48 protein-coding genes, 1 tRNA gene and 1 pseudogene (2 of these 50 running past the window's edge) are annotated in these 57,671 nt (G+C 66.4%); 15 read left to right on the top strand and 35 right to left on the bottom strand.

From position 1 onward, the window contains the following. On the top strand, positions 1 to 779 hold the 3' portion of the coding sequence (locus CFB50_RS23445) for a LysR family transcriptional regulator (RefSeq protein WP_089447419.1). The gene continues 199 nt to the left of window position 1, outside the view; the window shows 779 of its 978 coding nt (coding positions 200-978); its start codon lies off the left edge, out of view; it ends in the stop codon at positions 777 to 779. 8 nt (positions 780 to 787) lie between these two features. On the opposite strand, the gene CFB50_RS23440 is transcribed toward CFB50_RS23445, so the two are convergent. Further along, positions 788 to 1,525 (bottom strand): SDR family oxidoreductase, encoded by a 738-nt coding sequence (locus CFB50_RS23440; protein WP_089447418.1) that lies wholly within the window; start codon positions 1,523 to 1,525, stop codon positions 788 to 790. A 103-nt stretch (positions 1,526 to 1,628) separates the two neighbouring features. On the opposite strand from CFB50_RS23440, the gene CFB50_RS23435 reads away from it, so the two are divergent. Beyond that, a complete protein-coding gene (locus CFB50_RS23435) occupies positions 1,629 to 2,585 on the top strand; it encodes a LysR family transcriptional regulator (RefSeq protein WP_089447417.1) in 957 nt (318 codons plus the stop codon). Positions 2,586 to 2,721: 136 nt separating this feature from the next. Then, positions 2,722 to 4,110: a nucleobase:cation symporter-2 family protein gene (locus tag CFB50_RS23430; RefSeq protein ID WP_069251178.1), complete on the top strand. Its 1,389-nt coding sequence runs from the start codon at positions 2,722 to 2,724 to the stop codon at positions 4,108 to 4,110. Positions 4,111 to 4,242: 132 nt separating this feature from the next. Here CFB50_RS23430 and CFB50_RS23425 read toward each other — a convergent pair whose 3' ends face one another. Beyond that, complete coding sequence (locus CFB50_RS23425) at positions 4,243 to 5,172, bottom strand: LysR family transcriptional regulator (RefSeq protein WP_256979217.1); 930 nt, start codon at positions 5,170 to 5,172, stop codon at positions 4,243 to 4,245. 86 nt (positions 5,173 to 5,258) lie between these two features. Between CFB50_RS23425 and CFB50_RS23420 the strand changes: the two genes are divergently transcribed. From CFB50_RS23420 to CFB50_RS23410, 3 genes are all read left to right on the top strand, one after another. Further along, a complete protein-coding gene (locus CFB50_RS23420) occupies positions 5,259 to 5,978 on the top strand; it encodes an SDR family oxidoreductase (protein ID WP_089447416.1) in 720 nt (239 codons plus the stop codon). A 158-nt stretch (positions 5,979 to 6,136) separates the two neighbouring features. Further along, on the top strand, positions 6,137 to 6,544 hold the full coding sequence (locus CFB50_RS23415; protein ID WP_089447415.1) for a VOC family protein: 408 nt from the start codon (positions 6,137 to 6,139) through the stop codon (positions 6,542 to 6,544). A gap of 211 nt (positions 6,545 to 6,755) precedes the next feature. Then, positions 6,756 to 7,181, top strand: coding sequence for an NUDIX hydrolase (locus tag CFB50_RS23410; protein WP_089447414.1), 426 nt, complete (start codon positions 6,756 to 6,758; stop codon positions 7,179 to 7,181). 79 nt (positions 7,182 to 7,260) lie between these two features. On the opposite strand, the gene CFB50_RS23405 is transcribed toward CFB50_RS23410, so the two are convergent. From CFB50_RS23405 to fdnG, 8 genes are all read right to left on the bottom strand, one after another. Beyond that, a complete protein-coding gene (locus tag CFB50_RS23405; protein ID WP_083266065.1) occupies positions 7,261 to 7,473 on the bottom strand; it encodes a hypothetical protein in 213 nt (70 codons plus the stop codon). A gap of 200 nt (positions 7,474 to 7,673) precedes the next feature. Beyond that, positions 7,674 to 7,769: transfer RNA gene (locus CFB50_RS23400), tRNA-Sec, on the bottom strand. A gap of 32 nt (positions 7,770 to 7,801) precedes the next feature. Continuing rightward, complete coding sequence (gene selB, locus CFB50_RS23395) at positions 7,802 to 9,727, bottom strand: selenocysteine-specific translation elongation factor (RefSeq protein ID WP_089447413.1); 1,926 nt, start codon at positions 9,725 to 9,727, stop codon at positions 7,802 to 7,804. Then, positions 9,724 to 11,163 carry an L-seryl-tRNA(Sec) selenium transferase gene (gene selA / locus CFB50_RS23390; RefSeq protein ID WP_089447412.1) on the bottom strand — a complete coding sequence of 480 codons (1,440 nt, stop codon included), beginning with the start codon at positions 11,161 to 11,163 and terminating at the stop codon, positions 9,724 to 9,726. The genes selB and selA overlap by 4 nt, the downstream gene beginning before the upstream one ends. Positions 11,164 to 11,236: 73 nt before the next feature. Beyond that, positions 11,237 to 12,172, bottom strand: a complete 936-nt coding sequence (fdhE, locus tag CFB50_RS23385; protein WP_179254217.1) for a formate dehydrogenase accessory protein FdhE — start codon at positions 12,170 to 12,172, stop codon at positions 11,237 to 11,239. Between the two features lie 109 nt (positions 12,173 to 12,281). Next, a complete protein-coding gene (locus tag CFB50_RS23380; protein WP_089447410.1) occupies positions 12,282 to 12,908 on the bottom strand; it encodes a formate dehydrogenase subunit gamma in 627 nt (208 codons plus the stop codon). After that, entirely contained in the window at positions 12,905 to 13,819 is a 915-nt protein-coding gene (gene fdxH, locus CFB50_RS23375) for a formate dehydrogenase subunit beta (RefSeq protein WP_089447409.1), read from the bottom strand. The genes CFB50_RS23380 and fdxH overlap by 4 nt, the downstream gene beginning before the upstream one ends. Before the next feature lie 10 nt (positions 13,820 to 13,829). After that, on the bottom strand, positions 13,830 to 16,901 hold the full coding sequence (fdnG, locus tag CFB50_RS23370; protein WP_144020686.1) for a formate dehydrogenase-N subunit alpha: 3,072 nt from the start codon (positions 16,899 to 16,901) through the stop codon (positions 13,830 to 13,832). A 142-nt stretch (positions 16,902 to 17,043) separates the two neighbouring features. On the opposite strand from fdnG, the gene CFB50_RS23360 reads away from it, so the two are divergent. From CFB50_RS23360 to CFB50_RS23350, 3 genes are all read left to right on the top strand, one after another. After that, the gene (locus CFB50_RS23360; protein ID WP_089447407.1) at positions 17,044 to 17,997 is read left to right on the top strand and encodes a YihY/virulence factor BrkB family protein; all 954 of its coding nucleotides are present in this window, start codon (positions 17,044 to 17,046) and stop codon (positions 17,995 to 17,997) included. 418 nt (positions 17,998 to 18,415) lie between these two features. Continuing rightward, the gene (locus CFB50_RS23355) at positions 18,416 to 19,576 is read left to right on the top strand and encodes a porin (RefSeq protein ID WP_089447406.1); all 1,161 of its coding nucleotides are present in this window, start codon (positions 18,416 to 18,418) and stop codon (positions 19,574 to 19,576) included. A gap of 389 nt (positions 19,577 to 19,965) precedes the next feature. After that, positions 19,966 to 20,439, top strand: a complete 474-nt coding sequence (locus CFB50_RS23350) for a VOC family protein (RefSeq protein WP_089447405.1) — start codon at positions 19,966 to 19,968, stop codon at positions 20,437 to 20,439. Between the two features lie 148 nt (positions 20,440 to 20,587). On the opposite strand, the gene CFB50_RS23345 is transcribed toward CFB50_RS23350, so the two are convergent. Next, positions 20,588 to 21,385: an AadA family aminoglycoside 3''-O-nucleotidyltransferase gene (locus tag CFB50_RS23345; protein ID WP_089447404.1), complete on the bottom strand. Its 798-nt coding sequence runs from the start codon at positions 21,383 to 21,385 to the stop codon at positions 20,588 to 20,590. A gap of 281 nt (positions 21,386 to 21,666) precedes the next feature. Beyond that, entirely contained in the window at positions 21,667 to 22,116 is a 450-nt protein-coding gene (locus CFB50_RS23340) for an HU family DNA-binding protein (protein WP_011355701.1), read from the bottom strand. Positions 22,117 to 22,373: 257 nt separating this feature from the next. On the opposite strand from CFB50_RS23340, the gene CFB50_RS23330 reads away from it, so the two are divergent. Then, entirely contained in the window at positions 22,374 to 23,492 is a 1,119-nt protein-coding gene (locus CFB50_RS23330; RefSeq protein ID WP_089447403.1) for an acyltransferase family protein, read from the top strand. Between the two features lie 393 nt (positions 23,493 to 23,885). On the opposite strand, the gene galU is transcribed toward CFB50_RS23330, so the two are convergent. Further along, the gene (galU, locus tag CFB50_RS23325; protein WP_011548079.1) at positions 23,886 to 24,773 is read right to left on the bottom strand and encodes a UTP--glucose-1-phosphate uridylyltransferase GalU; all 888 of its coding nucleotides are present in this window, start codon (positions 24,771 to 24,773) and stop codon (positions 23,886 to 23,888) included. Positions 24,774 to 25,003: 230 nt separating this feature from the next. Beyond that, positions 25,004 to 25,147, bottom strand: coding sequence for a hypothetical protein (locus tag CFB50_RS39600; RefSeq protein WP_006479318.1), 144 nt, complete (start codon positions 25,145 to 25,147; stop codon positions 25,004 to 25,006). A gap of 217 nt (positions 25,148 to 25,364) precedes the next feature. On the opposite strand from CFB50_RS39600, the gene CFB50_RS23320 reads away from it, so the two are divergent. Then, positions 25,365 to 26,540 carry an acyltransferase family protein gene (locus tag CFB50_RS23320; protein ID WP_089447402.1) on the top strand — a complete coding sequence of 392 codons (1,176 nt, stop codon included), beginning with the start codon at positions 25,365 to 25,367 and terminating at the stop codon, positions 26,538 to 26,540. A 404-nt stretch (positions 26,541 to 26,944) separates the two neighbouring features. On the opposite strand, the gene CFB50_RS23315 is transcribed toward CFB50_RS23320, so the two are convergent. Genes CFB50_RS23315 through CFB50_RS23305 form a run of 3 tightly spaced genes read right to left on the bottom strand, consistent with a single transcriptional unit; the run spans position 26,945 to position 33,092 of the window. Beyond that, positions 26,945 to 29,410 (bottom strand): glycosyltransferase family 4 protein, encoded by a 2,466-nt coding sequence (locus CFB50_RS23315; protein ID WP_179254216.1) that lies wholly within the window; start codon positions 29,408 to 29,410, stop codon positions 26,945 to 26,947. Continuing rightward, a complete protein-coding gene (locus CFB50_RS23310) occupies positions 29,407 to 30,873 on the bottom strand; it encodes a flippase (RefSeq protein WP_050011262.1) in 1,467 nt (488 codons plus the stop codon). Before CFB50_RS23310 ends, CFB50_RS23315 begins: the two co-directional genes overlap by 4 nt. Positions 30,874 to 30,899: 26 nt before the next feature. Then, entirely contained in the window at positions 30,900 to 33,092 is a 2,193-nt protein-coding gene (locus CFB50_RS23305) for a hypothetical protein (protein ID WP_166890594.1), read from the bottom strand. A 499-nt stretch (positions 33,093 to 33,591) separates the two neighbouring features. Here CFB50_RS23305 and CFB50_RS23300 point away from each other — a divergent pair, with 499 nt between their 5' ends. From CFB50_RS23300 to CFB50_RS23290, 3 genes are read left to right on the top strand one after another with little or no spacing between them, the layout of a single operon-like run. Then, positions 33,592 to 34,656, top strand: a complete 1,065-nt coding sequence (locus CFB50_RS23300; protein ID WP_089447400.1) for an acyltransferase family protein — start codon at positions 33,592 to 33,594, stop codon at positions 34,654 to 34,656. A 35-nt stretch (positions 34,657 to 34,691) separates the two neighbouring features. Continuing rightward, the gene (gene gmd, locus CFB50_RS23295) at positions 34,692 to 35,738 is read left to right on the top strand and encodes a GDP-mannose 4,6-dehydratase (protein ID WP_069251160.1); all 1,047 of its coding nucleotides are present in this window, start codon (positions 34,692 to 34,694) and stop codon (positions 35,736 to 35,738) included. Then, positions 35,725 to 36,696: an NAD-dependent epimerase/dehydratase family protein gene (locus tag CFB50_RS23290; protein ID WP_089447399.1), complete on the top strand. Its 972-nt coding sequence runs from the start codon at positions 35,725 to 35,727 to the stop codon at positions 36,694 to 36,696. The genes gmd and CFB50_RS23290 overlap by 14 nt, the downstream gene beginning before the upstream one ends. Positions 36,697 to 36,814: 118 nt before the next feature. Here the strand turns inward: CFB50_RS23290 and CFB50_RS23285 are convergent, their stop codons facing one another. The 12 genes from CFB50_RS23285 to CFB50_RS23230 form a co-directional block, all read right to left on the bottom strand. Further along, positions 36,815 to 38,005, bottom strand: a complete 1,191-nt coding sequence (locus CFB50_RS23285) for an O-succinylhomoserine sulfhydrylase (protein WP_069251158.1) — start codon at positions 38,003 to 38,005, stop codon at positions 36,815 to 36,817. A 245-nt stretch (positions 38,006 to 38,250) separates the two neighbouring features. Then, complete coding sequence (gene purF, locus CFB50_RS23280; RefSeq protein ID WP_069251157.1) at positions 38,251 to 39,783, bottom strand: amidophosphoribosyltransferase; 1,533 nt, start codon at positions 39,781 to 39,783, stop codon at positions 38,251 to 38,253. Between the two features lie 51 nt (positions 39,784 to 39,834). Further along, on the bottom strand, positions 39,835 to 40,329 hold the full coding sequence (locus tag CFB50_RS23275; protein WP_069251156.1) for a CvpA family protein: 495 nt from the start codon (positions 40,327 to 40,329) through the stop codon (positions 39,835 to 39,837). Positions 40,330 to 40,335: 6 nt separating this feature from the next. Beyond that, on the bottom strand, positions 40,336 to 41,178 hold the full coding sequence (locus tag CFB50_RS23270) for an SPOR domain-containing protein (protein WP_089447398.1): 843 nt from the start codon (positions 41,176 to 41,178) through the stop codon (positions 40,336 to 40,338). A gap of 29 nt (positions 41,179 to 41,207) precedes the next feature. Then, positions 41,208 to 42,518 (bottom strand): bifunctional tetrahydrofolate synthase/dihydrofolate synthase, encoded by a 1,311-nt coding sequence (folC, locus tag CFB50_RS23265; RefSeq protein WP_089447397.1) that lies wholly within the window; start codon positions 42,516 to 42,518, stop codon positions 41,208 to 41,210. 100 nt (positions 42,519 to 42,618) lie between these two features. Further along, positions 42,619 to 43,491 (bottom strand): acetyl-CoA carboxylase, carboxyltransferase subunit beta, encoded by an 873-nt coding sequence (gene accD, locus CFB50_RS23260; protein ID WP_069251153.1) that lies wholly within the window; start codon positions 43,489 to 43,491, stop codon positions 42,619 to 42,621. Between the two features lie 64 nt (positions 43,492 to 43,555). Then, positions 43,556 to 44,371 carry a tryptophan synthase subunit alpha gene (gene trpA, locus CFB50_RS23255; protein WP_089442926.1) on the bottom strand — a complete coding sequence of 272 codons (816 nt, stop codon included), beginning with the start codon at positions 44,369 to 44,371 and terminating at the stop codon, positions 43,556 to 43,558. A 41-nt stretch (positions 44,372 to 44,412) separates the two neighbouring features. Next, positions 44,413 to 45,264, bottom strand: a complete 852-nt coding sequence (locus tag CFB50_RS23250) for a DNA-methyltransferase (protein WP_089447396.1) — start codon at positions 45,262 to 45,264, stop codon at positions 44,413 to 44,415. Between the two features lie 9 nt (positions 45,265 to 45,273). After that, entirely contained in the window at positions 45,274 to 46,467 is a 1,194-nt protein-coding gene (trpB, locus tag CFB50_RS23245; RefSeq protein WP_089442928.1) for a tryptophan synthase subunit beta, read from the bottom strand. A gap of 55 nt (positions 46,468 to 46,522) precedes the next feature. Further along, positions 46,523 to 47,224, bottom strand: a complete 702-nt coding sequence (locus CFB50_RS23240) for a phosphoribosylanthranilate isomerase (protein WP_069251149.1) — start codon at positions 47,222 to 47,224, stop codon at positions 46,523 to 46,525. Beyond that, positions 47,221 to 48,033, bottom strand: a complete 813-nt coding sequence (gene truA, locus CFB50_RS23235) for a tRNA pseudouridine(38-40) synthase TruA (RefSeq protein WP_039358302.1) — start codon at positions 48,031 to 48,033, stop codon at positions 47,221 to 47,223. Before truA ends, CFB50_RS23240 begins: the two co-directional genes overlap by 4 nt. Continuing rightward, on the bottom strand, positions 48,033 to 50,210 hold the full coding sequence (locus tag CFB50_RS23230) for a FimV/HubP family polar landmark protein (RefSeq protein ID WP_089447395.1): 2,178 nt from the start codon (positions 50,208 to 50,210) through the stop codon (positions 48,033 to 48,035). The genes truA and CFB50_RS23230 overlap by 1 nt, the downstream gene beginning before the upstream one ends. 849 nt (positions 50,211 to 51,059) lie before the next feature. Here CFB50_RS23230 and flgE point away from each other — a divergent pair. After that, the gene (gene flgE / locus CFB50_RS23225; RefSeq protein WP_089447394.1) at positions 51,060 to 52,304 is read left to right on the top strand and encodes a flagellar hook protein FlgE; all 1,245 of its coding nucleotides are present in this window, start codon (positions 51,060 to 51,062) and stop codon (positions 52,302 to 52,304) included. A 104-nt stretch (positions 52,305 to 52,408) separates the two neighbouring features. On the opposite strand, the gene asd is transcribed toward flgE, so the two are convergent. From asd to CFB50_RS23190, 6 genes and pseudogenes are all read right to left on the bottom strand, one after another. Beyond that, on the bottom strand, positions 52,409 to 53,530 hold the full coding sequence (asd, locus tag CFB50_RS23220) for an aspartate-semialdehyde dehydrogenase (protein WP_089447393.1): 1,122 nt from the start codon (positions 53,528 to 53,530) through the stop codon (positions 52,409 to 52,411). A gap of 299 nt (positions 53,531 to 53,829) precedes the next feature. Beyond that, complete coding sequence (gene leuB / locus CFB50_RS23210) at positions 53,830 to 54,897, bottom strand: 3-isopropylmalate dehydrogenase (RefSeq protein WP_046549898.1); 1,068 nt, start codon at positions 54,895 to 54,897, stop codon at positions 53,830 to 53,832. Positions 54,898 to 54,976: 79 nt separating this feature from the next. Further along, positions 54,977 to 55,627, bottom strand: coding sequence for a 3-isopropylmalate dehydratase small subunit (leuD, locus tag CFB50_RS23205; protein WP_039358292.1), 651 nt, complete (start codon positions 55,625 to 55,627; stop codon positions 54,977 to 54,979). A gap of 68 nt (positions 55,628 to 55,695) precedes the next feature. Continuing rightward, entirely contained in the window at positions 55,696 to 55,842 is a 147-nt protein-coding gene (locus CFB50_RS23200; RefSeq protein WP_011548098.1) for an entericidin A/B family lipoprotein, read from the bottom strand. 3 nt (positions 55,843 to 55,845) lie between these two features. Further along, positions 55,846 to 57,255, bottom strand: coding sequence for a 3-isopropylmalate dehydratase large subunit (gene leuC / locus CFB50_RS23195; protein ID WP_089447392.1), 1,410 nt, complete (start codon positions 57,253 to 57,255; stop codon positions 55,846 to 55,848). A gap of 204 nt (positions 57,256 to 57,459) precedes the next feature. Continuing rightward, positions 57,460 to 57,671, bottom strand: a pseudogene (locus tag CFB50_RS23190) (cytochrome-c peroxidase) (its annotated part continues 271 nt past the right edge of the window); the annotation flags it as partial.

The raw sequence follows: 57,671 nt of genomic DNA, 5'->3' as shown, positions 1-57,671 counted from the left end.
TGCGCGATCGCGTTCATGCGATCGCCAACGACGCGCGTGCGGTGCTGCGACCGGCGACGGCCGACGTGGACATCGCGACGCACGCATCCACGTTCACCGTCCGCGCGGCCGCCTCGTTCATGGAAATGCTGTCCGGCCCGGTGGTCGCCGCACTCGGCGAAATCGCGCCGCATGTGCGCATCCGCTTCGTCCCGAAGCCCGACCGCGATCCGCAAGCGCTGCGCGACGGCGCCGTCGATCTGGAAATCGGCAAACGCGGCGACGATGCCCCCGAATTGCACACCCGCATGCTGTTTCACGACTGGCATGTCGCGGTGGCACGCGCCGGGCACCCGCTGTTCGCATCGGGCAGGATCACACCCGTGCGCTATGCGGCCTGCCGTCACGTGATCGCGTCGCAGCTCGGCGATTTCGGCGGGCCGGCTGACGACTCGACCGACAAGGCCGGCCCGCGCCACACCGTCCAGGTCGTCGTACCGGGCTACCCCGATGCGATGCGCGTCGCGGCCAGCACCGACCTGATCGCGCTCGTGCCGCGCTCGAGCCTCGGCAACGCGTTCTCGCCCGGGCTCATGGAGGCTCTCGGGCTGCGCAGCGTCGAGATCCCGGCGCGCCTGCCCGAGATCCTCGTGTCCGCGCTGTGGCATCCGCGCATGCACGGCGACCCCGTGCATCGCCGCCTGCGCGATGCGGTCATCGCCGTCTGCCAGCGCGCGTATCCGGATGCCCGCGCGCCGCGCCCGCCGGCACGCCGCACCGGCCCGCGCGCGGCAGGCTGACATGCGGCTCAGACCAGCCGGCCGCCACCGTCGATGTGCAGGATCTCGCCGTTCATGAAGCTGTTGCCCAGCAGAAACGCGATCGCTTCCCCCACTTCATCGGCGCGCCCGACACGGCCGCCGGGCAATGCCGCCGCCGCGCCCGCGAGGATCGCATCGCGCGCTTCCGGATCAAACGCGTCGTACAGCGGCGTCTTGACGAAGCCCGGCGCAACGACGTTCACGCGAATCGGCTTCAGCTCCAGCGCGAGCGACTGCGCCAGCGCCTCGACGCCGCGCACGGCGGCGGCAATGACGGACACGCCCTGCGCGGCCGGACGATCCGACAGTTGCCCGCCGGTCAGCACGATCGAACCGGTCGCGGGCATCAGCGGCAACGCAGCGCGGATCGCGTAGACCGGCCCGGCGATACGCTCCTGCAGCGCGGCGAGCAGGTGATCGGGATCGGTCTCGTTCAGCTTGCCGGCAATGAACCGGCCGGCCGTGACGACCAGATGATCGACGCGCGTGATCGTGTCGAATACGGCCTGCACGGCATGGCGGTCCGCGATGTCGGCCACCGCGACGCGCGCGCCGCCGATCGCCTGCGCGGCAGATTCGAGTTTCGCGCGGGTCCGGCCGACCAGCGTGACACTGGCGCCTTTCGCCTTCGCGGCGGCCGCGGCCTCGAGTCCGATTCCGGAACTCCCGCCGAATACCACGACGTGCGCACCGTCCAGTGCCGAAGATTGCGTTGCCTCGTTCATGTCGACTCCTCATCAGGGATTGAAGGTTCGCGAACGTTAGGTCATTCTCCATTGCGCAGGAACGTGGGAGACTTGAATAAGGTTCATGCCATAAAGGAATAAGATGGATTCGCTGCGATCCATGCGCGTGTTCGTCCGCGCCATCGAGCTCGGCAATTTCTCGGCGGTCGCGCGCGAGGAAGGCACCGGCCAGCCGACGATCAGCAAGATCGTCGCCGCGTTCGAGAAGGAACTGGGCGTTCGCCTGCTCGAACGCTCGACCACGAGCCTCGCGCCCACCGACGAAGGCCGCCGGTTCTACGATCGCTGCAAGCGCGTGATCGACGAATACGCGAGCGCGGTGGCCGAGGTGCGTGGGCAAACGGTGCGGCCGGTCGGCAAGCTGGTCGTCAATGCGCCGCTGGGGCTGGGCGAGCTGAGGCTGAACGCGCTCGTGCTCGAATTCCTCGCCGCGTGGCCGGAGATCGAGGTCGAGCTCCAATTGACCGACCGCGTGATCGACCTGGTCGAAGAAGGCGTCGATGTCGCCATTCGCCTCGGCCAGCTGCTGCCGCCGGATGCCGTGGCGCGCCACATCGCGTCGTCGCCGCGCCTGCTGGTCGCCACGCCGGCGTATGTGGCGCAGGCACCGAAGCTCCGCCGGCCGGACGACCTCGCGAAGCACGAATATGTCGGCTACGCGCGCGCGGACATCGGCAACGAACTGGCCTTCGCGCGCGGCGACGCGCAGGTCGTCGTGCCGGTGCACGGCCGGTATCGCGTGAACAGCTCGATGGCGCTGCGGGAATGCTTTCTTGCCGGAAACGCGGTGGGCAGCGGGCCCGCGTGGCTCGTTCAGGACCTGATCGACAGCGGGCAGCTCGTCCGGTTGCTGCCGAAGTGGGACATGGTGCCGCCACATGCGCTGCACCTCGTCTATGCGTCGCGCCGGTATCTGCCGCTCCGGACCCGCACGTTCCTGCAGTTCATGGCGCGGCGGATTCCCGAACTGCCCGGGTTCCATGCGACCCCTGCCCCGACGGCCATCCCGACCGCGCCCGCGTCGCGGCAGCCCCGCTGACCGCCGGTCGCCGCGGCCGGCCCGGACACCGATCCGCCACCGTTTTTCCGATCGGCCGAATCCCCGCTATTGCAGCGGCGCCGGCGGGCCGTTCGGCTAAAATGCCGCACTTTCCACCTTGTCCGGCCCGCTCGCCATGCAACCCGCCTCCCCCGCCCAACCCGCCGCCCACGGCGCCGACGCCGCAGATTCGGCCCGCGACCTCGTCTACGGCCCGAACGACCGGCCGGCGCCGATGGTCGCCTTCGTCGCCGCGCTGCAGCACCTGCTGGCGATCATCGTGCCGATCGTCACGCCCGGCCTGCTGATCTGCCAGGCGCTTGGCGTGTCCAGCCGCGATACGACCCTGATCGTGTCGATGTCGCTGGTGATTTCCGGCATCGCCACCTTCGTCCAGTGCAAGCGCTTCGGCCCGCTCGGCGCCGGCCTGCTGATCGTCCAGGGCACGAGCTTCAACTTCGTCGGCCCGCTGATCGCCGGCGGCAGCCTGATGGTCAAGCAAGGCACGCCGGTCGAGACCGTGATGGCCGCGATCTTCGGCGTCGTGATTGCCGGGTCGTTCGTCGAGATGGGCGTGTCGCGCATCCTGCCGTTCGTGAAGCGCCTGATCACGCCGCTCGTCACCGGCATCGTCGTGCTGCTGATCGGCCTCACGCTGATCAAGGTCGGCCTGATCAGCATGGGCGGCGGCTTTGGCGCGATGGCCAAGGGCACCTTCGCGAGCGCGGAGAACCTGACATTGTCCGGCCTCGTGCTCGGCACGATCATCCTGCTGAACCGCGTGCCGATCGTGTGGGTGCGCAGCACCGCGCTCGTCATCGCGCTCGTGATCGGCTATCTCGCGGCCGCGTTCCTCGGCCGCCTCGATTTCACCGGCATGCACCAGGCCGCGCTGTTCCAGGTCCCGACGCCACTGCACTTCGGCATCGGCTTCTCGTGGTCGCTGTTCGTGCCGATGCTGATCATCTACCTCGTCACGTCGCTCGAAGCGATCGGCGACGTCACGGCCACCAGCAAGATCTCGAACGAGCCGGTCGAAGGCCCGGTGTGGATGCAACGGATCAAGGGCGGCGTGCTCGTGAACGGCGCGAACTCGCTGCTGGCCGGCGTGTTCAACACGTTCCCGAGCTCGGTGTTCGCGCAGAACAACGGCGTGATCCAGATCACCGGCGTCGCCAGCCGCTACGTCGGCATCTGGATCGCGGGGATGCTCGTGGTGCTCGGCCTGTTCCCGGTCGTCGCCGGCGTGCTGCAGGCCGTGCCGGAGCCCGTGCTCGGCGGCGCGGCGATGGTGATGTTCGGCGCGGTGGCCGCATCGGGCATCAACATCCTCGCGGGCGTTCATCTCGATCGTCGCGCACTGCTGATCATCGCGGTGTCGCTCGCGCTCGGCCTCGGCGTGTCGCAAGTGCCGGACATCCTCAACAGCCTGCCGCACGCGCTGAAGAACGTGCTGGAATCGGGCGTGGCAACGGGCGGGATCTGTGCGCTCGTGATGAACTGGTTCCTGCCGGAAAAGAAGTAACGGCGCGACGCCTTACCGGCTCCGCCTCAAGCCGCGTTCCCGGTGCATCGGGATGCGCGGCTTTTTTCATGGCGGACGCGTGAATCCCGCCCGCCTTGCCCCGGATCGGCGCGCAACGCGGGCGCCAATCACTCAGTTCATGCGGGCCGCCTGCTCCGTCAATCCGATGAGCCAGCGCAGGCCGCTGTCACCCTGATGCGCGGTCTTCCACAACGCACTGACCTGATGCATCGGTGTATCGAACGGCAATGGACTGATGCGCAAGCCCAGGCTACGGCTCCAGATCCGGGCGATATAGTCGGGCACCGTCACCAGCACCGGATTGTCGCGCGCAATGAAAGGCTGGGTAGCAAAGTGAGGATTGGAAAATATCACGCGCCGTTGCTTGCCCAGCGACTCCAGCCGCTCGTCGATGAATCCACGCAGTTCGCCCTGGAACGAAGTCAGCGCATGCGGATATGCCAGAAACTCGCGCAAGCTCAACGATTCGCCTCGCGGCCGGATCAGCTTCGGGTTGTAGAGGCAGACAAAGCGCCAGTCCAGCAAGACGCGCTGCTGTTGCCATGGCGCGCACTCGTTGAACACCCCCAACGCAATCTCGATCTCGTTTCGTTCAAACATGCTGGAGACGCGGTGGCAGTCGGTGTCCAGGGAGATGAGCTTCACGCCCGGCGCCTCGGCGGCAAGCATTTTCAACAAGGCGGGAAACAACGTGACCGCTATCGCTTCTGAAACACCGATGCGGAAGGTCCGGTTGGCGTTTCGGGCATCGAACGGCTGCCCGGCCCGCATGGTCTCGTGAAGACCGATCAGCAGCGCGTCGATCTGCCGGGAAAGCTCCAGCGCACGTGGGGTCGGCTCCATGCCCGACCGGCCGCGCACGAACAACTCGTCGCCAAACGCCGCCCGTAGTCGTTTCAGCGCCCCGCTCACGGCGGGCTGACCGAGAAACAACCGCTCCGCCGCACGCGTGACATGGCGCTCCTGCATGAGTGCATGGAAGACGAGCAGCAGATTGAGATCGAATCGACGAAGATCATTCTCAATGATGGAAGTCATCATCGCAAACAATTGGAGTGATAGTCCGTCAAGCATGCATGCTATCGCCGGGCGCTGCAACAACCGTAGCGCAAACATCGGGGAAGGCAATGAACAACGACACGGGCAAGGTGGCGGTACTGGGCGGCTCGTCCGGCATCGGCCTCGCAACCGTCGCGCGACTGGCCGGCGCCGGCTACGACGTGATCGCCACGGGACGCGATGCGGACAAGTTGCAGGCCGCGACGGCATCGATCGACGGATCAGTGCGTATCGAAGCGTTTGACGGGGCACGGCGCGAGCAGTTGGAACGTTTCTTCGCGAGCGCCGGGAGCATCGACCACCTGGTGATCGCAATGAGTGGCGGCGACGGGGCCGGCCCTTTCAGGGAACTCGATCTTGGTATGCTGCGGCGCGGCTTCGACGCGAAATTCTGGCCGCATGTGCAGGCGGCCCAGGCTGCCCTGCCGACCTTGCGCAGCGGGGGCAGCATCACCTTCGTCACCGCCATTTCCGCGCGCGTCGCCAACCCGGGCACCAGCGGCCTGGCCGCGATCAATGCCGCCATCGAGGCGATGGTGCCGGTACTGGCCCGCGAACTGGCGCCGACCCGGGTCAACGCGGTCTCGCCCGGCGTGGTGAAGACGCCGTGGTGGAACGGCCTACCCGACGGCGCCCGGCAAGCGTTCTTCGAGCAGCATGCAAGCGCATTGCCCGTGGGACGCATCGGCGAGCCCGACGATGTCGCGCAGGCCATCGCCTTCCTGATCGGAAATGGCTACACCACGGGCAGCGTCATCGAGTGCGACGGCGGCCTGCATCTCCTGTGATCGGGAGAAGCGGGTGCAGCCGCCGGTGCCGCGACGTCATGAAAGGCACCCCGCCGTACGAGCTTATTGAACGACATCCGGATTGCAACCTCCCTCGCGACCGCAACTCGGGCACGTGATTCGTTGTTTCGACCACAACCCGAAGGAGAAAACCGCCTATGTCCAGGCAACTGTTCATCAACCTGCCGGTTCGGGATCTGCCAAAGGCGACGGCGTTCTACACCGCGCTCGGCGCCAGCATGAATCCGCAGTTCAGTGACGACTCGAGTTCCTGCATGGTGTTGTCGGACACGCTCTTCGTCATGCTCATGACGCATGAAAAATGGGCGCGCTTCACGAAGAAGCCGATCGTCGATTCCCGGCGCGAAAGCGAGGTCATGCTCGCGCTAAGCGCCGACGATCGCGAGAGCGTGGACAAGCTGACCGATATTGCGGGCGCGCATGGCGGCAAGGCAGACGTCAACGCCCGGCAGGATCTCGGCTTCATGTACGGTCGCAGCTTCGAAGACCCCGACGGACATATCTGGGAAGTGATGTTCGTCGACATGTCCCGCATCGAGGGATAACGTCGCCCGATTCGAAGCCAAGGGCGAGCCCATGGCGCACTTCATGCCGACGCCCAGCCCCCTGGGCGCGGACGACCGGGCGCCGGCCGGGCACGGATTCGAACCTGCGGAACGCCGCGCCGGCGTGGCCGGACACGCGACGGTGACGATCGATCGTCAAACCACGTCAGACCCGCTTTGCCGATCGATCCGCGATGGTTAGAATTGCTTCATGCCTCAAGCCCCCGCCCCCACTAACGCCCCCGAAGCAAGCGCCGTCCCGGTCAAGGAACGCGCGACCATCGTCTGCTACCGCGGCGAACAAGTCCTGCTCGTCGCCCGCGCGGCGTCGCGCTGGGCCCTTCCCGGCGGCACGATCAAGCGTGGGGAATCGCCGCTCGAAGCCGCGCATCGCGAGTTATCCGAAGAAACCGGCATGACCGGCCAGCATCTCGTCTACTCGATGCAGTTCACCGGCCTCGCCAAGATCCATCACGTGTTCTTCGCGGAAGTCGGCCCGGACCAGACGCCGCAAGCGAACAACGAGATCGAGAAATGCAAGTGGTTTCCGATCGACAACGTCGACGGGTTGCGCGCCAGCATTCCGACGAAGCGGATCGTCGAACTCGTTTACCAACACGAAATCAGCAAGGCGTAGCGCGCGACGGATGAGCGTATTCACGAGCCGGCGGCCGGCTCAAGTCGTTCTTCTTCGTGGATCCGCGACGCGCGAGCGCTCAGAGCGCGCGCTTTCTGCGTAGTTCGCGTGTGGAATAGACGATGAGGAAGATGCCAAGCATCGCGGCGCCGGACGCCATGAAGTCGTTCGCACTTCCCGAGCTTTGCAGGGATCTCGGGAAAATGCCGAGACTCAATCCTGCGGCAGCAAGAAGCAATCCTGCAGCCACGCCCCAGATCGGTCCGGCGGTCTTGTCGATTTTATTTTTCAAGCAGCACCCGTCTACAGTCATTACCTGAACGGTATCGGCAAGGGACGCCGCGTCTACCTTCAGTGATTCGACTATAGCCCGGAAAAAAGTCGCAAACTTTTAGTGCTTTTCCCGATCAAGTTTTGGCGATTGCAACCGCTGGCGCTGTCGTGCAATTGCCACTCGATTGAAGCGCGCCGGGTCGAAAAGATGAAATGGGGTGGCGGAAGGCAGCAGGAGTCGAACCTACCCGGGAGTGTCTGACACCCCCAACTGGATTTGAAGTCCAGCCGTACCACCGGATACGAATGCCTTCCGTGGGGAAAAGAACCAAAAGAACAACGAGCGCCTACGCCTGAATACCCGCCCAACCGCTGTCAGGCCGCAGGAAGTGAAGATCGCGGTGGAAGCGAGTATACCCAACCCGGTCGAAGAACTCGAGAATCTGGATCGCGCGCTTGCGACCGAGCCCCGTCGCATCGCGGAACGTCGCGGCATCGAGCCCGCCGGCGGGCGACGGCGCAAGATGCGCGACCAGTTCCGCCAGCTCGCGCACCACGTCCGCGTGATAGAACAGGTCGCGCACGACCTGGTGCACATCGCCACGCCGCGCGAGCTTGCGCAGCAAGGCGCGCACCGCGTCCTCGGCCGCGCCCGTGTCGCGGGCCAGGTCGCGCACCCAGGGCGGATCGAAGCGCCCCGCATGAATCAGCGGCAGCAGTTGCTGCGCCAGCGCCTCCTCGCGCGGCGCGAGGCTCACCGAATGCGACGGCAAGTGCAGCCACGGCCCGCTTCGCGCGACTTCGCCGCCGGCCACCAGCGCATCGACGAGCGCGCGCCACAGCGCATCGCCGGCGAGCGGCGCTGACATCCGCCGCAACCGCGCGGCGTCGAGCCCCTGCTCGTCGGGCATACGCTCGTGATACGCGCGCAGCGTATCGATCGCCCGCGTCTGCAGCGCGCGCCAGTGCGCCTGGGCAATCACCGCGCCGTCGTTCGACGCGGCGTCGCGCTGCCCGATTGCCAGCGCGTCTTCCGGCAACGCCAGCGCATTCGGCGCGAAACCCGTCAGATGCGTGAGCATCGCGCGCGGGATGCCGAGCGGCGCCTGCGCGAGCAACGCATCGAGACGCGCTTCGTCGAGCCATTCGGCCAGCGCGTCGAGCCATGCGCGGCGCGCAGGCGTACGACGCTTGCGCGCCGGCCCGAACGGATCGAGCACGCGGCCGCCGCCGACCGTGCGCGTCGCCTGCGGATTGCGGACGATGAACCGGTCGCCCGGCAGCGCAAACACCGGCTCGTCGAATACCAGTTGCACGCGCATCCGCTGGCCGGCCGCGAGCGTATCGCCGTCGAGCAGCGCGACATGCGCAACGCGATGCAGCGTGCCGAGATGCACGTGCAGCGGCGCCCAGTGCGTCAGTGTGAGCCCCGCGTCCGCGAGCAGCGTCAGCTCGACGTCGAGACGCGGCGACGTCGCGACGAGCCGCGCATCGGCGACGGTGTCGCCTCGCTCGACATCCGCCTTGTCGACCGCGGCCAGATTCAGCGCGCAACGCTCGCCCGCGCGGCCGGCCTCGACCGGCCGGTTCTGCGCATGGATGCTGCGCACGCGCGCCGCGCCGCCCGTGCGCACGATCGCGAGCGTGTCGCCGGTCGCGACGCGGCCCGAGAACGCGGTGCCCGTCACGACGGTGCCCTGCCCCGCGAGCGTGAACACGCGATCGACCGCGAGCCGGAACAGCCCGTCATCGCGGCGGGCGCGCCACGCGATCGCCGCGTCCGCCAGATAACGTTTCAACGCGGCGACGCCGGGATCGTCCGCCGCCGTCGCACGCGTTTCGAAAATCGGCACGCCGGCCAGCGTCGAGTCGTTCAGCCACGTGGCGATCTCGTCGCGTACTTCGGCCACGCGCGCGGCCTCGACGCGATCGCACTTCGTCAGCGCGACGGCGCCATGCGTGACGCCGAGCAGCTGCAGGATCGCGAGATGCTCGCGCGTCTGCGGCATCACGCCGTCGTCGGCGGCAATCACGAGCAGCGCGAAGTCGATCCCGCATGCGCCGGCCGCCATCGTATGGATCAGCTTCTCATGGCCCGGCACGTCGATCAGGCCGAGCACGTCGCCGTTGTCGAGCGGCGTATACGCGTAACCGAGCTCGATCGAGATGCCGCGCGCCTTCTCTTCCTTCAGGCGATCGGTGTCGACGCCCGTCAGCGCACGCGCCAGCGTCGTCTTGCCGTGGTCGATGTGTCCCGCGGTACCGACGATCATGCAGCAGGCCCCGCGAGCGGCACGCATTGCGCAACGAACACCGCCTCGTCGGCGGCTTCGAGGCAGCGCAGGTCGAGCCGCAGTGCATTGTCGGCGACGCGACCGATCACCGGGCGCGGCCATTCGCGCAGCCGTTTCTCGAGCTGCGCCAGTGCACGGCCGCCGCGCTTGCCGTCCGCCGTGCGTACGACGAGCCCTGCGCTCGGCAACTGGTCGACCGGCAGCGCGCCGCTGCCGATCTGGCTGAACATCGGCTCGACCGTCACGCCGAAACCGCTGCCGAGCGCGGCCTGCAGCACCGGACGCACGCGTTCGGCGGCCTCGGCGATCTCGCGCTGCGGGCGCGTCAGCAGCCGCAGCGTCGTGAGCCGGTCGCGCAGGAATTCGGGCGACTGGTAGAGGCGCAGCACCGGTTCGAGCGCCGCGAGCGTCAGCTTGCCGACGCGCAGCGCGCGCTTGAGCGGATGTTTCTTGATCTTCGCGATCAGCGCGCGATCGCCGACGATCAGGCCGGCCTGCGGCCCGCCTAGCAGCTTGTCGCCGCTGAACGTGACAACGTTTGCGCCGGCGGCGACGGTTTCCTGCACGGTCGTCTCGTGCGGCAGGCCCCATTGCGACAGGTCGGCGAGCGTGCCGCTGCCAAGATCGACGGCCACCGGCAGCCCGTGCTCGCGCGCGAGCGGCGCGAGTTCGGCGAGCGTCGCCTCCTTCGTGAAGCCGCTGATCGCGTAGTTGCTGCAGTGCACCTTCATCAGCAGCGCGGTGCGCGGGCCGATCGCCTCCGCGTAGTCGCGCAGATGGGTGCGGTTGGTGGTGCCGACCTCGCGCAGCTTCGCGCCCGCGCGGCTCATGATGTCGGGAATGCGGAATGCACCGCCGATCTCGACCAGCTCGCCGCGCGACACGACGACTTCCCGCTTCGTCGCCAGCGCCGACAGCGCCAGCAGCACGGCAGCCGCGTTGTTGTTGACGACGGTCGCGGCTTCCGCGCCCGTCAGTTCGCACAGCAGATCGTCGATCAGGTCGTCGCGATCGCCGCGGCGGCCCGTGGCGAGGTCGAATTCAAGGTTGACCGGCCGCGTCAGCACGTCGACCACCGCGCGCACCGCGTCGTCGGGCAACAGTGCGCGCCCGAGGTTCGTGTGCAGCACGGTGCCGGTCAGGTTGAACACGGCGCGCACCGCGCCCGCGCTCTGCGCGGCCAGCGTGCGCGCGACGGCCGCGGCGATGCGCGGCTCGTCGAGCGGCTCGGCCGCTGCCGGATCGTGTTGCGCGGCGGTACGCCAGCGTTCGAGCTCGGCACGCACGGCGTTCAGCACGCGCGTGCGGCCAAAGTCCGCGATGAGCGGTTGCAGCGGCGCCGACGACAGCACGCGCTCGACGGACGGCACGCGCGCCAGCACCGCATTCAGTTCATTCACACCCGGTTCGGTCACGTAGTGGTGGCTCCAGTCTCATGCTTCGCAGCGGGCCGGCGCCGGTGCTCGCGCACCGCCCCGGCCCGTGCCGTCAATTCGCGTCCCGCGAAACATCCGGCCACAGCAGCGGGTTCGGTGAACTGCGCTGGTAGCCGGCTTCGTTCATCAGCAGGTCGAGCGTGAGACTCGCGAGATCGTCCGCCAGCGGCTCGAACTCGTAGTCCTTGTCCTGATAGCCGATCTTGCGATAGGTCTTGCACTCGTCGCACGATTCGGCCTTGACGGCTTCGCTGCCGCCCTCGATCCCGTGATACGCGATGCCTTTCGTCGAATCGCAGTGCGAGCACTTCGTGCGCACCATGTGCCACTCGGTCGTGCACAGCCCGCATTGCAGGAAACGGTAGCCCTGGTACTGGCCGCCGACCCGCACGACGCTCGCGACCGGATGCGTGCCGCACACGGGGCACAGCCCCGGCTGGTCGAGATACGGGACGTCGGCCGGCGCCACGCGGCTGGCGAGGTCCGTCCAGACGACCTGCAGCGCGGCCATCAGGAACGGCGCGGTAGCCGGGTCGACTTCGGCGAAACGCAGCGCGAGGATCGCGTCGGCTTGCGCGTCGAGTTCGGCGGGCGCCATCAGGCGCAGCCGGTCGAGCAGCTTCGCGAGCTGCGGGTTGACGAGCCCGGCGCCTTCGACGCGGTCGAGCAGTTCGTACAACACGGCGCGCCAGCGCGGATCGCGCTCGCCGTCGAGCGCCGGCACGAGCGGCATCGAGTGCTCCTGCGCACGCGCGATCGCTTCCTTCGACGGCAGCGGCAGTTCGAGCGTTTGCAGCGTCGCGTGCTGCGCATCGGCGACGGTGGCCATCAGCCGCAGGTAGCCGCTGATCGGGTTCAGGTCGGCCAGCTTGCGCAGCCGCGCGGCGCGCGCCGAGAACGCGGTGGCGCGCTCCGGCAGGCGAAAGCGCGGGATGGCCGAATGATCGAGTGCCGAGATCTCGGTCGGTTCGAGAATGCGTTGTGTCACAAATATATCTTCCAAAAAAACAAGCGCCGACGCATCGGCGCTTTCGGGCAGTTCCGGCGAAGGAGCGGAACGGCCCGCCGCGATCGGCGAGCCGCCCCGCTCCGGTGCGTCACTTCACGCTTTCACGGAACCACTTCGGGTGATGCTTGCGAGCCCAGCCCAGCGTGACGGTGCCGCGCACCATCGCGCCGATCGAGCCCTTCACCCACAACGCCGCGTAAATGTGCACGATGATGCTCGCGATCAGCACGAAGGCCGCCACGGCATGCACGACAGCGGCCGCGCGGATCACCCCGATCGGGAAGTAGAACGAGAAGTAACGCCGCCAGATCACGACTCCCGACAGCAGGAGCAGCAGCAGGCACGCGACCAACGTAAAGAATAGCAGCTTCTGCCCGGCGTTATAGCGCCCGACGGGCGGCAGCTTGTCTTCCTGGTTGGTCAGCACGTCGCCGATCTGCTTGAGCCACTGCCGATCGTCCGTGTCGAGCGCGTTGTGGTGCCAGAAGCGCACCACCAGGATCGCGAACGACACGAACATCACGAGGCCGACGAACGGATGCAGGATCCGCGTCCACTGGCCGCCGCCGAACAGCGCGGTCAGCCAGAACATCGACGGATGGAACAGCGCGAGCCCGGACAGCGCGAGCAGCACGAACGTGATCGCGGTGATCCAGTGGTTCGTGCGCTCGTTCGGCGTGTAGCGGACGATCAGGTTAGGGTCGTCGTGGTTCATTTCACGTCCTCCTTGATGCGTCGCGCTTCGTCGCGCGCGGCTTGTTCCTCTTCGTCGCTCACCTCGTTCGGACCGACGCGGACGTAGTGGAAGAACCCGGCGAGCGCGGTCAGCGCGAGGCCGGCCACCGCGAGCGGCTTCGCGATGCCCTTCCACAGCTTCACCATCGGGCTGATCGACGGGTTGTCGGGCAGCCCGTGGTACAGCGACGGTTTGTCCGCGTGGTGCAGCACGTACATCACGTGCGTGCCGCCGACGCCCTGCGGGTCGTACAGCCCCGCATGCTCGAAGCCGCGCTCCTTCAGGTCCTCGATCCGCTCGGCCGCGTGCTGCTTCATGTCCTCCTTGGTGCCGAACACGATCGCGCCCGTCGGGCAGGTCTTCACGCAGGCCGGTTCCTGGCCGACCGCGACGCGGTCGGAACAGAGCGTGCACTTGTACGCGCGATGATCCTTCTTTGAGATCCGCGGCACGTTGAACGGGCAGCCGGTCACGCAATAGCCGCAACCGATGCAGTTCTCCTCGTGGAAATCGACGATCCCGTTGTTGTACTGCACGATCGCGCCCGGCGACGGACACGCCTTCAGGCAGCCCGGATCCTCGCAGTGCATGCAGCCGTCCTTGCGGATCAGCCACTCGAGGTCACCGGCCGGGTTCTCGTATTCGGAGAATCGCATGACCGTCCACGAATGCTCGGTCAGGTCGGCCGGGTTGTCGTACACGCCGACGTTGGTGCCGACCTCGTCACGCAGGTCGTTCCACTCCATGCACGCCGTCTGGCATGCCTTGCAGCCGATGCACTTCGATACGTCGATCAGCTTCGCGACGCTCCCGGTCACCGGTTCGCGCACCGTGGGCGGTGGCGTCGTGGTGGCCGAGACGCGCTTGATATCCAGCGATTGCAATGCCATCTCTTTCCCCTTACGCCTTTTCGACCTTCACCAGGAACGACTTGAATTCCGGTGTATAGGAGTTGCCGTCACCCACGGACGGAGTCAGGGTATTGGCGAGATAGCCGGGCTTCGTCAGACCCTTGAAGCCCCAGTGCAACGGGACGCCGACCGTCTGGACCTTCTTGCCGTCGACCGTCAGCGGCTTGATCCGCTTCGTGACGAGGGCGACCGCGATGATGTAGCCGCGCTTGGACGACACCTTCACGCGCTCGCCATGCGCGACACCGACTTCCTTCGCGAGGTCTTCGCCGATCTCGACGAATTGCTCGGGCTGGATGATCGAGTTCAGCCGCGCATGCTTGGTCCAGTAGTGGAAGTGCTCGGTCAGCCGGTACGTCGTCGCCACGTGCGGGAAATCCGCCACCTTGCCGAACGACGCGCGGTCGTCCGGGAACACGCGGGCAGCCGGGTTGTTCAGCGCCTGCGGGTTGTTCGGGTGCAGCGGGTTCGCGTCGAGCGGCGTCTCGAACGGCTCGTAGTGCTCGGGGAACGGACCTTCGTTCATCCCCGCCCGTGCGAAGAAGCGTGCGACACCTTCCGGGTTCATGATGAACGGCCCCATCCCGTTCTCGGGCGACTCGTCAGCCTTGAAGTCGGGAATGTCGGCCCCCTTCCACGCGCTGCCGTTCCAGCCGATCAGCTTGCGGGTCGGGTCGAACGGCTTGCCGGCGACGTCGCACGACGCGCGGTTGTACAGGATCCGCCGGTTCGCCGGCCAGGCCCACGCCCAGTTCAGCGTCTGGCCGATGCCAGTCGGGTCGGAGTTGTCGCGCCTCCCCATCTGGTTGCCGGCCTGCGTCCAGGCACCGCAGAAGATCCAGCAGCCGCTCGCGGTCGTGCCGTCGTCCTTCAACTGCGCGAACGCGGCCAGCTGCTCGCCCTTCTTCACGAGCGTCTTGGTCGGATCCTTCGGATCGGGCAGATCGGCGAGCGCCTTCCCGTTGAACTCCATCGCGAGCTCTTCGGGCGTCGGGCTTTCCGGGTTCGCGTACGGCCAGGTCAAGTTGACGATCGGATCCGGGTACTTGCCGCCGTCCTTCTGGTACATCTTGCGCATGCGCAGGAACAGCCCCGACATGATCTCGAGGTCGCTGCGCGCCTCGCCCGGCGGCTCCGCGCCCTTCCAGTGCCATTGCAGCACGCGGCTCGAACTCACGAGCGAGCCGTTTTCCTCCGCAAAGCACGTGGTCGGCAGACGGAACACCTCGGTCTGGATCTTCGATGGATCGACGTCGTTGTAGTCGCCGTGATGCTTCCAGAACTCGGAGGTTTCGGTCGCGAGCGGATCCATGATCACGAGCCACTTCAGCTTCGCGAGGCCGGCCGCTGTCTTCACCTTCGACGGCGACGCCGCAAGCGGGTTGAAGCCCTGGCAGATGTAGCCGTTCATCTTGCCGGCATTCATCAGCTCGATCACCTGCAGCAGGTCGTACTGCTTGTCGAGCTTCGGCAGGTAGTCGTAGCCCCAGTTGTTCTCGGCGGTTGCCGCGTCGCCCCACCAGGATTTCATGAAGCTGACGTGGAAGGCCTTGTAGTTCTTCCAGTAGCTCAACTGGTTCGGCCGCAGCGGCAGCTGCACGCGCTTCTTGATGTAGCCGTCGAAATCCTGCTCGGATTGCATCGGTAGCGTCATGTAGCCGGGCAGCAGGTTCGACATCAGCCCGAGGTCGGTCAACCCCTGGATGTTCGAGTGGCCGCGCAGCGCGTTCATCCCGCCGCCGGCGATGCCGATGTTGCCGAGCAGCAACTGCACCATCGCGCCGGTGCGGATCATCTGCGCGCCGATCGAGTGGTGCGTCCAGCCGAGCGCGTACAGGATCGTGCCGGCGCGGCCGGGAACGGCGGTGGTCGCGAGCATCTCGCACACCTTCAGGAACTTCTCCTTCGGCGTGCCGCACGTCTGCTGGACCATGTCCGGCGTATAGCGCGCGTAGTGCTGCTTCAGCAGGTTGTACACGCACCGCGGATGCTGCAGCGTCGGGTCGACCTTCACGAAGCCGTCGTCGCCGCGCTCGTAGTCCCAGCTCGATTTGTCCGGGTACGCGTGCTTCTCCGCGTCGTAGCCGGAATAGATGCCGTCGTTGAACGCGAAATCCTCGCGCACGATGAACGAGAAGTCCGTGTAGTTCTTCACGTACTCATGCTGGATCTTGTCGTTCGTCAGCAGATAGTTGATGACGCCGCCCAGGAAGACGATGTCGGTGCCGGTGCGGATCGGCGCGTAGTAGTCGGCCACCGAGGCCGTACGCGTAAAGCGCGGATCGACGACGATCAGCCGCGCCTTGCGGTGCGCCTTCGCCTCCGTTACCCACTTGAAACCGCACGGATGGGCCTCGGCTGCATTGCCGCCCATCACGAGAATCACGTCCGCGTTCTTGATGTCGACCCAATGGTTCGTCATCGCTCCACGGCCAAACGTCGGGGCAAGACCTGCCACCGTCGGGCCATGTCAGACACGCGCCTGATTGTCGAATGCGAGCATCCCGAGACTGCGGATGGTCTTGTGCGTCAGGTAGCCGACCTCGTTGCTGCCCGCCGACGCGGCCAGCATGCCGGTGGTCAGCCATCGGTTGACCTTCGCACCGTCTTCCGCCGTCTCGACGAAGTTCGCGTCGCGGTCGGCCTTCATCAGCTTCGCGATGCGGTCGAGCGCGTCATTCCACGAAATCGGTTCCCACTTGTCCGAGCCGGGCGCACGATACTCGGGGTGCGTCAGGCGGCTCGGGCTGTGGATGAAGTCGATCAGGCTCGCGCCCTTCGGGCACAGCGTGCCGCGATTGACGGGATGGTCGGGATCGCCTTCGATGTGGATGATGCTCGGCTGGGCGTTTTTCGCGCCGTCTCCGAGGCTGTACATCAGGATGCCGCAACCCACTGAACAGTAAGGACAGGTGTTGCGCGTTTCGACGGTGCGCGCCAGCTTGTACTGTCGGACTTCGGCGAGCGCTTCGGATGGAGAGAAGCCCAGCAGGGCTAGACTCGATCCGGCAAGCGACGTTGCCGTCACCTTCAGGAACTGGCGCCGGGACATTTGTAGCATGGCTGGTCTCGGCGTTATTGTGGGGGTGAGGAAACTGAAAGGAATTATAGACAGTTCGCGCAACTATGTTCGAATCTTCGGATCAATACTGAATTGTCTGATTACCAACGATGATCCGCGTTCGCCGCGCCACCGAAACGTCATGAAACGACAGATCACCTCCGAAGCCACCCGTCTCGCGCAACAACAGGCCAACTGGGCCCTCACCGCGTTCAAGCGCTTCTCGTCCGACCGCTGCTCCGCGATGGCCGCGGGCATCGCCTTTTTCTCCGCGTTCTCGCTCGCGCCGATGCTCGTGATGGTGATTGCCGTGGCCGGCTGGTTCTACGGCGACGATGCCGCGCGCGGCCAGGTGTTCGAACAGGCACACCAGCTGATCGGCGACGACGCGGCGGCCAGCATCCAGACGATCGTGCAGAACGCGCACCGCGCGGGCGAGCGCGGCGGCGTGGCAACCCTGATCTCGTTCGCCGCGCTCGCGATCGGCGCGTCGGCCACCTTCGCGTCGCTCAGCGCCGCGCTCAGCGTGATCTGGCCGGCCACCGAGAACCGCTGGTCGAGCATGCTCGGGCTCGTGCGCGTGCGGCTGATCTCGTTCGGGCTCGTGCTCGGCGTCGCGTTCCTGCTGATCGTGTCGCTCGTGCTCGACACCGCGATCACGTTCATCGGCACCTGGCTGCTGGGCGATTCGCCGTATGTGGTCGTCACGAACCTCGTGCAGTTCTTCGTCGGCATCGCGGTGCTCGCGGGCGCGTTCGCGTCGTTGATGAAGTTCCTGCCCGATGCGCGCGTCGCATGGCGCGACGCCGCGATCGGCGGCATCGTGTCCGCGATCCTGTTCTCCGGCGGCAAGAAGCTGTTCGCGCTGTACCTCGCGCGTGCGGGCACCGCAAGTGCATTCGGCGCAGCCGGATCGTTCGCGGTCCTGCTGATGTGGCTGTACTTCTCCGCGATCGTGCTGCTGCTCGGCGCGGAATTCGCGGCAGCCCGCGGCAACGCGCATCGGCCGGCCACGAACCCGTCGCCTGCCGCGTCCGGCGACGCAGCTCAACCCACCCAACCCGGCCGCGCCGACAATCGCCCGCACGAAGACTGAACGACCTGCCCGGCGCAGAACGCACCGCGCATCGATTCCGCGCGCCCCGCACACCCCCTATCCCTACGCAACCCCGTCGTCGGCCGCGCATTCGCGCGGCGTTGACGCGCGCTTTACACGCCGGCGTATGCACGCCTGCAATCGCAAACGTTTGCACACCCTCGTTTCCTTGCTGCCACGGGCCGAAACAGGGGATTTGCCGCACGGTGCGTCAACTACTGAAACAATCGCGGCGCAGCAATTGTCAACTATTTCAAAAACAGGAACAGTCGTTGATGTGCTTGATATATATGGACTTTTTCCCGCTGTTACCTTTTCGAGACACTTTATTTTTTAAGCTTTCTTGCGTGTATGGCACTGAGCTATTCTCCAATCCGCAACAAATAACGATGAATCACTTGCGTGGAGAATCTCAACGATGAAGAAACTTGCTCTCTCGACCCTCTCGCTCGCCCTGCTGGGCGCCGCTGGTGCTGCTCAGGCGCAGTCGAGCGTGACGCTCTACGGCGTGATCGACACGTCGATCACGTACGTTCACGGTAACGCCGGTCAAGGTAACAATTCGTGGTCGATGGGTAGCGGCAACCTGCAAGGCAGCCGCTTCGGCCTGAAGGGTTCTGAAGACCTCGGTGGCGGCCTGAAGGCGATCTTCCAGTTGGAAAACGGCTTCAACTCGGCATCGGGCGCACTGGGCCAGGGTGGTCGCATGTTCGGTCGCCAGGCATTCGTCGGTCTGCAAAGCGACCAGTACGGTACGCTGACGCTGGGTCGCCAATACGACCCGCTCGTGGACCTGGTTCAGGCAGTCACGGCTGACAACTACTTCGGCAGCGTGTTCGCCACGCCGGGCGACGTCGACAACAACGACAACAGCCTGCGCGTCAGCAACGCGATCAAGTACACGTCGCCGGTATTCTCCGGCCTCCAGTTCGAAGGCATGTACGCACTCGGCGGCGTCGCCGGCTCGACCGGCAAGGGTCAGACGTGGGCCGCAGCCGCAGCCTACAACAACGGCCCGCTGGGCGTGGCTGCTGGTTACTTCCACGCGAACAACGCGGCCGCCCTCACGGCCGGCAAGCGCGGTACCTGGACCGGTACGTCGGACGCAATCTTCGACGGCGACTCGGGCACGACCTTCATCAACAACGCGTTCGTGTCGTCGACGTCGATCGGCATCGCGCAAGTGGCAGCCCAGTACGCATTCGGCCCGGTGACGGTCGGTGCCGGCTACAGCAACGCCCAGTACAAGGCGGACGGCGCCTCGACGTTCGGTACGAACCAGAAGTACAACACGGGCCGCGGGTTCGTCACGTACCAGGCATCGGCACCGCTGCTGCTGGGCGTCGGCTACATCTACACGAAGGGTAGCGGCGACAACAACGCCAAGTACCATCAGGTTTCGCTCGGCGCGGACTACTCGCTGTCGAAGCGCACCGACGTGTACCTGGTTGGCGCATATCAGCACGCAAGCGGCCACAACGCCGACGGCAGCGATGCGCAAGCGTCGGTCGGCTCGTACGGCATCGCCGGCAAGAGCTCGCAGGAAATCGTCGCGCTCGGCCTGCGTCACAAGTTCTAAGAAGTACGTTTCCGGTGTGCATGGCGTCTCCGACGCCTTGCCGCCGACCTGGAAAGCCAGTCATCGGTTTCGGCCGTGGCTGGCTTTTTTTCGTCCGTCGCCAGCGGGCCGACATGGCCTGCACCGGCCGGCGGCCGATGCCCGGGCACCCGATGCACGTCGGTTGGCCAGCAGCGGCGCCTGGCGGCTGCAATGCGCCTGGAACGCGATTTCCTGACACCAGGTTCACTCGCGGTGCGCGCGCCGCACGACTACCATGCGCACTGTCGGTGCCACGGCTCCGATGCGACGGCCGTTCGCCCCGGCGTGTCGATTTCGACGCTCCTCATCCGTCGTATCGAGGTCGGCACGCGATTTGCGCCCCGACCCATACAGACAGGAGATACGCCATGACGATTCAGAAGATCACGCCTTTCCTCTGGTACGCGGCGGAAGCAGAAGAAGCCGCCGCCTTCTATGCGGGCATCTTTCCGGATTCGCGCATCGTGCGCGTCACGACGGTGCCCGGCACCGACGGCACGCGGATGGTCGAATTCGAGCTGTTCGGGCAACCGTTCTTCGCGATGAGCCACCCGCGCACCGATACGTTCAACCATGCGATCTCGCTGCTGGTCAGTTGCGCCGACCAGGCGGAACTCGACCGCTACTGGAACGCCCTGCTCGACAACGGTGGCACGGCCGACGCCTGCGGCTGGCTGAGAGACCGCTACGGCGTGTCGTGGCAGATCGTTCCGGAAACGCTGATCCCGATGATGTCCGACCGGGACACGGTCAAGGCCACGCGCGTGGCCGCCGCGATGATGCAGATGATCAAGCTCGACGACGCCGCGCTGAAAGCCGCCTACGCGGGTACGGCGGGCTGACGAAGCACGTCGCACGACGCATGCGCGATGACGCGCCGGATCGCCGACTGGCTTCCGGCTCGACCGCATGCGCGTGCGACTGCCGCGCCAATGCCGACGATCTTCATCGGCGTCGCCCCCAAGCCGGCCACGTGCGCGGCATCCGCCGCTACGTCGACAGCATCGATTCGACCGTTCGCCGCGCGTAGCCGATGAATGCAGCGAGGGGTTCGCCCGACAGGATCGCCGCATCCTCCTCGCCGCCGAGATAGGCGGCACGCGCCGCCGCGACAAGCGGCCGGTATGGTTCCGGCAAGCGTTCCAGTACCCATGTCGCCGCGACGTCCTTCGGCGCGATCCTGCCGGTCGCGGCGCTGTACCAGATGCGCGCGAGCGCGAGCGCGAGCACCACGTTGCGCTCGTCGCCGCGCCAGTCCGGTTCGGCATTCCACTGCGCAACCGTCGCCAGCAGCGCGGCGACAAAATCCCGTGCGGGCACTGGCTCGAAAAGCGCCGCCGCCGGCGGGCCGGCCAGTACGACACTGTGCTGCCGCACCTTCGTCAACAGGATCGCCAGATCGTGATCGACGAGCGCCGGTTCGACGATGCCGGCCTCGAGGTCGTGACGCAGCCATTCGCCGAACTGCAGTTCGCGACGCGCCGGATGACGCCACGGCACGACTTCATCGTGCGCGACGACGGTCACTTCCAGTGCGCGCACGCCGTCGGCGCGACCGGGCGGCTCCGACACGGCGAGCAGGTCGAGCATCAGTGCGTGCCGCGTCGATTCGTCGGGCCGGGCCGACACCGTCACCAGTACGTCGACGTCGCTGCGCGGCTTCAATCCGTCGTCGAGCGCCGATCCGAACAGGTGGATTGCCTTCAGCGTCGCGCCGAGATGCCGCTCGATCGTGTCGCACGCGGCGGCGACCTGGGCGGCGATTTCGTCGGGAATGGATTCAGTCACGATGCGTGTGCCTCGCAATGCGCACGCAACCCGCACAGCGAGCACGACGGGCAGCGGCGGATCTGCAAGCGCGCAGAGGATTGCCGTTCGTCATCGCGCGTGCGCGGCGCGTCTTCCGTCGTGCGTCACGCGTCGAAGCGGACCTTCCGCCATGTCGCTGCGTGGCTGCCGCGCGATTTGCGCAGCGCAATAAAAATCCCCGCACGCTTTCGCGTACGGGGATCGTCGGACATCGCAACGGCTGCCGACATGCATTCGCATTCGGCAACCGCTGCGCGGCATTACGCCGCCGCGTCCTTCAGCTTCTTCAGCGCACGTGCCTTCACGCGCACGCTGGCCGGCTTCGCCGGGAACCAACGCTCTTCGCCCGTGAACGGATCCTTGCCGAAGCGCTTCTTCTTCGCCGGCACGACTTGCGCCGTGATCTTCAGCAGACCCGGCAGCGTGAACTCGCCCGCGCCCTTCTTGTGGACCGAGCCCAGCACGACGTTCTCGAGTGCGACGAGCACTGCCTTGACAGCCTTCACTTCGACAGCTGCGCGCTCAGCGATGTGCGTTGCGAGCGATGCCTTCGTGAACTTGTCCTTCAGCGGCGTCGGAGCGGCCGGTGCCGCCTTCGCGACAACCTTCTTGGCCACTACTTTCTTCGCGGGCGCAGCCTTTTTGGCAGCCACTTTCTTGGTGGCCGGTGCGGCAGCCTTCTTGGCCACCTTTTTTGCGGAAGTCGCCATGTTTCTCCTACCAGGTGTGGTCGTTGGATACACGAAGCGTGCAACGCGCGCGCTTCAACGCCGGATTCTACAAGCGCCTTGACGCTTCGTGCAGTACTTTTATGCGTTTTCGCGGGGTTTCCCGCAGGTTTTTTTGCATGCGACCGATTTCATCGACGCTCCAGCATCAAAAAACGCCTTCACGTAGGCACCCGAATGCGAATTACGTTCGATATTTGCGCACCTATACTGGGCTCGCTCAATGCCCGGATGCCTCCATGCGCGAAGCCAGATACGTCAAAGGACTCGACGGCCTGCGAGCCCTCGCCGTCATCCTCGTTTTCCTGTCCCACAAGGGCCACGTCCTTGCCGTCGACGTCGGCAAGCTTGGCGTGTGGACGTTTTTCCTCATCAGCGGATTCCTGATCGTCGGCGAGCTGCATCGCAACCGCCAGGCGGTCGAGCGCGGCACCATGACGCGCCGCCATGCGTTCGCGCTGTTCCTCGCGAAGCGCGCGCTGCGGATCTTTCCCGTGTATTACCTGCTGCTCGCCGCGCTCGCGATCGCGCACGCGCTGTTCTACCAGCGCGGCGTCAATCTCGGGCTCGCGTGGCACGCGGTGTTCCTGTCGAATTACTGGATCGGTGCCGTCAAGGACGGCTGGCCGGGCTCCACGTCGCACTTCTGGAGCCTCGCGGTTGAACAGCAGTTCTATCTGATCGCGCCGCTCGCGTTGCTCGCGGTGCCCGCCGCGCGACACGTCGCGCTCGGCATCGCGGCCATCGTACTGTGCGCGCTCGCACATCTCGCGCTCTACCGGTACGACGCGTCGCCGGTGCTGATCTATGCGTTTTCCCCGTGGAATTTCGCGCTGATCGCGCTCGGCGGCGTCGGCGCGATGGCGCTCGCCGATCGCGGTGCGGCCGCCGTGCGCCGCATTCCGCCCGGCTGGCTCGGCGCGGCCGGCGTCGCGTTCTTCCTCGTGCTGCCTGCATGCACGACCTTGCCCGACACGATCGCGGGGCTCGCGGATCTCGGCCTGTCCGCGTCGCTCGGCGCGCTGCTGCTGTGGATCGTCAGCGAACCCGAGCATCCGGTCGTGGCGCTGCTCGACTGGGCGCCGCTCGCCTATCTCGGCACGATCAGCTACGGCTTCTACCTGTTCCACAACCTGATTCCGGCGCGCTTCGGCGTGCTGCCCGCGCACGTCGCGCACGTGGCCATCCCTGAAATCGTCCGCGACGCGCTACCCGAACTGCTGCAGTTCGCGCTCGCCGTGCTGCTCGCGCACCTGTCCTGGCGCTATCTCGAAAAGCGGCTGCTTGATTTCAAGAAGCCGGTCGCCGCGATGCTGGCCCGGCGTTTCGTCGCGCGGCCGACCCCGTCGGCGCGTTGAACGCGGCACGGACGCGGCAACGGTTGAACTGAAAACCGCGATTCCGGTCACGCCCGGAAGCCGACGCGCGGCGAGCGAGCCGTCGCGCCATCGACCGGCGCCGGCATAGCCGGTGCGGTCACGAACGTCGATGTGCGTCGCGTAACCGGGCCGCCGACCCCGTCATCCGGGCGCCCGCCGCGGCACCGGTTTCAGCCGTGACGTCCGTTCTCGCAGGAGCGCCCCGCTCCGCACGCAGCCCCGATCCTGAAGCCGGTCCGCCACGACATACACGCCGACGGCGCGCACGCCGATCGTGCACTGGCGCCCCCGCACACGCAAAAAAGCCCCGGCGCGCAAGCGGCCGGGGCCAACGGAACAACCACCACCTGAAACAACGGAGCGCGCGGCTGCCTAGGCGACAGCAGCCAGCGCGGGCAAGCAGGTACGCAGGTAGGCCTCGAATTCGCGGCTCACTTCCGGATGCTGGAGCGCGAGCTCGACGGTGGCCTTGAGATAGCCGATCTTGCTGCCGCAGTCGAAGCGCGTGCCGTAGTAACGATACGCGAGCACCTGCTCGTTCGCGAGCAGCGACTGGACGGCATCGGTCAGCTGCAGCTCGCCGCCGGCACCCGGCTTGAGCTTGCGCAGGTGATCGAAGATCGTCGGCATGAACACGTAGCGGCCGACCACGCCGAGATTCGACGGCGCATCTTCCGGCGCCGGCTTCTCGATGATGCCCGACAGCTTGATGATGTCCTCTTCCCATTCGCGGCCTTCGACGACGCCGTACGAGCGGCTGTCCTCGCGCGGGATCGTCTCGACCCCGATCACCGAGCTGTGATAGTGGTCGAACACGTCGACGAGCTGCTTGAGCACCGGCTGTTCGCCGTGCAACAGGTCGTCGGCGAGAATCACCGCGAACGGCTCGCCGTGCACCAGCTTCTCCGCGCACAGCACCGCGTGGCCGAGGCCGAGCGCTTCCGGCTGGCGCACGTAGAAGCAGTTCACGTGGCTCGGCTTGATGCCGCGCACCAGTTCGAGCAGCTTTTCCTTGCCGCGCGCCTCGAGTTCGGCCTCGATCTCGTAGGACTTGTCGAAGTGATCCTCGATCGCGCGCTTGCTGCGCCCGGTGACGAAGATCATCTCGGTGATACCGGCGTTGATCGCTTCCTCGACCGCGTACTGGATCAGCGGCTTGTCGACGACGGGCAACATTTCCTTCGGGCTCGCCTTCGTTGCCGGGAGGAACCGCGTGCCGAGACCGGCAACGGGGAACACGGCCTTGGTGACTTTCAACATGTTCGCATCCTGATTGCGTTGACTGCGCCGCGTCGACCAGCGACCCGGCGCGATTGTGTTCCGAACGGCATATCGAGAATCGACGGTACTGCCAATTCGACTCCGCTCATTTTCGATATGGACTGATTGCCCAATGATTCCAAAAAAAATATAATCGTTTCAACCCGGTCGATATTGCCGAACCGAGTGCCGGGGCAGAAACAAATTACCGATTTTCCGGATACAAATTCTTACGATTCGAATTCCTCGATATAGGGCACGCCGCCCCGTTCGAGACCCGGGCGAATCGGTTCGTTCTTCAGCGCCTCACGGTACGCCGACAGCACGGCCATGACCAGCAGTACTGCAGCGCTCGCGATCCAATGCATGTCCATCTTGCCGCTCCTTGCATCAATCAACTGGAGCTTCAAACTATCAGAAAAAAATCGGTAAATAATTGACCCGCCTCGCGGAACCGCTTTCCGAGCGCGATAAAACCATGATGTGGAATTCCGATATTTCCCGGCGAGATTTTTTTATTCATTGATCGAATTCTTGCGCATTACGATTGGATGAAACTTCCCGTCCATCCGTCGCAAGGAATCGAATCGCATGCAAGCTTTCAGCGGATCGTCTCTGACCGCGCCGCCCGTCGCCGATCACAAGGAACACGTGATCGACGCGATGCGCGGCTTCGCGGCGCTGCTCGTCGCCTATTTCCACTGCCGCCAGGTCGTCTGGGGCGGCATGCAAAGCTTCCATCAGGCTTACGGCCATGCGCTCACCCCGAGCGCGATCGCCGGCTACCTGACCTTCCCGTTCGCGTGGGGCTCCGCCGGCGTGCCGATCTTCTTCGTGATCAGCGGCTACTGCATCCACCGCAACGCGGCGCTCAAGCTCGCAGCCGATCCCGCGTACCGGCTCGACGCGCCGAACTTCTGGGTGCGCCGGTTCGCCCGCATCTACCCGGTGCTGCTCGCCGCGCTGCTGTTTACGCTCGCACTCGACTCGGTCAGCCTGCAGATCGAGCCCGTCAGCCACAAGATCCGCGACGTCGGCCTCGTCGCGTTCCTCGTGAACCTGTTCTCGCTGCAGGGCGTCGCCGGCTACACGTACGGGTCGAACGGCGCGCTGTGGACGCTGTCGCTCGAAGTGCAGTTCTACGCGATCTACCCGCTGCTGTTCGCGATCCGCCGGCGCATCGGCATGCCGGCGGTCGTGGCCGCGGTCGCGCTCGTCAACGTCGCATCGGCGTGGCTGCTCGAACGGCACGACCTGCAGTTCTTCACGTCGTACTGGCTGTCCTGGACGATCGGCGCGTGGATCGCCGACGTGCGCGCGCAGCCGGCACGCGGCGCGGCCGCCGTGCCGTCGCGCGCGTGGTACGGTGCGGCCGCCGTGCTACTGGCCGCCGGCTGCGGCGCGTTCCATTTCGGCCAGTACGGCGCATTCCAGCTGTGGTCGGCCGGCTTCGCGTGCTTCCTTTATCGCGCGCTCGCCCGTCCTCCGCGCCCGACGCCGCCGCTGCGCGTGCTGAGCTGGTTCGGCGACTTCAGCTACTCGCTGTACCTGATCCACCTGCCGCTGTTCGTCTGCCTCGGCTCGGTGCTGTTCCATTCCGAGCTGCAGCTGTCGATCTGGCCTTCGTTCGCGTTCATGGCCGCCGCGATCCCGGTCGCGTATGTGTTCTACCGGATGTTCGAACGGCCCGCGATGACGTGGTCGGCCAGCTTCAAGCCGGCTCGCCCTGCCCGGGTCGTTTCGGCGGCACCCGAACGGGCCGTCTGACCCGGCCGGAACGCTTTCCCGAGCCCTCGCGCGGCGGTACGCTGCGCGGGGGCTTTTTCATGGCCTGAGCGCGCCGGCAAGCCGGGTTGGCGGGATGGGGTAGCCCTCCGGCGTGCGACGGCGCCACGACCCGCACAGGCCGTCTCCGACCGATTTTCTCCACGCAGGCTGCCTGGGTGTCGCCTTCTCGGGTCGCCCCCACGCGCCGCCGTCTTCTCCGACGTCTCGCACCGCCGTCCAGCACCGCCCGTCGTCGCCCCAGTCGACGATCGGTCAAGCCCACGCCCAACACCGCACGAGACAACCTGCCATCCCCCCCGGACAAAGCCCCGGCGCTGAAAAACAAAGCCCCCACGCGGCGCACTGCCGCATGAGGGCCTGTTTCCCGCCGGCTCGCGCCGCTTTTACCGCTTCTTCGCCTTCGCGGCCTTCGCGGTATCCGCGAGGATCTTCTCGACCCGCTCCACGTAGGTTTCGGTGCCGAACCGGCGCACCGCCGTCGCGCGCCCGCTCGCGACGAGCCGCTCGCGCAGCGCGCCGTCACGCTTCAGCGTAGCCAGCGCATCGGCCAGCGCGGCCGCATCGCCCGGCGCGCAGAGCAGCCCGTTGTCGCCGTCCTCGATGATCTCGACGACGCCGCCCGCGCGGGCCGCGACGACCGGCCGGCGCGCGAGCATCCCCTCGACGATCACGCGCCCGAACGGCTCCGGCGTGATCGACGTGTGCGCGACGACGTCGACCGCCGTCATGCAGGCGGCCACGTCGCGCTGGAACCCGAGGAAATGCACGCGCCCGCCCATCCCGTGCCGTGCGACGTACTCGTGCAGCTGCGCCGCGTAGTCGTCCTCGCCGAACAGCGGCGCGCCGACCAGCACCACGTGCATGTCGGGATGCCGCGCGGCGGCTTCCAGCAGCACGTGCTGCCCCTTCCAGCGCGCGAGCCGGCTGAACGAACCGACGAGCCATGCGTGCTCGGGCAACCCCAGCCGCGCGCGCAACGCGGCCTGGCTGACGCCTTCCAGCGCATCGAACGGCTCGGCCGAAATGCCGTTGAACACGACATCGACGTGCTGCGGCGTGAAGCCCGTCAGCGTCCGGAACGCCTGCGCGGACGCGTCGGAGTTCGCGATCACGCGCGTGATGCCGAGCCGCGCGCAGTATTTGATCGCCAGCAATTGCTTGCTGCCGAAATGGTCGGTGCTGACGATGTCGCGCAGGTGCCACACCACCGGCTTGCGCGCGAGCCGCCCGGCGAGCGCGGCGACCACCATCGCGCGCTGCGTGTTCGCGTAGATCACCTCGGCACGGCGCGCGCGCCGCGCGACGTCGCGCACCAGCCGCACGAGCTGTTTCACCGCCCCGACCGACACGCCGCCCTGCTTGCGCACGCCCGCGAGCGCGCCCTGGTCGACCACGTCGACGCGCGCGCCGATCTCGTCGAGCGCCGCACGGAACGGGCCGTCGTCGAACAGCAGTACGTCGGCGTTCGCGCGCATGTGCTTCATGATCTCGAGCAGCGACAGCTCGGCGCCGCCGAGCACGCCGCTCTGGTCGAGCACGAGCGTCGCCGGGCCGCGCGCGGCCGGCATCGGCGCGATGGCCGTACCGCGCTGCGCGGTCGAGCCGGGCAGCGCGGCTTCCACATAGTCGAGAAAGCGCCGCCGGAACGTATCGGCGGAAAACCGCTCCGCATTCGTGCGGCAGGCGGTCGGCGTGAAGCGCTGCGGCGCACGCTCGAAATCGTCGACCGCCGCGACGATCGCGTGCGGCGTCTGTTCGTCGAAAAAGAGCCCGGTCGGGTTCAGGTTCGATTGCGGGTCGAGCACGGTTTCGAGCGCGCCGCCCTTGCCGTACGCGATCACCGGCGTGCCGCACGCCTGCGCCTCGACCACCGAGATCCCGAAATCCTCCTCGGCCGCGAACACGAACGCCTTCGCGCGCCGCATCCGGTCGTGCAGCACCGCGAACGGCTGGTAGCCCATGATCTCGACGTTCGGGCCGGCCTTCGCGCGGATCTTCTGCATCTCGGGGCCGTCGCCGATCACGACGAGCTTGCGCTCCGGCGTGCGCGAAAACGCTTCGACGATCAGGTCGATCTTCTTGTACGGCACCATCCGCGACGCGGTCAGGTAGAAATCCTCCTTCACCGCGTTCAGCGAAAACGCGTCGACGTCGACCGGCGGGAAGATCACCGCCGCGTCGCGGTGGTAGACCTTCTTGATACGCCGCGCGATGAACGCGGAGTTCGCGACGAAACCGTCCACCGCGTTCGCGGTGCGCGTGTCCCAGTTGCGGATGTAATGCAGGATCATCCGCGCGAGCAACGACTTCGGCCCGTGCGTGAGGTTCGACTGTTCCAGGTACTGGTGCTGCAGGTCCCACGCATAGCGGATCGGCGAATGCACGTAGCTGATGTGCACCTGGTCCGGCCCGGTCAGCACGCCCTTCGCGACCGCGTGGCTGCTCGAGATCACCAGGTCGTACTCCGACACGTCGAGCTGCTCGATCGCGAGCGGCATCAGCGGCAGGTAGCTGCGGTACTTGGTGCGCGCGAACGGCAGCTTCTGGATGAACGACGTCGTCACCGGCTTGCCGCGCACGAACGCGCGATCGTCGAGAAAATCGACGAGGCTGAACAGGTCTGCGTCGGGAAAGCACGCGACGATCTGCTCGAGCACGCGCTCGGCGCCCGCATAGGTGACGAGCCAGTCGTGGACGATCGCCACGCGCAGCGCGCGCGCCGGATGGCGTGCGCTGGCCCGTTCGGCCGGCAGCGCCCTGCGCAGCGCGGCGGCGTCGCCCGCTTCGGCCACGGCCGCATCGGCGGCGGCGAGATTCAATACGGCGTGTTCCGCCAGATCGCGATTCATGCAGTTCTCCTCGCATTGAGACGGACAAACAGGTCGCGCACGAGTGCACGCAATCCCGGCGTCATCGTGAGCGACCACGCGACGTTCAGCACCAGCACGACCGCGCACATGCCGATCGACTGGACGAGCCCCGGCCACGCCTGCGCCAGGAACAGGCTCGCGAGCAGGAAGGCCAGGTGCGCGAGCATGTCGAGCACGATCGCGCGCATCCGGATCGCCGACAGGTACAGCAGCACGCCGTAGTCGACGAGCGCACGCGCCGCGACGACCACCGCCGCGCCGATCAGCCCGAAGTGATGAATGCCGAACCACAGGCCGCCGACGAAGAACGGCATCTCGACGAGCCCGGCGAACGCCGCGCGGGCCGGGTTGACCTGCGACTGGATCAGGATCCGCGTGACGCTCGCCTGGCCGACGAGCCACACGCTGATCACCAGCACACGGCCGACCGGCGCCGAATGCGCGGCGAGATCCGCGCCGACCCACAACGTGAGGAACGGCGCGAGCGCGAAGATCGCGACGATGCCGACCGGCGTGAACACGCCGTTCAGGAATTCGAGCGACTGGCGCGCGAGCGTGTCCGCATGGTCGCGCCCCACCGCCGACAGGCGCGGGAACAGCGTGCGCACGAGCGCGTTCGGCAGCATGTTCAGGCGCGTGACGAGGTTCTGCGGCACCGTGTAGTAAGTGACGAACTTCGCGCCCATGCCGGCGCCGAGCATCACGCGGTCGAGCGTGTCGGCGATCATGCTCGTCGTGCTCGCGATCAGCATCCAGCCGCCGAAGTTGAACAGTCCTTTCGCGGTGCCCCACTGCGGCGGATCGATGCGCCGGATCCCGAGCACCTTGATGCTCGCCTGGCCGAGCATCACCGCCGCGATCAGCCGCGCGACGACCGCCGCGGCGAGCACCGTCTGCAGGTTCGGCGCGATCCACCATGCGGCGCCGAGCGGCAGCAACTGGAACAGGAACGTGCCGATCGTCTGGTTCGTGTTGAACACGCCGAAGCGTTCGGCGCCGTTGATCGCGCCGGCGAACACCCACGACACGTTCGCCAGCGGAATCGCGAGCGCGAGCCACGGCAGCGCGAGATACACCTCGTGCTGCATCGCCGCCGACACCTTCGTGAAGTACGCGGTGTAGACGAACGCGCCGAAATAGATCAGCAGCCCGCCCACGATGCCGGTGCCGAGGTTCAGCCAGAACGCGCTCCAGAACACGCGCGCGCTTTCGTCGGCGTTGCCGCTCGCAAGCGCCTTCGAGATGTGGTTCTGCGCGGCCATGCTCATCCCGAGATCGAGGATCCCGAAATAGCCGATCAGCGTCCACACGAGGCTGACGACGCCGTAGCGTTCGACGCCGAGCGCGTGGATATAGGCGGGCACCGTCACCAGCGACACGAAGGTCGGCAGGATCAGCCCGATGAAGTTGATCGAAACGTTCTTGAGTATGCCTTTGTCCATGCTTCTGCCTTGTGTGACGTCGCCCGTCACGGTTTCCAGCGATACATCAGCACCTTGCCGCGCGCGTCTTCCTCGACGAACACGAGGTACTCGCCGTTCTCGCGCCGGAACGCGCTGATGCCGAACGGCACGTCGACCCAGCCGGAGGCCTTGCCGACCTCGGCGCCCGGGCTCATCACGCCCACTTCCTTGCCGGTTTCCTTGTCATACACGTGGATCTTGCCGACCGGCTCCACCCCGAACAGGTAGCGGCCCTCGGCCGTGAGCCCGATCAGGTCGAAGATCGGCTTCGCGTCGAGCTGCCACGGCAGCGCGACCTGGTAACGCACGACCGGCGAGCCCGTCGACCACTTGTCGAAGCGGATCAATACACGGCCCACTTCCTTGTTGATGCCCGGCTGCGGCGGTGCGTCGGCCGTGTAGCCGGTCACGTACAGCGTGTCGGTCTGCGGCTCGTAGATCGCGCGGCGCAGCTGCGTGAACGGCTGCGGCATCGGGTAGGTCGTGACCTTGTCGTACGAGTAGATCGGGTTGCCGGCCTTGTCGACGCCGCCGTACTGGAAGCGGTGGATGCCGCGCACGTCGCTGGTGCGCCAGATGTCGCCCTTCGTGTCGACCCACCAGCCCCAGCCGCCCGCCTTCGCCTTGCCGGTCGTGTTGATCTCGGCCTCGTCGGCATCGATCCGGCCGTTGCCGTTCGCGTCGCGCCACAGCCAGTCGCCGCCCGGCGGCTTGTTCGGCACCTTGTCGACCGGTCGCGCACGCCCCGCGATCAGGCCCGACGGAATCGCGACCTCGCCGTCGCGCTTCGCGTCGAAGCGGTAGATCTTCAGGTGATCGGCGTACATGTCGGTCAGGTACAGGAACGTGCGGCCGTCGAGGCGCCGTGCGAACGGCATGCCGGGATACTGGTCCGTGTGGAACACGGGATCGTCCGGATACTTGAAGCGGTTCGACAGGAACCCGACGTATTTCCAGTCCTGGCCCGGCGGCTTCGACAGATCGAGCTCGAAGCGCTTGTTGCCCGTGTACACGCTGTTCGGCCGCGCCGGGTCGAGCCACGCACCGTCGACGAACAGCAGCCCCTGCACCTGCCAGCGCTGCTTGCCGTCCGGCGTATAGCTTTCGAGCACCGCGCCGAGCCCGGCGCCGATCGTGTCGTGGCGCGGCCCGATGCCGTTCATCGACACATAGATATTGCCCGCGCGGTCGACACCGACGCCCGTCAGCCCGTTGAAACGCTGCGGCCCCGGCCGGCCCGGCACCGGGCCCGCGAAGATGCCGCCGCGCTCGCCGAGCGTGCCCGACGGCGCATAGCCCTTGCCGCCTTTCGAGAAGATCAGGATCTGCTGGCGCGGCCCGTTGTCCGCCACCAGCACGCGGCCTTTCGCGTCGACGGCCACGTCCACCGCATCGGTGCCTTCGGGCAGGGCGGGCGCGTCGTCAAGCTTGCGGCCGTCCGCGCGCACGTGCACGAGGTGCGCGGGCCCGTTGAGCGTATCCGTGAGCAGCCACAGCGTGCCGTCGCCCGCGAGTGCGATGCGGCCCGGCTCGTGCGCGCTCCACGTGCCCTTCTGCTGCATCGTCTCCGCGTCGTACACGTTCACCGCGTCGCGCGACGGATTCGTCGCGAACAGCGTCTTGTCGTCGGCTGCGAGGCCGCCGACTTCCGCCTTCTGCTCGCCCACTTCCGAGCGCGCGGGCGCCGCGACCTCGTTCATCATCATGAAGCTCGCGGCCATCCGCGCGCGGCCGGTGTCCGCGCGGCCGCCCGGCGCGACCTGCGGCGCCGCGCGGAACGGCGCGGGCTGCTTCAGGTCGCCGATCGTGCGACGCGAGATGCCGAACCACTGCTTGCCCTTGTCCGGCCAGATGCCGGGCGACTGCAGATGGCCGCGCTCGTTGCCGACACCGATCGCGACGTACGCGTACTTGCTGTTCACGGCGATCGCGCTGCCGCCGAGGTTGCCCCAGCCGTGCGTGCCGCCGGCGAAGCCGAGCATCTTCCCGTCCTGGTAGACGCTCGCCTCTGCCCCGCTCTCGTCCCACGGCGCATTTGTATACACCTTGCCTTCAGGCGTCACCGCGATCGCGCGGATGTCGATCTGCGTCCAGCTGCCGTCGCCATAGCCGAACGTATTGCCGATCCACGACGTCGTCGCGGGCAACACCGTTTCGGCCGGTGCGGCGCTCGTCAGCAGCGTCGCGCATACCGTCATGCCTACCAGAATCAGACGTCGCAATGCGCTTCTCCAGACTTGATGCAACAGCGACCGGGCCGCCGCAAGGACTGCCGCCGGCGCACCCTGTCGCTAAATGGGTTTCAAACGTCGCGATGCAGGTTACAAGCAAAAATAATCACAAGAAATTTGGAAATATTTGGGGATGTTTCCGCCTGAAATATCGAACCGGAACAGCGGCGAACAGGCGCTCGAAAGCGGCAATAACGACCGCCTTTCGTTTTCCGTCCTGTAGAAAATGCCGCTTTCCACCGCCTGACGGGGCCGTCCGGGCGCCGACCTTTCACCCCGCGACAGAAATAATCGGCATTTGAATATTTGTCGCCAGATAAATGACGCGCGTTTTTTTGCCGATTTCTTTTCCCTAGAATCGATTTCGATTCGATATTTCATTTAATGGCATGCATTACGTTCACGTTTACGCATCGGATGTGCGACACGCCCCGGCTCACGTCGCGCGTCGCGAAGGAGCGGCGCGATGACGGGCATCTCGCGACCGACGGACCTCACCCCGCCGCAACACGGCCGCATCGTGCAGCTCGACGGGCTGCGCGCGATCGCGGTGGGCGCCGTGTTCCTGCAGCACGCGCTGAAGGCGCCGCTCTGGATGGGCGTCGACCTGTTCTTCGTGCTGAGCGGGCTGCTGATCACCGGCATCCTGCTCGATCGCAAGGCGCGCGGGCAGTCGTACTTCAGCCACTTCTACGCACGCCGCGTGCGTCGCATCCTGCCGCCGTACGTGCTGCTGCTGGTGGCGTCGACGATCCTGTTCGGCGCGGGCTGGCTGCCGCACTGGCCGTGGTTCGCGTTCTTCTCGACCAACATCGGGCTGTCGCTCGGCAGCATCGGCCATGACAGCCTGAACGTGCTTTGGTCGCTCGCGGTCGAGGAGCAGTTTTATATCTTCTGGCCGTTCGTCGTGCTGTGGTGCTCGGAACGCGCGCTGCTGTGGGTCGCCGCCGCGCTGATCGTCGCGGCCCCGGTGCTGCGCGCGATTGCGACGCCGTGGTTCGACTCGTTCTGGCCGATCTACTACCTGACGCCGTTCCGGATGGACCTGCTCGCCGCGGGTGCGCTGCTCGCGATCGTGCTGCGCCGCGACCGGCGCGCACTCGAGCCGTTCTATCCGCTCGCGATCGTCGGCGCACTCGTGTCGCTCGCGATCCTCGGCTGGCTGCACCTGTCGTTCCCGCGCTTCCGCGCCGCGAACACGCCGCTGTCGAATGCGGCGCTCTACAGCATCTCGCTGCTGCTGTGCACGTCGATCGTCGTGATCGCCCTGCGCGGCCGCGGCCTCGTGCAGCGCGTGCTGACGAACCCGATGCTCGTCTACGTCGGCACCGTCAGCTACACCGTGTACCTGATCCACCTCAGCGTGCTGTACGCGCTGTGGCCGCTGCACCTGAACCGCTTCGTCACGGCCGCGCTGGCCCTCGCGATCACGCTCGCGTACGCGACGCTGAGCTGGTACGGCTTCGAACGGCGCCTGACGCGCGGCCCCGCACGCCGCGCGCTGCCGGCCGCCGCCGGCACGACCGCCTGAATTTCATCATCCATCGTTTCTACCAGGACAACGTCATGAGCCAAACTCGCAAGAAGGCCATCATCACCGGGATCTCGGGGCAAGACGGCGCCTACCTGACCAAGCTGCTGCTCGACAAGGGCTACGAGGTCACCGGTACCTACCGCCGCACCAGCTCGGTGAATTTCTGGCGCATCGCCGAGCTCGGCGTCGACACGCACCCGAACCTCACGCTCGTCGAGCACGACCTGACCGACGCCGGCTCGAGCCTGCGCCTGCTCGAGCGCACGCAGCCCGACGAGCTGTACAACCTCGCCGCGCAGAGCTTCGTCGGCGTGTCGTTCGACCAGCCGGCGACGACCGCCGAAGTGACGGGCCTGGGTCCGCTGAACCTGCTCGAGGCGATCCGCGTCGTGAGCCCGAAGACGCGCTTCTACCAGGCGTCGACCTCCGAGATGTTCGGCAAGGTGCAGTCGATTCCGCAGACGGAAGCGACCTCGTTCTATCCGCGCAGCCCGTATGGCGTCGCGAAGCTGTACGCGCACTGGATGACGGTGAACTACCGCGAGTCGTACGGCCTGTTCGGCAGCAGCGGCATCCTGTTCAACCACGAGTCGCCGCTGCGCGGCCGCGAGTTCGTCACGCGCAAGATCACCGACACCATCGCGAAGATCAAGCTCGGCAAGGCGACCCGCCTCGAGCTCGGCAACCTCGACGCGAAGCGCGACTGGGGCTTTGCGCTCGAGTACGTCGAAGGCATGTGGCGCATGCTGCAGGCCGACGAGCCCGATACCTATGTGCTGGCAACCAACCGCACCGAAACCGTGCGCGACTTCGTGCGGATGGCGTTCGCGGCGGCCGGTTACCAGATCGAATGGACCGGCAAGGGCGAGCAGGAACGCGGCCTCGACGCGGCGACCGGCAATGTGCTCGTGGAAGTGAATCCGAAGTTCTATCGCCCTGCCGAGGTCGACCTGCTGATCGGCTGCGCCGACAAGGCGAAAAGCAAACTCGGCTGGGAACCGAAGACGACGCTCGAACAACTTTGCCAGATGATGGTCGAAGCGGATTTGACGCGGAATCAACACCATGACACGTTCTGAAGCCGGACGCCCGTCGCGCCGTGCATTCGTCACCGGCCTGACGGGCTTCACCGGCCGCTACATGGCCGAACGCCTGCAGGCGGCCGGCTATGAGGTCTGGGGCACGGTCGCGCCCGGCACGGCACGGCCCGACGATCCGGCCTTCGCGCACTGCACGCTGCTGCCCGTCGACCTGCTCGATGCGGATGCGATGCGCGCAGCTGCCGCCGACGCGCGGCCCGATGCGGTCGTGCATCTCGCCGCCCGCGCGCACGTCGCGCAGGACGAGCCGTCGCAGACTTACGCGGTCAACATCGTCGGCACGCGCAACCTGCTGGCCGCGCTCGCGGGCCTCGACCGCCGCCCGTCGGCCGTGCTGCTCGCCAGCAGCGCGAACATCTACGGCAATTCGACGGCCGGCGTGCTCGACGAAACGGTCGCCCCGGCCCCGGCGAACGACTACGCAGTCAGCAAGCTCGCGATGGAATACGCGGCGAAGCTGTGGGCCGACCGGCTGCCGATCGTGATCGCGCGGCCATTCAACTACACGGGGGTCGGCCAGAGCGATGCGTATCTGCTGCCGAAGCTCGTCGCGCACTACGCGCGCAGCGCACCGCGCATCTCGCTCGGCAATCTCGACGTGAGCCGCGATTTCTCCGACGTGCGCGACGTGACGGCCGCGTACCTGAAGCTGGTCGAGGCCGCGCCGGCCGGCGAGACGTTCAACGTCTGCTCCGAGCGCGCGTATTCGCTGAAGGAAGTACTGGCGATGCTGTCACGCATCGCCGGTTACGTGATCGACGTGACGATCGATCCGCGTTTCGTGCGGCACAACGAAGTGAAAAGCCTGAGCGGGTCGCGGGACAAGCTGCGGCGCGCGGTGGGCGAGCTGCCCGTCACGCCGCTCGACGAAACGCTGCGATGGATGGTGGAGGCGATGCGCAACGACGCGCATGCGGGCGGGAATCCCGCCGGGTAAGCCGGGCGATTTGCATCGACACCAAAACGAAGGGCCGGTCGCGCAAGCGACCGGCCCTTCGTCCATGTACCACGTCAAATCACGTCAATCACGTCACGACATGCGTGACGTGCCGCGTTCAGCCTTCCAGCCCGCGTGCGAGATCCTTGCGCAGATCGCCCGCATCCTCCAGGCCGACCGACAAGCGGATCAACCCTTCGCTGATCCCCGCTGCCGCACGCGCTTCCGGCGTGATGCGGGCGTGCGTGGTCGTCGCCGGATGGGTGATCGTCGTGCGCGTGTCGCCGAGGTTGCCGGTGATCGAGATCAGCTTCGTGTTGTCGATCACGCGCCATGCATTCGCGCGCTGCTGCTCGGGCGTGTCGCCCTTCAGCTCGAACGACAGGATCGCGCCGCCCGCCTTCTGCTGACGCTTCGCGAGTTCGTGCTGCGGGTGCGATTCGAGGCCCGGGTGAAACACGCGCGCGACGGCCGGATGCGAATCGAGCCAGCGTGCGATCTCCAGCGCGTTCGCCGATTGCTTCTCGACGCGCAGCGACAGCGTTTCCATCCCCTTCAGCAGCACCCACGCGTTGAACGCCGACAGCGTCGGACCCGCGCTGCGCACGAACGGGAACACCTTGCCCATGATGAATTCCTTCGTGCCGACCAGCGCGCCGCCGAGCACGCGGCCCTGGCCGTCGAGGAATTTCGTCGCCGAGTGCATCACGACGTCCGCGCCGAGCTTCAGCGGCTGCTGCAGCACCGGGCTGCAGAAACAGTTGTCGACGACGAACAGCGCGTTCGACGCCTTCGCGATCTTGCCGATCGCCTCGATGTCGGCGAGTTCGGTCAGCGGGTTCGACGGTGTCTCGAGGAAGAACATCTTCGTTTCCGGACGCACGGCTTCCTTCCACGCGTTCAAGTCGGTCGGGTCGACGAAGGTCGTCGTGATGCCGAACTTGCTGAAGATCTGCGAGAACATCCCGAGCGTCGAGCCGAACAGGCTGCGCGAGCTGACGAGATGGTCGCCGGCCTGCAGCGCGGCCATCACGACCGACATGATCGCGGCCATCCCCGACGCCGTCGCGATGCAGGCCTCGCCGCCCTCGAGCGCCGCGAGACGCTCCTGGAACATGGTGACGGTCGGGTTCGTGAAGCGCGAATAGGTGAAGTAGTCTTCCGAATTCGCGAAGCGCTGGGCCGCATCGGCCGCGCTCTGGAAGCAAAAGCTCGACGTGAGGAACAGCGCTTCCGAGTGCTCGTTGAAGTCGCTGCGCAGCGTGCCCGCGCGCACGGCAAGCGTGTCGAAGTTGAGGGAGTCGTCCATGTTCCGTTTTCCGTATTCGATGGTCGCGCGGGTGGCGCGAACCCAGTCAAAACCAGGGCAAAACAAAAAGCCCGCTATGCGTCGGCATCAGCGGGCTTCGGTGCGGTACGACAGCGATCGACTCGGGCCGGTTGCCACCGGCCTTCGCTTTAGCTGTTTTGGGAAGTCGCCCCGCGTCCGCAAGCTGATATCAAATCGACGCAAGGCCACATCCTATCACGCTTCGTCAAAAGCGTGCGCCGGTGTCACTCGACCGACAACTGCAGGTTCATCTGCGAGCGTTCGGTGTCGCCCGCCGTGTCGCGATCGGCCTGCGATGCCGGCGTGAGGCGCGCGCGCTCGATCGCATCGAGATACTCGGGCGTCACGGCGCCGGTGATGTAGTTGCCGTCGAAGCACGACGCTTCGAAGCGCTCGAGCTTCGGGTTGATGTCGCGCACCGCGCGGCGCAGATCGTCGACGTCCTGATAGATCAGGTGGTCGGCGCCGATGATCTTCGCGACTTCCTCGTCGGTGCGGCCATGCGCGACGAGCTCGCCACGCGTCGGCATGTCGATGCCGTACACGTTCGGGAACTTCACGGGCGGCGCCGCCGACGCGAAGATCACCGACTTCGCGCCCGCATCGCGCGCCATCTGCACGATTTCATGCGAGGTCGTGCCGCGCACGATCGAATCGTCGACGATCAGCACGTTTTTATCCTTGAACTCGATGCTCATCGCATTGAGCTTCTGGCGCACCGACTTCTTGCGCACGGCCTGGCCCGGCATGATGAAGGTACGGCCGACGTAGCGGTTCTTGAAGAAGCCTTCGCGGTACTCGACGCCGAGCTTCGCGGCGACCTGCATCGCAGCCGGGCGCGACGAATCGGGAATCGGCATCACGACGTCGATCGGCACGTTCGGCAGCTCGCGCTTGATCTTCTCGGCGAGATAGTCGCCCATGCGCAGGCGCACGTTGTAGACCGGCACGCCGTCGAGGCACGAATCCGGACGGGCCAGATACACGTATTCGAACATGCACGGATTCAGCGTCGGGTTCTCCGCGCACTGTTGGCTGTGGAAGTTGCCGGCCTTGTCGATGAAGATCGCTTCGCCCGGCTCCAGGTCACGCACGAATTCGAAACCGATGCCTTCGACCGCCACCGACTCCGATGCAACCATCCATTCGGTGCCGTGCTCGGTTTCGAGCTTGCCGATGCACAGCGGACGGATGCCGAACGGGTCGCGGAATGCGAGCAGGCCGTAGCCGGCGATCAGCGACACGATCGCGTACGAGCCCTGCAGGCGGCGATGCACGCCCGAGACGGCCTTGAACACCGAGGCCGGATCGAGCTCGAGGCCCGTGGTCGACAGTTGCAGCTCGTGTGCGAACACGTTGAGCAGCACTTCGCTGTCGGAGTTGGTGTTGATGTGCCGGCGGTCGATCCGGAACATCTCGTCCTTCAGTTGCTGCCAGTTCGTCAGGTTGCCGTTGTGCGCGAGGATGATCCCGAACGGCGCGTTCACGTAGAACGGTTGCGCCTCGGCTTCGCTCGACGCCGAGCCGGCGGTCGGGTAGCGCACCTGGCCGATGCCGTAGGTGCCGGGCAGGCTGCGCATGTTGCGCGTGCGGAACACGTCGCGCACCATGCCGTTCGCCTTGTACATGTGGAAATTGCTGCCGTCCGCCGTCGCGATGCCCGCCGCGTCCTGACCGCGATGCTGCAGCAGCAGCAGGCTGTCATAGATCAGCTGGTTGACCGGGGATTGGGAGATAACGCCTACGATGCCGCACATGGCATGTCCTTCAGAATGACAAAATCGGATACGTCCTGCCCGGCCGCGTCGTCACACGCGTACGTACTGGGCCATGCCGTCGGGCAGGAGCTGCTTCAGCTCGTGCACGCCCTGTTCGGCGAAAGGACGCAATAGCGCATTGCGCCAGAATTCCTGTTTGGGCAGTTCGGTCAGCCCGGCCGCCGCGACCAGCAGTACCACCAGCACGCAGCCGCGGACGAGCCCGAACATCATGCCCAGCGAGCGGTCGACGCCGCCCAGGCCACTCGCCTGCGCGATCCGCGACAGCAGCGCGTTCGCCACGCCGGCGACCAGCACCACGCCGATCACGACCAACGCGAAGGCGATCACCCACTGCGTCAGCGCACCACCCGGCCAGTTCGCCGGGATATACGGCACGACCAGTCCGACGTAGCGGCCCGCGATCACGATCGCCGCGATCCAGCCGATCAGCCCGAAAATCTCGGACACGAAGCCGCGCCACGCGCCACGCAGCGCAGACAACGCGATCACCGCCAATACAGCGTAGTCGAAAGCCGTCAGCATCGCGCGTTACTGCGTCAGACCGGCTTCGCGCACCTTCGCGATCGCGGCGGACGCCGCCGCACGATCCGCGAACGGGCCCGCACGCAACAGTGTAGCCGTGCTGCCGTCTGCCTGCTTGCGATGCTCGACATATGCGGGCACACCCGCCGATTTCAATTTGGTGGCCCACGAACGGGCCGTCGCGTCGTCCTTGAACGAACCGAGCTGCACCGCGAAACGCGCACCGGCCGGCGACGACGGCGACGAAGCGTCGCTGCTGTCCGGGCTGGCGGCGTCGGTATGCGCGACGGCCGCGGGCGCGGGTGCGGGCTTCGGCGCGGCCGGCTTCGCCACGGGGGCAGCCGGTTTCGGTGCGGGCTTCGGCGGCGTCACGCTCGCCGTGGCCGTGGTATCGGGTTTCGCGGCCGGTTTGTCGGCATCCTTCGGCGCGGGCGCCGGTGCCGCCGCAACGGCCACATCGGAAGCCGGCGGTTCGTCGTGCGCGACGCCCGCCTGTACGTCGGAGGCGTCATCGTCACGCGGTGCGACCGCCTGGTGCGCTGGCCGGTTCGGAATATCGATTGCGATGTCGTCCGTGACCGGCTTCGGGTGCGAGTCGAGCACCATCGGCAGCACGATCACGGCGGCGACGACGAGCGCGATCGCGCCGACGAGGCGACGGCGCGCGCGTTGCTTTTCTGGAAGGGTCGGATCGAGGAGCAGTGCGTCCGATTCCGGACGCTCGGTGCGGCGCGAGCGTCGCTCGACGCGTTCAGTGCGCTCCGTGCGCACGTTCCGGGAGGTCCCGGTGCGACCGCCGCGCCGCGGGGGCGCGTCGTCGTCTTTTTTGCCGAACGAGAAAATTCCCATGAATGGCTGAGTCCGAAACTGCCCGTCAGTCAGTGTTGCTGCGATTTACGGTAGGCCAGCACGCCGGCAACCGTATGGAAACTGCCGAAAACCACGATTCTATCATTCTCGGATGCTCTTTTTAGTGCATCGCGAAACGCTTCGGCAGGCGACGTGTAACGCGTGACGCTCGAATCGGGCCCCTCCCCCACGCCAGCCTTGCGCAGCGCGGCTTCGAGCTGCTCCGCGGTGGCCGCGCGCGGCAGCGGCAGGTCGGTCACGCACCAGTGGTCGATCTCGCCCTTCAGGTGCTGCAGCACGCCGTCGATATCCTTGTCGTGCATCGCGCCGAACACCGCGTACGTGTACGGGAAGAACCCCATGTTGCCGAGGTTCTGCTCGAGCACGGCCGAGGCATGCGGGTTGTGCGCGACGTCGAGCACGATCGCCGGCTTGCCGGGCAGCACCTGGAAGCGCCCGGGCAGTTCGACGTTCGCGAGGCCGAGCCGGATGTCCTGCGCCGACACCGGCAGCACCGGACGCAGCGCTTCGAGCGCGGCGAGCGCGGCCGAGGCATTGATCAGCTGATTCGCGCCGCGCAGCGCCGGGTACGCAAGCGCCGGATAGCGCTTCTCGCGGCCGAGGTAGCTCCACTGCTGGCGCTCCGCGCCTGCCTGCGCCTCGTAGCGGAAATCGCGGCCGACGAGCCACAGGTCGGCGCCGATCGCTTCGGCGTGGTCGATCAGCGTTTGCGGCGCGGCCGGATCGCCGCAGATCGCCGGCTTGCCTGAGCGGAAGATCCCGGCCTTCTCGAACGCGATCTTCTCGCGCGTATCGCCGAGGTATTCGGTGTGGTCGATGTCGATGCTCGTGACGATCGCGCAATCGGTATCGATGATGTTGACCGCATCGAGGCGGCCGCCGAGCCCGACTTCGAGGATCACCGCGTCGAGCCCGCGCGATGCGAACAGGTGCATGATCGCGAGCGTCGTGAATTCGAAATACGTGAGCGACACGGGCTCGGGCAGCGACGTGCGCGCGGCTTCGACGGCCTCGAAGTGCGGCAGCAGCTCGTCATCGGTGACGTTCTGCCCGTTCACGCGCGCGCGCTCGTTGAATTCGAGCAGGTGCGGCGACGTGTGGCAGCCGACCTTGTAGCCGGCGCGCACGAGGATCGTCTCGAGGAACGCGCAGGTCGAGCCCTTGCCGTTCGTGCCGCCGACGGTGATCACCGGGCACGCGAATTCGAGCTGCAGCGCCGCCTTGACCTGCCCGATGCGGGTCAGGCCCATGTCGATGCCGACCGGGTGCGCGCGTTCGAGATGCGAAAGCCACGCGTCGAGAGTGGGAAAAGTGCTCATCGGTTCAAATCTGGATCGGGACCGCCACTACGCCAAAAAACGAAGCGCGCCGCCTGACGCTGAAGCCAGGCGACGCGCAGTGTTCACAACCTCGCGCCGGTCAGGCCAGCGCGTCGGCCGGTTGCCGCTGCAGCAGCGCGAGCAGCTGCGCGATCTCGTCGCGCAGCTTGCGGCGGTCGACGATCATGTCGATCGCGCCCGTCTTCAGCAGGAATTCGGCGCGCTGGAAGCCTTCCGGCAGCTTCTCGCGGACCGTCTGCTCGATCACGCGCGGGCCGGCGAAGCCGATCAGCGCCTTCGGTTCGGCGATCACGACGTCGCCGAGGAAGGCGAAGCTTGCCGACACGCCACCCATCGTCGGGTCGGTCAGCACCGAGATGAACGGCAGCTTGGCTTCGGCCAGCTTGGTCAGCATCGCGGTGGTTTTCGCCATCTGCATCAGCGACAGCAGGCTTTCCTGCATCCGCGCACCGCCCGAAGCGGTGAAGCAGATGAACGGCACTTGCTGTTCCAGCGCGTTCTGCGCGCCGCGTACAAAGCGCTCGCCGACCACCGAGCCCATCGAGCCGCCCATGAACGAGAACTCGAAGCAGGCCGCGACCACCGGCAGCGTGTGGATCGCACCGCCCATCACGACCATCGCGTCGGTTTCGCCCGTATCGTCCATCGCTTCCTTCAGACGATCGGGGTACTTGCGGCTGTCCTTGAACTTCAGCGTGTCGACCGGCACGATTTCCTGGCCGATCTCGTAACGGCCTTCCGGATCGAGCAGCCCGTCGAGGCGCTCACGCGCACCGATGCGCATGTGGTGATCGCATTTCGGGCACACGTGCAGGTTCGCGTCCACGTCGTTGCGATAGAGAACGGCCTCGCAGGACGGGCACTTGACCCACAGGCCTTCCGGAATGCCCTTGCGGCTTTTCGGGTCGGTCTGCTTGATCTTCGGCGGCAACAGTTTGTCGAGCCAGCTCATCGTATGGTTTCCTGTTCCGTGGCGGGGCGGGCCAACCGGCCCGTTCCCGCTTCCTGTGTTGTGTTTATCGCGCCGCCTTGCCCGCGCCGTCCAGGGCGGCGCGCAGCTCGGCGATGAACGTCTTCAGCGCGGCGGCGGCACCCTCCGGCGCAGCGCTTTCGAGCAGCTGCACGAGGCGGCTGCCGATCACGACCGCGTCCGACACCTCGGCCACCGCGCGCGCCGTTTCGGCGTCGCGGATACCGAAGCCGACGCCGACCGGAACCGGCACGCGCGACTTGATGGCCGGGATTTTACCCGCAATGCTCGAAACATCCAGATTTCCTGCGCCGGTCACGCCCTTGAGCGACACGTAATACACGTAGCCGCTCGCGATCTTGCCGACGTCGGCGATGCGTTCGTCGGTCGACGTGGGCGCGAGCAGGAAGATCGGATCGATCTGCGCGGCGCGCATTTTCTCGGCGAACACGCCCGCCTCTTCCGGCGGATAGTCGACGACGAGCACGCCGTCGACCCCGGCCGCCTGTGCTTCGGCCGCGAACGCGTCGACGCCCATCCGCTCGATCGGGTTCGCATAGCCCATCAGCACGACGGGGGTTTTGGGGTCCGTTTCGCGAAAGCGCTTCACGTCGGCGAGCACGCTCTTGAGCGTGACGCCGCGCGCGAGCGCGCGTTCCGACGAGCGCTGGATCACGGGGCCGTCGGCCATCGGGTCCGAGAACGGCACGCCGAGTTCGATCACGTCCGCGCCGCCTTCGGCGAGCGCGTGCATGAATTCGACGGTTTTCGCGGGATCGGGGTCGCCGGCCGTGATGAACGGGATCAGGCCCTTACGGCCTTGTTCGGCGAGCGCGGCGAAGGTCTGCTGAATACGGGACATGGCAATTTTCCTGGATGCGTTCGGCGATGCGGCGGCGCGATTCACGCGCACGCCGGCACAGCGAGCGCGTTCACACGCTCGTGCGCGATCGCACAATAGCTTTCGTTGATCTCGTAGCCGACGAAGTCGCGCCCCTGCCGTGCGCAGGCCACCGCGGTCGTGCCGCTGCCCATAAACGGATCGAGCACGCGGCCGCCGGGCGGGCAGCTTGCGAGCACCATCCGCTCGATGATTTCCAGCGGCTTCTGGGTCGGATGATCGACGCGCTCCGCGTGCTGCCGATGCAGGCGCGAGACCGACCAGACGTCCTTCGGGTTGTAGCCCATCTCCAGCCACTTGCTGCCTTCGAACAGCTTGCGCGAGCGGGCCTTCTTCGTGTCGGCGTCGTACGGGATGCGGACCGGATCGAGATCGAAGTAATACGCTCTGGAAACCGCGAAAAAGCCGATGTTGTCGTGCACCGACGTGAAACGGCGCGTCGTGCCGCCCATGCTCGGCACGCGTCGGTCCCAGATGATCTCGTTGACCATCGTGAGCTGCGTCTTCAGGAAGCTGAAGATTTCCGGCGCGTACTGCCACGTGCAGAAGATGTACATCGACCCGCTCGGCTTCAGCTTCGGAATCGCGAGCTCGAGCCACTCGCGCGTCCACGCGAGAAAGTCGTCGCCCGAACGCTTGTCCGAGTCGTTGCCGTAGTCCTTGCCGAGCCCGTACGGCGGATCGGCGACGATCAGGTCGATCGACGCGTCCGGCAGGTGCGCGGCATGAGTCAGGAAATCGCGGTTATGCAGTTCGATACCGGACGGCAGCGCGCGCGGCACGGCAGCGGCGGGCTGAACCGCCCCCGCCTCGCTCGCGGCACCGCCGCCCGGTTCTTCGATCAGGTCACGCATCGGTCGGGGTCAGAGCTCGATGCCCGATCGCTCGGCGACCGTGTGCATGTCCTTGTCGCCACGGCCCGACAGGTTGACGAGCAGGATCTTGTCCTTCGGCAACGTCGGCGCGAGCTTCACGCCATACGCGATCGCGTGGCTCGACTCGAGCGCGGGAATGATCCCCTCGATCCGGCAACAGTCGTGGAATGCCTTCAGCGCTTCCTCGTCGGTGATGCCGACGTACTGCGCCCGCCCGCTGTCCTTCAGCCACGCGTGCTCGGGGCCGACGCCCGGATAGTCGAGGCCCGCCGACACCGAATGCGTCTCGATGATCTGGCCGTTGTCGTCCTGCAGCAGGTAGGTACGGTTGCCGTGCAGCACGCCCGGGCTGCCGGCGATCAGCGACGCCGCGTGATGGCCCGTGTCGAGGCCGTCGCCGGCGGCTTCGACGCCGATCAGCTGCACCGAGGTGTCGTCGATGTACGGGTAGAAGATGCCCATCGCGTTCGAGCCGCCGCCCACGCAGGCGATCACCGCGTCAGGCTGCCGGCCTGCGAGCTCGGGCATCTGCACCTTGCACTCGTCGCCGATCACGCGCTGGAAGTCGCGCACCATCATCGGGTACGGGTGCGGGCCCGCGACCGTGCCGATGATGTAGAACGTGCTCTCGATGTTCGTGACCCAGTCGCGCATCGCTTCGTTCAGCGCGTCCTTCAGCGTGCGCGAACCCGATTCGACCGGCACGACCGTCGCGCCGAGCAGCTTCATCCGGTAGACGTTCGCGGCCTGGCGGCGCACGTCTTCCGAACCCATGTAGACGACGCACTCCATCCCGAAGCGCGCGCAGATCGTCGCGGTCGCGACGCCGTGCTGGCCGGCGCCCGTCTCGGCGATCACGCGCTTCTTGCCCATGCGCTTCGCGAGCAGCGCCTGGCCGATCACGTTGTTGATCTTGTGCGCGCCGGTGTGGTTCAGGTCTTCGCGCTTCAGGTAGATCTGTGCGCCGCCGAGCGTCTCGCTCCAGCGCTGCGCGTGATAGATCGGCGACGGGCGGCCGACGAAATGCTTCAGCTCGCGCTCGAATTCGGCGACGAAATCGGGATCGTTCTGGAATTTTTCATATGCCGCGCGCAGTTCGTCCAGCGCGTGAATCAGCGTCTCGGCGACAAACGTGCCGCCATACGGGCCGAAATGGCCGCGATCATCAGGAAGGTTGTACATGGTGTCTCTCTCGATCGGTCGGCGCGCCCCGCTTTCGGAGCCACACCGGCTTGCATCACCCGGCGTCCGCTTCGCGCACCGCGCGTACGAACGCCGCCATCCGGGCGTGATCCTTCACGCCCTTCGCGCCCTCCACTTCGATGCCACTCGAGACATCGACAGCAAACGGGCGCAACTGGCGAATCGCATCACCGACGTTTTGCGCGCTCAAGCCACCACTCAAAACGGCCCGATGCGCGAGCTCTGCGGGAATAAGAGACCAATCGAAGACCTTGCCGCTACCACCGTAATCCGGCACCAGGGTGTCGAACAGGAGGCCGCGCGCTTTCGAATAATGAAGCCCCGATTCTACCAAATCGGCCGATTGCGTCGAGGGGCCCACGCGCACCGCGCGCAACCACGGCAGGCGTGCCGCGCGGCCAAGTGCGTCGCACTGCTCGGGCGTCTCGTCGCCATGGAACTGCAGCAGCGTAAGCGGCACGTCGCGCACGACGGCCTCGATCTCGGCCTCGGTCGCGTTCACGAACAACCCGACCACCGACACGAACGGCGGCGCGAGGCGCGCCAGCTCCGCCGCCTGCGCGATCGACACCGCGCGCGGGCTCTTCGGATAGAACACGAGGCCGATCGCATCGGCGCCGAGCGCCGCCGCGTGCAGCACGTCCTCCGGACGCGACAGCCCGCACAGCTTGATGCGGGTGCGCGGCGGCAGGCCGGCCGCGGCGGGAATCGAGGGAGACACGGCGTGATCCGTCATGATTGCGGGTCCAGATCGGCCCAGACGCTGCTCCACGGCACACTGCCGAGCTGCGCGGGCGGGACGGCGAATTCCGCCGGGTAGCCGACGTGGGCGAGGTACAGCCCGTCGGCCATGAACGTGGGCGCTGCAAGCTTGCGGTCGCGCCCGGCCAGCACGTCGGCGAGCCAGTCGGCCGGATAGCGGCCGCGACCGACCGCGACGAGGCAGCCCATCAGGTTGCGCACCATGTGGTGCAGGAACGCGTTGGCGCGGAAGCGGAAATGGATGAAATGGCCCACGCGCCGCACGTCGATCTGATACAGGTGTTTGACCGGCGTCTTCGACTGGCATTCCGACGACCGGAATGACGAGAAGTCATGCTCGCCGATCAGGTGCGCGGCGGCGGCGCGCATCGCGTCGTCGTCGAGCGGCGTATGGATCCAGCCCGCGCGCCCCGCCAGCATCGGCGAGCGCACGGGATGCACGTACAGCGTGTAGTAATAGGTGCGCTCGAACGCCGAGAAGCGCGCGTGGAACGTGTCCGGCATCGGCTTCGCCCATTGCACCGCCACGGTCGGCGGCAGGAACGCGTTGGTGCCGCGCACCCACGAGAAAACCTCGCGATCGAGGTCGGTATCGAAGTGCACGACCTGCCCGAGCCCGTGCACACCCGTGTCGGTCCGCCCGGCCACCGTCGTATGCAGCGGCACACGCGCGAACTCGGCCAGTGCGTGCTCGAGCCGATCCTGCACGGTCTTGCCGTGCGGCTGCGCCTGCCAGCCGCAGAACGCCGCGCCGTCGTACTGAATGCCGAGCGCGATCCGCATCACGCCTCGTCCGCCAGTTTCGCGAGCAGCGCGCGCGCATCGTCGCGCGTCGCGGCGTCGTTCGCGTCGACCACTTCCTGCAGCAGCGTCCGCGCACCGGACAGGTCGCCCAGCTCGACGTACTCCGACGCGAGATCGAGCTTGTTGCGCGCGATGCGGGCAAGCTCGTCCGGCGTCAGCGCCGGCAACGCGGCGCCCGGTGCGGCCGGCAGGTCGAGATCGAAATCGAGCTTCAGCGCGCCGAACTGCGCGCCGCCAAGCGGCGGCAGCGACGACGTCGCGAACGGGCTGCCCGCCTGGCTCGCCGGCGTCGCTGCGTCCGGATCCCAATCGAACTCGTCGTCCTGGTCGGCCGGATGTTCCCGGGCTGGATCGATCGCGCCAATCGGGAGGGGCTGGGCGGCTTGACCGTTAGTTGCGATTTTATCGGTGTCGGACTGCCCTGCTTGCGCTGCCGGCTCATCCGCCCCCAGCGACGACTCGTCCGGCGTGCGCGGCGGCAGCGGCATGTCGAGGCTGCTGAGCGCGCTGATCGCGTTCTGCATCAGCGCCGCGTGCTGCGCTTCGGTGGCCGCGGGTGCGGCCGGCGTCTCGACCGGCATCGCTCCCCGTGCCTCCACCGACGTCTCGATTGGCGTCTCTGACGACGTTTCGGCCGGCTTTTCGGCTGCGACCTTTTCGATCGGCTCGGCATCGTGCGAAACCGGAGCCGTCTCGCTCGCAGGCTGCACCGCCGCGTGCGCGGTCGGCAATTCGGGCTGCTCGACATGCGCCGTTGCCACGTCCGGCGCCGGCGATACGTCCGTATCCGGCGTCTCGACCGGCTCCGCCGCTGCGGCAGTCGCCGCAGCAAGGCTCAGGTCGGAAGCGGCATCACGCGCGACCGGCATCTCGGGCCGAATCGGCAAGTCAGGTTCGACAGCAGGCGCGGCTTCGGCTTGCGCAGCGGCAGCCGCAGTCGCGACACCGCCCGCTGCCGTAGCGGTAGCCACTGTGTCTATACCCGCATCGTCGGTGCGTCGGCTCTTCCTGCGCTTGCGCCACGCGAACCCTGCCGCGAGGACGATCACGGCCGCACCAGCCACCGCGGCCGGACGCCAGTCGATCTGCTCGTTGCTGCGTGCAGGCGCCACCACTGGCGCGACCGGTTGCGCGGGCGCCGATACCGATGCCGGCTGCACCGCGCTGGCAGCAACGCCGGACGCCGCTTCGCCTGTCGTCGACGCGGCTGCGGACGCGCCTGCATCGTTCGCGGCCGGACGCGGCGCGACAGGTGCCGGCACCGGAGCCGGCTTGACCTCGTTCGTCGTGGCCGGCTTGCCGATACCGTGCTTCTGCAATTCCATCAGCACGCGGTTCTTCAGCGCCAGCAGTTGCTGCAGGCTCGACGGCCGCGGCTGCGACGCGCCTGTGACCGGTGCCGCGCCAGCCGGTTCGTTCATGCCCGGAACCTGGCTGCCCGACGCAGACGGGATCACGGCACCGCTCGCGGACGACGGCACCGACTGGATCGTGCCGCTCCATACATGCGGACCGCTTGCCCCGGCAACGGGTGCCGCCGGCTGCATGCTTTCGACAGCCGATGCGCCGTGGGCAGCCGAAGCACCGACCGATGCCGACGCGCCGGCGGCCGTCGCGACGCTCGCCCCGCTGACAGGCGCCGCATGCGCGGCCGGCGCCACCGGCGCGGATTGCACGGTCGACCCCGGATGCGGTGCGGACGCACCATGCTGCGCGACTGCCGTGCCGCCCGATGCGGCGGCGGGTGCGGACGCTGCTGCTGCACCGGACGCTGCGGATGCAGCGGATGCACCGGCCGGCACGAGTGCCGCGCCTGTCGCGTCGAGCGCCGGCACGGTCAGCGTCGCGCCGACTTTCAGGCGGCTCGCGTCGTGCTTCATGAACGCCTGCGGATTGGCGTCGAACAGCGCGCGGCCGGCGCGCGCGAGCACCCCGGGATCGCGCGACTGCGTGGCCGCTTTCGCGATGTCGTTCAGCGACTGGCCCGGCTGGACCGTCACGGTAAGCGGCACTGCGCCGTCGGCAGCGGACGCCGGCAGTTCGCCGGTGCCGGCCGCCCAGGCCGATGCGGTTGCGCCGAGCGCCAGGATCGCCAGCGCGCCACGCACGGCGCGCGACAGACGGGACTGACGCGGAAACAAGGAAATTCGGGACATCGTTGGCTCTATCGCCGCGCGCGGGCGCGGCTCGGATTCGCGGTTGAAGGCGTCAATAAAGTTGCCGCAGAAATGCAAAAGCGTCGCGTCGAACGCGACGCTTTCGGAGGCTCTGTGCGTCGTAACCGCGTAGTTTACTTCACGTGATCAGGTTCGGGCCGAATTCATCGCCGACAGGTGCAACCGATCGCGTGCACGCGTCGGCGCGTCCCGCGATCGGGCCGCGTGGATGTCCGGTTGCGCACGCTGCGACCCGCGCCCGCGATCGACCGGAAGCGCGCCTCTCTCGGATGAAAAATCGTCCGGCCGCATCGCCTGCCGAACGCATCCCACGTGCCTTTGCTCACTCAACGGTGCGGTTCGCACAACCCGGGGCCCGACACAGGACTACGACCGGGAAATCGGGTACGTTTGCTCAATAATTCGCGCTGCCCGCCGTTAATGGATTAACAAGCGCCAATCAAAATAAATCCATCCGACCATTATCTTATTCAAATAAATTTCAATTGATCGATAAGAGGCCAATTCCCCTCTCTGATCGCAAAATTGAGCATTCCCGCCGCAAAACCCCCGCCCCACAAGGCTCCCCAGCCTGACCTCCGCCTCATCGCTCATACGAAATCAAACATTTCGACAGCAATTCAATTTCATTACACAAAATTACACAGATCGAATAATTGCCGTCGCTAGGATCGTCCTCAAACAAGAATCGGCGCAGTTCGACCATCGCGCTCACACCCGCCATAAAAGCGGGAACGCGGTCGGCCGGGCCGACGCCGTGAGGTGCCAGGGAGGCATCGCGCAGTCGCACGACTGCATTTACTCACCAGCTCGTTACGGGGATCGAACATGGGCTATCAACAGGGTTTGAGCGGGTTGGCCGGCGCGGCGAACCATCTCGACGTGATCGGCAACAACATTGCGAACGCCAACACAGTTGGCTTCAAGCAGGGTCGCGCGAACTTCGCCGACATGTATGCGAATTCGGTCGCGACGTCGACCAACACGCAGATCGGCATCGGCACGCGGCTCACGTCGGTGCAGCAACAATTCGGCCAGGGGACGATCAACTCGACGAAGTCGTCGCTCGACATCGCGATCAACGGCAACGGCTTCTTCCAGATGTCGAACAACGGCGTGACGACGTACTCGCGTGACGGCGTATTCCACCGCGACAAGAGCGGCGCCATCGTCGACGCGCAGAACCGCAACCTGATGGGCTATGCGGCAGGCCCGGGCGGCGCGATCAATACCGCGGCGACCGTGCCGCTGCAAGCGCCGACAAGCAACATCGCACCGCAGGCGACGACGAAGATCACCGGCCAGTTCAACCTGAACTCGCAGGACAAGGTGCCGGCCAAGACGCCGTTCAACGCGGGCGACAACACCACGTACAACTACAATTCGTCGATCCAGGTGTACGACACGCTCGGCGGCGCGCAACAGGTGTCGATGTATTTCACGAAGAACGCGGCCGGCACCTGGCAGGCCTACGCGGGCGTGCAGGGCCAGACGCCGACGCATCTCGGCACCGTCACGTTCGACGCATCGGGCCGGATCAGCTCGACGACGTCGGCCGCAACCGGCCAGCCGACGCCGAGCCTCGGCCAGTTCGCGTTCTCGATCCCCAACGCGTCGGGCGGCGCCAATCCGCAGAACCTGACGCTCGACCTGACCGGCACGACGCAGTTCGGCGGGAAAAGCGGCGTGAACAACCTCGCACAGGACGGTTTCGCGAGCGGCACGCTGACGACGTTCTCGATCGGCACCGACGGCAAGCTCACCGGCAATTACTCGAACGGCCAGAGCGCGGTGCTCGGCCTGATCGCGCTCGCGAACTTCAACAATCCGAACGGGCTCGAGAACATCGGCGGCAACCAGTACGCGGAAACCGCCGCGTCGGGCGTGCCGCAGATCTCCGCGCCGGGCAGCACGAACCACGGCACGCTGCAGGGGAGCGCGCTGGAAAACTCGAACGTCAACCTGACGACCGAGCTCGTGAACCTGATCAAGGCGCAGCGCGATTACCAGGCCAATGCGCAGACGATCAAGGCGCAGCAGGCCGTCGACCAGACGCTCCTGAACATGCGCTGACCGGCACATGAAAAACGCGCCGCGCCAGCCTTGATATCGTCAAGGCCGACGCGGCGCGCTATCTTGTGCACCGCGGCCCGCATATCGCGGGCCGGACACGCAACTTACTTGTCGAGCAGGATGCGCAGCATGCGGCGCAGCGGCTCGGCGGCACCCCACAGCAGCTGGTCGCCGACCGTGAACGCCGACAGGTATTCACCGCCCATCGCGAGCTTGCGCAGGCGGCCGACCGGCACCGTCAGCGTGCCCGTGACGTTCGCCGGCGACAGGTCGCGCATCGACGCTTCACGCTCGTTCGGCACGACCTTCACCCAGTCGTTCGCCGATGCGAGGATGCCGTTGATCTCGTCGAGCGGCACGTCCTTGTTCAGCTTGATCGTCAGCGCCTGCGAGTGGCAGCGCATTGCGCCGATCCGCACGCACAGGCCATCGACCGGGATCGAACCCGGCTCGCCCATGGCCGGCTTGCCGAGGATCTTGTTGGTTTCCGCGCCGCCCTTCCACTCTTCCTTCGACATCCCGTTGCCGAGATCCTTGTCGATCCACGGAATCAGCGAACCGGCGAGCGGCACGCCGAAGTTGCTCGTCGGCATCGCATCGCTGTTCATCGCGGCCAGCACGCGGCGGTCGATGTCGAGGATCGCGGAAGCCGGATCGGCGAGCTGCTCCTTCACCGCGCCGTTCAGCGTGCCCATCTGCGCCAGCAGCTCGCGCATGTTCTGCGCGCCCGCGCCGGATGCGGCCTGGTAGGTCATCGCCGTCATCCAGTCGACGAGGTTCTCGCGGAACAGGCCGCCGAGTGCCATCAGCATCAGGCTGACCGTGCAGTTGCCGCCGATGAAGTTCTTCTGGCCCTTGACGAGCGCGTCCTTGATCACGTCGAGGTTGACCGGATCGAGGATGATGACCGCGTCGTCCTTCATCCGCAGCGACGATGCCGCATCGATCCAGTAGCCGTTCCAGCCGGCCGCGCGCAGCTTCGGGAACACGTCGTTCGTGTAGTCGCCGCCCTGGCACGTGATGATCACGTCGCACTTCTTCAGCTCGTCGACGTTGGTCGCGTCCTTGAGCGTAGTCTCGTTTTTCGCGAACGACGGCGCTTTGCCGCCCGTGTTGCTGGTGCTGAAAAACACCGGTTCGATCAGGTCGAAATCGCCCTCTTCCTGCATGCGCTGCATCAGGACGCTGCCGACCATGCCGCGCCAACCTACGAGACCTACGTTCATGACTAACCCTTTGATGGAGCTTCCCCGCCATTTCCGTCCCCGGTGTGACCGCGCGGGGAAATAGGCGGGCACGACGGACGATCAGCGTTTAATGATCGTTTTCGTGGTAATGGTTTTCGTGATGACGATGGCGCGCGCACCCGCACGGGCTGTGTTGCCGTGGAGTTTCAAGACCGGGGAGATCAGGGAAAGATGCGCCATCGTTCGAGTCTACACAAAGCCGGTGGCCCGCACAACGGCCAACCGCACGCGAACCGGCCGATTTCGCGGCCCGTTCGCACCCTTTCTACATGATTGCGTTACAGCGCCGCGACCACCGCGTCGCCCATCGCCGTCGTGCCCACCTGCTGGCAGCCCGGCGTCGCGATATCGCCCGTGCGGTAGCCCTGTTCGAGCACCGTTTTCACCGCGCGCTCGATGCGATCGGCCTGCTCGGCGCGATTCAGCGAGTAGCGCAGCATCATCGCGGCCGACAGGATCGTCGCGAGCGGGTTCGCGATGCCCTTGCCCGCGATGTCCGGCGCCGAACCGTGCGACGGCTCGTACAGGCCCTTGTTGTTCTTGTCGAGCGATGCCGACGGCAGCATGCCGATCGAGCCCGTCAGCATCGACGCTTCATCCGACAGGATGTCGCCGAACATGTTGCCGGTGACGATCACGTCGAACTGCTTCGGCGCCTTCGCGAGCTGCATCGCCGCGTTGTCGACGTACATGTGCGACAGCTCGACGTCCGCGTATTCCTTCGACACGTCGATCATGATGTCGCGCCAGAACTGCGACGTCTCGAGCACGTTCGCCTTGTCGACCGACAGCAGCTTCTTCGCGCGCTTGCGGGCCGCCTGGAACGCGACGTGCGCGATGCGGCGCACTTCCGGTTCCGAATAGCGCATCGTGTCGAAGCCTTCGCGCTCGCCGGCGAACAGGCCGTCCGGTGCGGCGCGCACGCCGCGCGGCTGGCCGAAGTAGATGTCGCCGTTCAGTTCGCGCACGATCAGGATATCGAGGCCCGCGACCAGCTCGGGCTTCAGCGGCGAAGCATCGACGAGCTGCGGATAGCAGATCGCCGGACGGAAGTTCGCGAACAGCTCGAGGTGCTTGCGCAGCCCGAGGATCGCCTGCTCGGGGCGCAGCGCGCGCTCGAGCGAGTCGTACTTCCAGTCGCCCACGGCGCCGAACAGGATCGCATCGGCTTCCTTCGCGAGCTTCAGCGTCGCGTCGGGCAGCGGATGGCCGCTTGCCTCGTAGCCCGCGCCGCCGACCGGCGCCTGTTCGAGTTCGAACTTCTCGTCGAGTGCGTTCAGCACCTTCACGGCTTCATTGACGATTTCCGGACCGATGCCGTCGCCGGGCAGCACTGCAATCTTCATGCGAAATTCCTGACTGGGTAGGTTTTTATGGAGGCAGGCCGGCGAACGCGCCGCCGGCGCGCCCGCCCGAAAGGCGATCTCAGCCGACCAGCTTGGTGTTGAGCCACGGCTGCTTCACGAGGCGCTCGGCTTCGAACTGGCGGATCTTGTCCGCGTGGCGCAGCGTGAGGCCGATGTCGTCGAAGCCGTTCAGCAGGCAGTACTTGCGGAACGCGGCGATCTCGAACGGATACTCGCGGCCGTCGCCCGTGCGCACGACCTGCGCGTCGAGGTCGACCGTGACTTCGAAGCCGTTGAACGCGACCGTCTCGTTGAACAGGTGATCGACCTGCTGCTCGGTCAGCACGATCGGCAGCAGGCCGTTCTTGTAGCAGTTGTTGAAGAAGATGTCCGCGAAGCTCGGCGCGATGATCGCGCGGAAGCCGTACTGCTGCAGCGCCCACGGCGCATGCTCGCGCGAGCTGCCGCAGCCGAAGTTCTTGCGCGCGAGCAGCACGGATGCGCCCTGGTAGCGCGGCTGGTTCAGCACGAAGTCGGGATTCAGCGGACGCTTCGAGTTGTCCTGGCCCGGCTCGCCGTGATCGAGGTAACGCCATTCGTCGAACGCGTTCGGACCGAAGCCCGTGCGCTTGATCGACTTCAGGAACTGCTTCGGGATGATCGCGTCGGTGTCGACGTTCTCGCGATCGAGCGGCGCCACGACGCCGGTATGTACAGTGAATTTTTCCATGATCCGTCTATCCGGTTGCAGGGCCGGCATTCAGCCGGCGCACATCGACAAATTCTCGGCGGGAAACGTCACTCCGCGGCGCGCTTCAGCGCGCTGCCGGCGGCGTTGACGTCTTCCCCGAAGCCTCGGACGGTATTGCAGCCCGCGAGGCCGAAACCCAGCCCCGCCAGCGCCAGCGCGGCAACCAGCCGCGCAATGACCTTCGATGCCGTCACGCGTTACCCCAGCTGGCGAATGTCGACGAAGTGGCCTTCGATCGCCGCGGCCGCCGCCATCGCGGGGCTCACGAGGTGCGTACGACCGCCCGCGCCCTGCCGGCCTTCGAAGTTGCGGTTCGACGTCGACGCGCAGCGCTCGCCCGGATCGAGCCGGTCGGCATTCATCGCGAGGCACATCGAGCAGCCCGGCTCGCGCCATTCGAAGCCGGCGTCCGTGAACACCTTGTCGAGCCCTTCGCGCTCGGCCTGTGCCTTCACGAGGCCCGAGCCCGGCACGACCATCGCGAGCCGCACGTTCGATGCGATGCGACGGTTCAGCTTCTTCACGACATACGCGGCTGCGCGGATGTCTTCGATTCGCGCGTTCGTGCACGAGCCGATGAAGATCTTGTCGACCTTGATCGATTCGATCGGCGTGTTGGGCTCGAGCGCCATGTAGGCCAGCGCACGCTCCATCGCATCGCGCTTGACCGGATCCTTCTCGCGCTCGGGATCGGGCACGCGGCCGTCGATCGACGTGACCATTTCCGGCGACGTGCCCCACGTGACCTGCGGGACGATTTCGGCTGCGTTCAGCTCGACCACGCGATCGAACTGCGCGCCATCGTCCGACTTGAACTGGCGCCAGTATTCGACGGCCTGGTCCCATTCCGCGCCGGTCGGCACGAACGGGCGGCCCTTCAGGTAGTCGATCGTCGTGTCGTCCACCGCAACCATGCCTGCGCGCGCACCGGCCTCGATCGCCATGTTGCAGACGGTCATGCGGCCTTCCATCGTCAGCGCGCGGATCGTCGAGCCGCCGAATTCGATCGCGTAGCCCGTGCCGCCGGCCGTGCCGATCTTGCCGATGATCGCGAGCACGATGTCCTTCGCGGTACAACCGCGCGGCAGCGTGCCCTCGACCTTCACGAGCATGTTCTTGCTCTTCTTCTGCAGCAGGGTTTGCGTGGCGAGCACGTGCTCGACTTCCGACGTGCCGATGCCGTGCGCGAGCGCACCGAATGCGCCGTGCGTCGACGTATGCGAATCGCCGCACACGATCGTCATGCCCGGCAGCGTCGCGCCCTGTTCCGGCCCGATGATGTGGACGATGCCCTGGCGCACGTCGTTCATCTTGAACTGCGTGATGCCGAACGCATCGCAGTTCGCGTCGAGCGTGTCGACCTGGAGCTTCGAGACGGGATCGGCAATGCCGTGGCTGCGATCGGTGGTCGGCACGTTGTGGTCCGACACGGCCAGGTTCGCGCTGATGCGCCACACCGGACGCTGCGCCATCTTCAGCCCTTCGAATGCCTGCGGGCTCGTGACTTCATGCAGCAGCTGACGGTCGATGTAGAGCAGGGTCGTGCCGTCTTCCTCGGTGTGGACCACGTGGGTGTTCCACAGTTTGTCGTAGAGAGTCTGTGCCATGGGTATGCGGGGTCGTTGTGACTACAAGCCTTGCGGATGTGATCGATTATGCCACGCAAAATCGGCCCATGGAGTACCACGATAACGGAAAAAGTGAATAAAAACAGTGAGTTGGGTGGTACAGGCGATACCCGGATAAGCATTACCCGGCAACGCGGACACCACGGCGCGGCGGCGATTGCCGCTGCCGCGCCGTTGCGCGTGTCAGGGCGACACGCGCCGGCCGGCCGCTTTCGCCGGCGGCACATACCCGTCGTCGAGCGTCGCGAGGAAAGCCGCGACATCGTCGATATCGCGCGCGCTCCACACCGGTTTCTCGCCGCGCTTGCGCGTGAGCGGCTCGTCCGTCGTGTCGACGTTCACGCGCAGAGGCGCAGGCAGGTCGTCGTACTGCACGACGCGGCCGTGCCGGTCGG

Source organism: Burkholderia sp. AU33423, assembly GCF_002223135.1.
In the GTDB taxonomy this organism is placed as follows: Bacteria; Pseudomonadota; Gammaproteobacteria; order Burkholderiales; family Burkholderiaceae; genus Burkholderia; species Burkholderia lata_D.
This window is presented reverse-complemented; position numbering and strand designations above follow the sequence as displayed.

Coding starts and splice junctions, on each gene's coding strand:
- CFB50_RS23380 (WP_089447410.1), bottom strand. CDS start 12,908: ATGAACCACGACGACCCTAACCTGATCGTCCGCTACACGCCGAACGAG.
- CFB50_RS23425 (WP_256979217.1), bottom strand. CDS start 5,172: ATGATGACTTCCATCATTGAGAATGATCTTCGTCGATTCGATCTCAAT.
- galU (WP_011548079.1), bottom strand. CDS start 24,773: ATGTTGAAAGTCACCAAGGCCGTGTTCCCCGTTGCCGGTCTCGGCACG.
- trpB (WP_089442928.1), bottom strand. CDS start 46,467: ATGTACAACCTTCCTGATGATCGCGGCCATTTCGGCCCGTATGGCGGC.
- CFB50_RS23275 (WP_069251156.1), bottom strand. CDS start 40,329: ATGCTGACGGCTTTCGACTACGCTGTATTGGCGGTGATCGCGTTGTCT.
- CFB50_RS23355 (WP_089447406.1), top strand. CDS start 18,416: ATGAAGAAACTTGCTCTCTCGACCCTCTCGCTCGCCCTGCTGGGCGCC.
- trpA (WP_089442926.1), bottom strand. CDS start 44,371: ATGTCCCGTATTCAGCAGACCTTCGCCGCGCTCGCCGAACAAGGCCGT.
- CFB50_RS23310 (WP_050011262.1), bottom strand. CDS start 30,873: ATGGACAAAGGCATACTCAAGAACGTTTCGATCAACTTCATCGGGCTG.
- CFB50_RS23420 (WP_089447416.1), top strand. CDS start 5,259: ATGAACAACGACACGGGCAAGGTGGCGGTACTGGGCGGCTCGTCCGGC.
- CFB50_RS23285 (WP_069251158.1), bottom strand. CDS start 38,005: ATGGACGACTCCCTCAACTTCGACACGCTTGCCGTGCGCGCGGGCACG.
- CFB50_RS23230 (WP_089447395.1), bottom strand. CDS start 50,210: ATGTCCCGAATTTCCTTGTTTCCGCGTCAGTCCCGTCTGTCGCGCGCC.
- CFB50_RS23350 (WP_089447405.1), top strand. CDS start 19,966: ATGACGATTCAGAAGATCACGCCTTTCCTCTGGTACGCGGCGGAAGCA.
- flgE (WP_089447394.1), top strand. CDS start 51,060: ATGGGCTATCAACAGGGTTTGAGCGGGTTGGCCGGCGCGGCGAACCAT.
- CFB50_RS23410 (WP_089447414.1), top strand. CDS start 6,756: ATGCCTCAAGCCCCCGCCCCCACTAACGCCCCCGAAGCAAGCGCCGTC.
- CFB50_RS23290 (WP_089447399.1), top strand. CDS start 35,725: ATGACACGTTCTGAAGCCGGACGCCCGTCGCGCCGTGCATTCGTCACC.
- CFB50_RS23440 (WP_089447418.1), bottom strand. CDS start 1,525: ATGAACGAGGCAACGCAATCTTCGGCACTGGACGGTGCGCACGTCGTG.
- leuB (WP_046549898.1), bottom strand. CDS start 54,897: ATGAAGATTGCAGTGCTGCCCGGCGACGGCATCGGTCCGGAAATCGTC.
- CFB50_RS23330 (WP_089447403.1), top strand. CDS start 22,374: ATGCGCGAAGCCAGATACGTCAAAGGACTCGACGGCCTGCGAGCCCTC.
- fdxH (WP_089447409.1), bottom strand. CDS start 13,819: ATGGCATTGCAATCGCTGGATATCAAGCGCGTCTCGGCCACCACGACG.
- CFB50_RS23415 (WP_089447415.1), top strand. CDS start 6,137: ATGTCCAGGCAACTGTTCATCAACCTGCCGGTTCGGGATCTGCCAAAG.
- gmd (WP_069251160.1), top strand. CDS start 34,692: ATGAGCCAAACTCGCAAGAAGGCCATCATCACCGGGATCTCGGGGCAA.
- CFB50_RS23360 (WP_089447407.1), top strand. CDS start 17,044: ATGAAACGACAGATCACCTCCGAAGCCACCCGTCTCGCGCAACAACAG.
- CFB50_RS23240 (WP_069251149.1), bottom strand. CDS start 47,224: ATGACGGATCACGCCGTGTCTCCCTCGATTCCCGCCGCGGCCGGCCTG.
- CFB50_RS23305 (WP_166890594.1), bottom strand. CDS start 33,092: ATGACGGTATGCGCGACGCTGCTGACGAGCGCCGCACCGGCCGAAACG.
- CFB50_RS23250 (WP_089447396.1), bottom strand. CDS start 45,264: ATGCGTGACCTGATCGAAGAACCGGGCGGCGGTGCCGCGAGCGAGGCG.
- purF (WP_069251157.1), bottom strand. CDS start 39,783: ATGTGCGGCATCGTAGGCGTTATCTCCCAATCCCCGGTCAACCAGCTG.
- leuC (WP_089447392.1), bottom strand. CDS start 57,255: ATGGCACAGACTCTCTACGACAAACTGTGGAACACCCACGTGGTCCAC.
- leuD (WP_039358292.1), bottom strand. CDS start 55,627: ATGGAAAAATTCACTGTACATACCGGCGTCGTGGCGCCGCTCGATCGC.
- CFB50_RS23315 (WP_179254216.1), bottom strand. CDS start 29,410: ATGAATCGCGATCTGGCGGAACACGCCGTATTGAATCTCGCCGCCGCC.
- CFB50_RS23300 (WP_089447400.1), top strand. CDS start 33,592: ATGACGGGCATCTCGCGACCGACGGACCTCACCCCGCCGCAACACGGC.
- CFB50_RS23320 (WP_089447402.1), top strand. CDS start 25,365: ATGCAAGCTTTCAGCGGATCGTCTCTGACCGCGCCGCCCGTCGCCGAT.
- CFB50_RS23430 (WP_069251178.1), top strand. CDS start 2,722: ATGCAACCCGCCTCCCCCGCCCAACCCGCCGCCCACGGCGCCGACGCC.
- CFB50_RS23435 (WP_089447417.1), top strand. CDS start 1,629: ATGGATTCGCTGCGATCCATGCGCGTGTTCGTCCGCGCCATCGAGCTC.
- folC (WP_089447397.1), bottom strand. CDS start 42,518: ATGAGCACTTTTCCCACTCTCGACGCGTGGCTTTCGCATCTCGAACGC.
- selB (WP_089447413.1), bottom strand. CDS start 9,727: ATGATCGTCGGTACCGCGGGACACATCGACCACGGCAAGACGACGCTG.
- CFB50_RS23270 (WP_089447398.1), bottom strand. CDS start 41,178: ATGGGAATTTTCTCGTTCGGCAAAAAAGACGACGACGCGCCCCCGCGG.
- asd (WP_089447393.1), bottom strand. CDS start 53,530: ATGAACGTAGGTCTCGTAGGTTGGCGCGGCATGGTCGGCAGCGTCCTG.
- accD (WP_069251153.1), bottom strand. CDS start 43,491: ATGAGCTGGCTCGACAAACTGTTGCCGCCGAAGATCAAGCAGACCGAC.
- CFB50_RS39600 (WP_006479318.1), bottom strand. CDS start 25,147: ATGGACATGCATTGGATCGCGAGCGCTGCAGTACTGCTGGTCATGGCC.
- CFB50_RS23340 (WP_011355701.1), bottom strand. CDS start 22,116: ATGGCGACTTCCGCAAAAAAGGTGGCCAAGAAGGCTGCCGCACCGGCC.
- truA (WP_039358302.1), bottom strand. CDS start 48,033: ATGCGGATCGCGCTCGGCATTCAGTACGACGGCGCGGCGTTCTGCGGC.